Raw genomic sequence first — 57,671 nt, 5'->3', positions numbered from 1 at the left:
CCGCCCGAGCGCGGCCATGAGCGCGCCGTCGCCGATGGCGGGGAGCTCGCGGCCGTCGAGGAACGCGGTGACCTCGGGGCGCATCAGGTCGTCCTCGACGCCCAGCACCTTGCGGCCCTTGGAGCGGATGACGCGGCGGCGCACGACGCGGCCCGGGTCCTTGGGCGTGGAGCGGTAGAAGGGTGCGGCCGCCGGTGCGCGCCAGTCGATGACCAGCGGCGCGTAGTCGGAGTCCAGGACTCCGATGCGGCCGATGTGCAGCGTTTCGGCGATGTCGGCCGTGAGGTCCTCGCGGATCGCCTCGTCGGCGGGCTCGACCGAGGTGTACGCGCCGTCCGGACCGCGCTCCCCGTCCTTGCCGAGCACCAGGTCGATGCGGCCGAAGAGGAAGTCCTCGAACTCGTTGTTCAGCCGGTTCAGGTGGACGCCGGCCCGGAAGACCTGCGCGTCGCGCTCGGCCAGGGCTCCGGGCGTACCGACCTGGCCGCGCTGGGCGGCGTCGTTCATGAGGAACTCGGCCTCGTGGATCTTCTCCTCGAGGCGTCGGTACACCTGGTCGAGGTGCGTCTGCTCGACCGCGATCTCCCGATCGCGGACGGAATCCGCCGTGCTGTCGACAGCGGCATCCTGCGCGGCCACCAAGGCCCCCTTCTGACGTGCATGGGCGACCGTCAACCGTACGCGAACCGGCCCCCTGTGCGCACGCCCGTTCCGGAACGGGTCTCGCTCAGTGATACGCCGGCTACCGGGATCCGGACGCCAGGAGCCGTCGGCGGTGGCGGGCGACGCGTTCGCGGTTGCCGCACAGCTCGCTGGAACACCACCGGCGGCGGTGACCCCGGGAGGTGTCCAGGTAGACGCGGGTGCAGCCGTCGCCCGCGCAGGCCCGCAGCAGGGCGCGGTCGCCGGGGTCGGTCAGCAGCTCCACGGCGTCGCGGGCGACGGCCGCGAGCAGCGCGCCGCATTCCACGCCGCCGCACAACTCCCGTACGAGGTGCCCTTCCTGGTCCCGTACGGCGCACAGGCCCGGGGGTGGTCCGGCGGCCAGCGCGTTGACCCGGGCGAGGGCGCCCTCGTCGGGCTCGCTCCCGGACAGCTCCGCCCGGACGAGGGCCTCCACGTCGGCGCGCAGGGCGCGGAAGGACTCGGCCCAGTCGGCGCCCACCCGGACCAGCGGCGTCCTGTCTGGCACGAGCCCGGCCCCGGCGAGCCACAACCGAAGCTCGTCGCCGTCCGGGATCCCCTCGTGCGGGGCGAAGGTGGCCACCAGGTCCAGGCAGACCCGCCCGGAATCGAACCGCATGTCCGTCACCGCCTCGCGTCGTCGGGCGCCTCCCCAGAGTGCCCGTCCGCTGCCCGCGGGGGAAGCCCCCGAACCGGTGGGTCCACCACCCGGCCCCACCGGCCGTCGAGGCACGGGGTCCGGGGTGGTGCCCCGGGGACCCGGCTCCGCGGCCCTCCGCCGCGCACTCCCCGGCCACCGCTGGGAGGTGCCCCCGGCGGGGCTGGAAGTGCCGGGCGCGGCTGGACTGCGGCGGTGCGCCCGCTCAGGGAGCCGGCGGGTTGTCGTGCAGGATCCGCTGGAAGAGGCGGTGGTCGCGCCAGGCGCCGTTGATGTGCAGGTAGCGCGGTGCGAGTCCGTACTGCTCGAAGCCGGCCTTCGCCAGCACCCGCTGCGAAGCCAGGTTGTCGACGAGGGTCCCGGCCTCGACCCGGTGCAGCCCCAGCTCGTCGCGGGCGATCCGGCAGACCTCCTGGGCGGCGGCCGTGGCCAGGCCCTTGCCGCGGCAGGCCTCGTCCACCCAGTAGCCGAGCCCACCGCTGCTCAGCGGCCCGTGCTGGATGTTGCCGAGGTTGATGGTGCCCAGCGGTGCGCCGCTCGCCAGGTCCACGAACACGAACGGCAGCAGTCGCCCGGCGTCCCGGGACTGGAGCTGCTGCCCGATCCGCTCCCGCTGCCCCGGCTCGGTGTAGAAGGCGTCGGGCCGGACCGGCTCGAACGGCGCCATGCAGGCCCGGTTCCGCGCGAACGCCTCGGCCAGTCCTGCGGCGTCGTCCAGTGCGACGCCCCTCATCTCCACCCCGTCAATGATCATCCCGACACGATAAGGGCTGTCCCGTCATTCCCGACGGGCGCACGACGACCGCCGGGGCGCCTCGCGGGGTCGCCGGACGCCCGGATACCCGCGGTATGAAGACGCTCGTCCGCCTCGCGATGCACCGCATCCGAGGCGCGCCGATCCACCGGGGATGAGGGGACGGCCCGTCAGCCCAGAACTCCCCTGGCCGTCGCCGCCGCGTCCCGCGGGAGTTCCCCGTACTTGTCGTCGCCGCCGGCGTCCAGCGACAGCCGGTAGCCGCGCTTGACCACCGTCTGGATGAGGTTCGGCGCCCCCAGCGCCGCCCGCAGCCGGGCCATCGCCGTCTCCACGGCGTGCTCGTCGCGGCCCGCGCCCGGCAGGGCCCGCAGCAGTTCCGCGCGGGCCACCACCCAGCCCGGCCGCCGCGCCAGGGCGTGCAGCAGGGCCATCCCGGCGGGCGGTACGGGCCGCAGTTCCGCGTCGAGGAGGACGGCGTGCCCGCGGATCTCCATCCGGTGCCCGGCCACCGGCAGTACCCGGGCCCGGCCGGGCAGCTCCTGGCAGAGCAGCTGCACCAGCGGGCCCAGCCGGAACCGTTCCGGCTGGACCGTGTCCACGCCGAGCGCCTGGAGCGGCAGCGCGGTCACCGGCCCGACGCACGCGGACAGCGGCCCGCCGCGCAGCGCGTCGACCACGGCCTCCCGCATCCCCCGCTCTCCGGCCCGGGACAGCAGCGAGGCGGCCGCGGGGGCCGAGGTGAAGCTGACGGCGTCCACCGCACCGCCGACGACCGCGTCCAGCAGCCGGTCCAGCGGTGCGAGGTCCTCCGGGGGCATCCACCGGTACACCGGGACCACCACCACGTCGGCCCCGCCGGCCTTCAGCGCCTCGACGAAGCCGGGCAGCGGCTCCCCGTGCAGTTGAAGGGCGATCCGCCGGCCGGCGACCCCGGCCGACAGCAGCCGGTCCAGTACCTCGGCGAGCGATTCCGACTGCGGGGACCACGCCTCCACGAGCCCCGCGGCCCGGATGGCGCCCTTCACCTTCGGACCGCGCGCCAGCAGTTCGGTGGAGCGGAGCGTCTCCAGGAGTTCCTCGCCGACCCCCCAGCCGTCGGCGGCCTCGACCCAGCCGCGGAAGCCGATGGCGGTGGTGGCGACGACCGCGTCCGGCGGGCAGCCGACCAGCTCCTTGGTGGCGGCCAGCAGTTCGCTGTCGTCGGCGAGCGGGACGATCCGCAGCGCCGGCGCGTGGAGCACCGACGCGCCGCGCCGCCGCAGCAGCGCGATGAGTTCGTCCGCGCGCCGTGCGGCGGTGACCCCGACGGTGAAGCCTGCGAGCGGGCGGGGGTTCCTGTCTTCCATCGTGACCTGCCTACTGACGCATGTGGGGGCGGTACGGGTGGACCGAGCCTGCCAACTCGGCGTGTCGGACTCGGTTCACCCGTATTTCGCCCCGGTTACACCGACGTGAGCTGGGGTTTCGCCGGGGCCTCGGCCGTGTGGATCACGGGGGCGGCCGAGCGGCGAAGGTATACCGCCCACGTCACCGCGCAGCACAGCGCGTAGAAGCCGAGGAAGGTGACGAAGGCCGTCGTACCGGATCCGGAGGTGCGGAACGCCTCCCGGAAGACCAGGTTGATGCCCAGGCCGCCGAGCGCGCCGACCGCACCGATCAAGCCCATGGAGGCCCCGGAGAGCCGTCGTCCGTACGCCGCCGCGCTCTCGCCGCTCATGCCGCGCGCCAGTGCCTTGGCCTGGAAGATGCCCGGGATCATCTTGTACGTCGAGCCGTTGCCGAGCCCGCTCAGGACGAACAGGGCCACGAACCCGACGAGGAAGACCGGCAGCGAGGATCGCTGCGAGGCGTACACGACCACCCCGGTCGCCGCGGCCATCGCGACGAACGTGCCCAGGGTGATGCGCGCCCCGCCGAAGCGGTCCGCCAGCGCCCCGCCCACCGGCCGGATCAGCGAGCCGAGCAGAGGTCCGATGAAGGTCAGCGAGGCCGCCTGGAGCGGGGTGCGCCCGAACTGGGTCTGGAGGACCAGTCCGAAGGCGAAGCTGTAGCCGATGAAGGACCCGAACGTCCCGATGTAGAGGAACGCCATGATCCAGGTGTGCGCGTCCTTCAGGGCCTCGCGCACCGCGCCGGTGTCGTTGCGGACGGGCGCCAGGTTGTCCATCCGTACGGCGGCCAGCACCGCGGCGATGACGATCAGAGGGATGTAGGCGCCCAGCAGCAGCCGCGGGTGGCCGGCTCCGGCGGTGGCGATGACGAGCAGGCCGGCCAGTTGGACGACGGGCACGCCGATGTTGCCGCCGCCGGCGTTCAGGCCGAGCGCCCAGCCCTTCTTCCGCAGCGGGAAGAAGGCGTTGATGTTGGTCATGGAGGAGGCGAAGTTGCCGCCTCCGACGCCGGTCAGGGCGGCGACGAGCAGGAAGGTCCCGTACGAGGTCCCCGGCTCCATCACGACGATCGCGGCGACCGTGGGGGCGAGCAGCAGCAGCGCGCTGAAGACCGTCCAGTTCCGGCCGCCGAAGCGGGCGACGGCGAAGGTGTACGGCACGCGCACGAGGGCGCCCACGAAGGTCGCCGTCGCGATCAGGAAGAACTTCCCGGCCGGGTCGATGCCGTACTCGGGGCCCATGAAGAGGACCATCACGGACCAGAGGGACCAGATGGAGAATCCGATGTGCTCGGAGAGCACGGAGTACAGCAGGTTGCGGCGGGCGACCCGCTCCCCGGTCTCTTTCCAGAAGGTCTCGTCCTCGGGATCCCACTGCTCGATCCAGCGGCCCCGCTTGCGCGGTGCGGTACCGGTCATCACACGCCTCCACAGCTGTCGCGTCCGTGGGACCGACGGTAGGAAGGGCGCGTTTCGGCCCCGGTCCCCGCCGGATGACCGCCGGGAAACCTTGCTCTCACCCGCCGCCCGGGCCGGGTGTGAGCGGGGCGGGCAGCCAGCTCCCGGTGGGTGGCTCCAGCCAGCCCCGGTCGGCCGCCAGCCCGGCGGCCGCGGTGTGCAGGGCGTCCAGTCCGGGGTGGCCGAAACCCTTGCGCCACACCATCGACAGCGGCGACAGCGGCACCGGATCGGTCAGCGGCAGCTTCACGCACCCGGGCATGTCCAGGAAGCCCACGGTCGCCAGCACCGGATTGCCGGTCTTGACCATGACCCGGCGGAACTCGTCCTTGCCCATCGCGACCGGCGCGGGCGGTGCCATCAGGATCCCCCGCCCGGCGAACAGCTCGCGCGCCAGCCCCGTCCACTCCAGCGTGCGGGGGTTCCCGGCGCCCGCGTACACGGTCTCCCCGGCCAGCGCGTCCAGCGGTACGGACCGGCGGGCGGCCAGGGGGTGCCCCTCGGGCAGCAGCACGGCGAGCGGCTCGTACCGTACGGCCCGCTGCGCGAGTGGCGCCCGCAGTACGGGGTCGAGCCCGTCGGCGTATCCGAAGGCGACGTCGAGCCGGCCGGCCGCGACCTCGGCGGCGGCGTGGGTGAGTCCGCTCTCGAAGCGGGCCATCAGCTCGCAGTCCGGAGCGAGTTCGCGGGCCCGTTCCAGCACGGTGCGCGCGGTGCCGGGGCCGTCGGTGTTCAGGTCGACGAGCAGCGGCCTGGGCGCCGCACCGGCGGCGGTCACGGCTCCGAAGGCGCCGGCCAGCTCCTCGTGGGCGCGCAGCACGCGCCGGGCCAGGGGCAGCAGCCGGTGTCCGTCGGCGGTCAGCTCGACGGCGCGGGTGGTGCGGACGAACAGCGTGGCCGCCAGGGTCTGTTCGAGGCGCCGGACGTCCCTGCTGAGCGCCTGCTGGGCGACGTACAGGCGGGCGGCGGCGCGGGTGAAGTGCAGTTCCTCGGCAACGGCGACGAACCCTCGCAGCAGTCGGGGTTCCACATCACGGGGATTCACCCCCGGAGACTAACAACAAGAGCGGGTGAATGGCCTCGGAACAGGTGTTGGACGCCGCACACCGCCCGGGCCGAGGGTGGATCCATGCCCCTCATGACCGTCACCGGCAGCACGCTCGTCATCACCGCCCCCTCCCCCGCCACCGCTCCCGCCGCCCCCCGCCGTGCCGCCGGGCCGGCACCCGGCCCCTACCGGCGGCTGTTCGACCTGCCCGGCGCCCGGGGGTTCACCGCCGGCAACCTCATCGCCCGCCTCCCGATGGGCATGTTCGGGATCAGCGCGGTCATGATGATCGCCGGCCAGCGGGGCTCGTACGCACTCGCCGGTGCGGTCACGGCGACCGGCCTGGCGGCCACGGCGGTGGTGGCGCCCTGGACCGCCCGGTTGATCGACCGCCACGGTCAGGCCCGGATCGCCGTGCCGGCCACCCTGATCGCGGTCCTCGGCTCGCTGGCCCTGATCGCCTGCGTCCGCAGCGGCGCTCCCGCCTGGACGCTCTTCGTCTCCTACGCCGCGACAGCCACCACCCCCAACATCGGCGGCATGTCCCGGGCCCGCTGGACGCACCTGCTGCGCGACTCCCCCGGCGCCCACCACACGGCGATGTCCTTCGAACAGGCCGCGGACGAGCTGTGCTTCATGCTCGGGCCGGTCCTGGCGGCCTTCCTCTGCAGCGCCGTCTTCCCCGAGGCGGGCACCCTCGTCGGCGCTGCTCTGCTGCTCACCGGGATGCTGGTGTTCACCTCCTGCCGCGCCACGCAGCCCCCGGTGGCCGCGACGCCCCGCAAGGGCTCACCGCTGCGCGCCCTCGGCCCGCTGCTGCCGCTCTTCCTCGCCACGGGCGTGGTGTTCGGCTCGATGGAGGTCGCCTCGATCGCCTACCTCGACGTCCACGGCCTGGGCGCAGCCTCCGGTCTGGTCCTTGCCCTCCAGGCGGCGGGCTCCTGCGCGGCCGGCCTGCTCTACGGCACCGTGCGGGCCCGCTCGTTGAAGGCCTGCGTGTACGCCCTGGCCGCCGCGATGGCCCTTCCGTGGGCCGCGGCGGCCACCGGCTCGGTGCCCGCCCTGGCGGGCGCCCTGCTGCTGGCCGGCATGGCCACGGCCCCGACGATGGTCACGGCGATGTCGCAGGTGCACGCCCGCACCCCCGAGGGGCGGCTGAACGAGGGCATGACCCTGGCGGTGACCGCCATCTTCGCGGGCATCGCCGCGGGCGCGGCGAGCTCGGGCCGGATGGTAGAGGACGCGGGCCCGGTCGCCGCGTACGCGGTTCCGGCGGCGGCCGCGCTGATCGCCCTGGTGATCGCCCTGACAGGCCGATCGATCCGGCGGCCGAGTGATCGTTCCCGCGTGGTACGCACGACCACCGCCGGGGATCCGCGATAACTGGGGGTGCTTTCCCCCAGCGCCCTTCCCTTTGCGGAGGAACTACCCGTGCCTGCTTCCCGTTCCGTGCCCGCCGCCCTGTTCGTCGCAGCCGTCACCGCCGCCTGCCTGGCGCCGGCCGTACCGGCCGCCGCCGACTCGTCGAACATCCGGTTCTTCCAGCCGTACGTACCCTCGATCGCTCCCGGCGGGACCGGCCGCGTCGTCATCGCGGCCGCCAACGGGTCCGACCAGGCCGTCAGCAGCACCTTCCGGATCACCGCACCGGACCGTACGTCCTTCCCCGAGGCCCGCTTCTACTGGGACGGGCAGCGCTCCTCGATCCCGTGCACCCGCTCGGCCGACGCCCGCCGGCTGACGTGCGACGCCGGGAGCCGCGCCGGGTTCGTCTTCCCCTCGAACGAGCAGACCCGGCTGGGTGTCGACCTGCGGGTGGACGCGGACGCGCCGCAGGGCACGACCCTGCACGGCGGCGAATGGTCGACGGACGAGGCGGCCCCCGCCCTGTTCGCCGTCACCACCCCGGCGACCGGCCCCAAGGGAGACAAGGGCGACAAGGGCGACGACGGCAAGCCGGGGCACCACGGCAAGCCCGGGCGCCCCGGCCCCAAGGGCGACAAGGGGGACAGGGGCGAGAAGGGCGAGAAGGGGGACAAGGGGGACACCGGCAAGCGGGGCCCGAGGGGCCACGACGGCAAGCAGGGCCCCGCCGGCCCGCGCGGCCCGCAGGGCGAGCCGGGCCCCGCGAACGGCCCGAAGGGCGACACCGGGCCCGCGGGCCCGCGCGGACCGGAAGGCCCCCGCGGACCGCAGGGACACAAGGGCGAGACCGGCAAGCCGGGCCCGAAGGGCCACGACGGCAAGCCCGGCCCGCAGGGCCCGCAGGGCCCGCAGGGGCACACGGGCAAGCCGGGCCCGGCGGGCCCGCAGGGCCCCAAGGGCCCGAAGGGCGACACCGGGAAGCCCGGCGACTGCAAGTGCGGCGGCGGTCACCACGAGCAGCCCGAGGCAAAGCCCAAGGCCAAGATCGTCTCCCCGGGCAAGGGGCTCGGCGTCCGCTCCGGCCCCGGCACCCACTACAAGCAGCACGGCAAGATCCCGACCGGCACGGTGGTCAAGCTCCAGTGCAAGGTCAACGCCCAGAAGGTCGACGGCAATTCGATCTGGTACAAGCTCGCCGACGGCTCCGGCTGGATCGCCGCCCGCTACGCCCTGAACCTCAACAAGGTCCCCTTCTGCTGACCCCTGCCCCCGCCTGACCCAGGCCCCCGGCCCCACGGCCGGGGGGCCTGGTCCGCGAAACAGGCAGACGCCCCTCACCCGGTACCCCCAGACTGCGTACCCTCGTGAAGGGAGACAGCACATCCTCATGTCGGCCGCCGAGCACGACTCCTGGCCGGAGACGACCCACCTGCCGGGCCCTCCGGCGAATGCCCGTCGGCTGATGCAAGCCGTCGCCCGGGACCGGGCCAGATGCCGCGAGCGTGCGTCGTGAAGAGCACGGAGGAGCTCCAAGCCCCAGCTGTCCCGAGGACGCTCCGTGCACTTGTCGGGCGCCTACGTTCCCTGCGTGCCTGCCTCGCCGAGCTGCACCAGCCCCGCCGCCGCTTCCTCGGCAGCGGAGAAGTCGACCCCCTGGAACTTCCACGACACGATCCGTGCTCCCGCCGGAACGCGGTACACGTACTGCATCCCGTTCTTGAACCCCGGCTGCAGCTGGTCGTTGCACTCCGGGTTGCCCGGCAGCTTGTAAAGATCCTTGATCGCGTCGTACCGGCGCATCGGCACCTGCCAGCAGGCCCCCGGACATGACGAAGGCCCCGCAACCGAGTGGCTGCGGGGCCTTCGCCCACATGGGATGAGTGGAGATGGCGGGAATCGAACCCGCGTCCAACGGTGCAGAAGCAGGGCTTCTCCGAGCGCAGTCCGCTGCGCTTTTCTCGGCCCCGGAGATCACACGGACAAGTCTCCGACGGGCTCAGTCACTGTTTGGTTTCCCTCCAACCCCCGTGACCGGGGCTAGAGGTTTAGATCCCTTGTTGACGCCAGGATCCGGACCGGGACCACTTCCGGGCTGACGCTCCTCACAGAGGCTTCAGCTCACTGTTATTAGGCAGCGAGGGTGAAGCGGGAGTTATCGCTCTTGGAGTTGGCGATTATTTTTTGCGACATGTGGTTAGCGAGATCATTGCCGCTTCCTCGGCTCGCTTCCCCTGCATCGACATCCGCTGTCGAAACCGATCATCCCCATGTTTTTTTAACAATGTGCTCCACCCCGGGGGGCGGTGCTGACGCCATGGTACGCGAAGTGGACCACCGCGTGCCAGGTGATTAAACCGTGCCGCGCTGCTTGCGGCGGATGGCCGAGATCACCCGGTTCGTCTCGCGGGTGTCCTGCTTCTCGCGCATCGTCTGCCGCTTGTCGTACTCCTTCTTGCCCTTCGCCAGCGCGATCTCGACCTTCGCCCGGCCGTCCTTGAAGTACAGCGAGAGGGGCACGATCGTGTGGCCCGACTCGTCCGCCTTGCGCTCCAGCTTGTCGATCTCCTCCCGGTGCATGAGGAGCTTGCGCTTGCGCCGGGCGCTGTGGTTGGTCCAGGTGCCCTGGCTGTACTCGGGCACGTGCACGTTGTAGAGCCAGGCCTCCCGGCTCTCCACCGACACGAAGCCGTCCACCAGCGAGGCCCGGCCCTGACGCAGGGACTTGACCTCGGTACCGGTGAGCACGAGACCGCACTCGTAGGTGTCGATGATCGTGTAGTCGTGCCGCGCCTTCTTGTTCTGGGCGATCAGCTTGCGCCCTTTTTCCTTAGCCATAGTGCGGTCATTTTCGCACTACGGACCCACCCCGAGGCCACCCAATACCGTGACGGCCCGCTCTTCGGCCCGCTCGCCCGCCGGCACGTCCGGGGTGATGCCCCCGCCGTCGAGGCTGCGGCCCGACGGTGTGCGGTACGTGCCCACGGTCAGCTCGGCCACCGAGCCGTCCGGCAGCTCGGTCGGCATCTGCACCGAGCCCTTGCCGAAGGTCCTGCTGCCCACCGCCACCGCCCGGCCGCGGTCCTGGAGCGCGCCGGTGACCAGCTCGGCTGCGCTCATCGTGCCGCCGTCGACGAGGGCCACCAGCGGCCGGGTCGTGTCCCCGCCCGGGGCCGCGTTCAGGACGCGCTGTTCGCCCCGTACGTCGTACGTCGCCACGAGCCCGCCGTCCAGGAAGGCGGAGGCGGCCGTGACGGCCTCGGCGACCAGCCCGCCGCGGTTGCCGCGCAGGTCGAGCAGCACCCCGCCGCCGGCCGGGGCGGCACGGACGGCCGCCCTGACCCGCTCGCCGGAACCGCGGGTGAAGGAGGTGACCTTGATGACGGTGACGTCGCCGGCGAGGTGCCGTACGGTCACCGGCTCGGCGCTCAGCCGCTCGCGCAGGACGGTCTCGGTGAGGTCGGCGCCGCCCCGGCTCAGGTTCAGCACGACGGGGGTGCCGGCGGTGCCGCGCAGCAGCGCCACCACGTCGGCCACGGCCAGCCCGGTCACGGCGTGCCCGTCCACACTCAGCAGCCGGTCCCCGGCGCGCAGGCCGGCCCGGGCGGCCGGGCCGCCGGGCTGGACCCCGTCGACGGTGATCATGCCGTCCCGGGCGCGCACGGCCCACACCCCGACACCGGTCCAGTGCCCGTCGAGGCCCTCGGCGAAGGCGGCGTACTCGCCCCGGTCGTAGACGGTGCCCCAGCGGTCGCCGCTGCGGCTGACCACCTCCTGCGCGGCCTTCTTGCCGGACTTGCCCTCGGCGACGGCCTCGGCGGCGGCGCGGGCGACCGCCTCGCGGTCCGCAGTGCCCTCCGCGCGCGGGGCCCCGGGCGCGGGGGCGTCCGTAAGGGCGGCGGCCGCCGCACCGTCCTCGCGTTCCCAGCAGCCGGTGAACGCGCCGACGGCGACGACGGCGACGAAGGTTAACGTCAAAACGGCCCCGCGACGTGGGTCGCGGGGCCGGAGACAGAAGGCGGGCAGACCCGGCATGGCGCCGAGTCTAGGACAAGGCCCGCGCCGGTACGGATGGTTGGCCGGACCGCTTGCGGGGCGCTTGTCACACCTTCAGGTACTTGCGCAGGGCGATGAAGGCGGCCATGGAGGGCATCAGGAGGCCGATGAAGAGCACGTACGGGAGCTTGGCCAGCACCGAGCCCCAGCCCATGAAGTCGATGAGCTGGATCTTGTCCCGCAGGCCCACGCCGTGGTCGATCACGAAGTACTGGCCGGAGACGAGCATGGCGCAGGCGAAGAGCGCGCCGATGAGCCCGGCGACGGCGGCCTCCATGATGAAGGGCACCTGGATGTAGAAGCTGGAGGCACCCACGAGCCGCATGATCCCGGTCTCCCGCCTGCGGCTGAACGCCGAGACGCGCACGGTGTTGACGATCAGCAGCAGCGCCACGATCAGCATGATCGCCATGATGCCCACGGCCGCCATGTTCAGGTAGTTGAGGATCCTGAACAGGTCGTCGATGGCCTGGCGCTGGTCGTCGACGGTGTGGATGCCGTCGCGGCCCGCGAAGGCGGAGGTGACCACCTTGTACTTCTCCGGGTTCTTGAGCTTGACCCGGAAGGACTCCTGCATCTGGTCGGGGGTGATGGAGGAGGCCAGGGCGGTGTGGCCGTACTGCTCCTGGTAGTGCTTGTACGCCTCGTCGGCCGACTCGTAGGTCACCGACTTGACCAGGGACATCGCCTTGAGCTCGGACTCGATCTGCTTCTTCTGCTCTTCGGTCACGGCGCCCTTGCGGCAGGTGGCCACGCCTCCCGCGCCGCCTCCCGCACTGTTGGCGGCGGCCTCGCCGGCCTCCTGGGCGTCCTGCTTGTTGCAGAGGTAGATCGAGACGTTGGCCTTGTCGTACCAGTAGCCCTTCATCCTGCCCACCTGCTCGCTCATGAGCAGGGAGCCGCCGAACAGGGCCAGTGACAGGGCCACCGAGATGATGACCGCGAAGGTCATGGTGAGATTGCGGCGGAGGCCGACGCCGATCTCGGACATGACGAACTGGGCGCGCATGACTCTGGGGGGCCTTTCAGTGCTGGTAGCCGTAGACGCCGCGCGACTGGTCGCGCACGAGTCGGCCCTGTTCGAGTTCGATGACGCGCTTGCGCATCTGGTCGACGATCTGCTGGTCGTGCGTCGCCATGATCACGGTGGTGCCGGTCCGGTTGATCCGGTCCAGCAGCTTCATGATCCCGACGGAGGTCTGGGGGTCGAGGTTGCCGGTGGGCTCGTCCGCGATCAGCAGCGCCGGGCGGTTGACGAAGGCGCGGGCGATGGCCACGCGCTGCTGCTCACCGCCGGAGAGCTCGCCGGGCATGCGCTCCTCCTTGCCGCCCAGGCCCACCAGTTCGAGGACCTGCGGGACGGCCTTGCGGATCTCGCCCCTGGGCTTGCCGATGACCTCCTGGGCGAAGGCCACGTTCTCGGCCACCGTCTTGTTGGGCAGCAGGCGGAAGTCCTGGAAGACGGTCCCCAGCTGGCGCCGCATCTGCGGGACCTTCCAGTTGGAGAGCTTGGCGAGGTCCTTGCCCAGGACGTGCACCTGGCCGTGGCTCGCCCGCTCCTCGCGCAGGATGAGGCGCAGGAACGTGGACTTGCCGGAGCCGGACGAGCCGACCAGGAAGACGAACTCGCCCTTCGCGATGTCGAGGGAGACTTCTCTGAGTGCGGGACGGCTCTGCTTCGGGTAGGACTTGGAGACGCTGTCGAATCGGATCACGGGTGCACCACGGTCGCCGGGAGTAGGTGTGCGTGACCATACGCGAACGGGCGCGAGGTGTGGACCCGGCATCCGGAGTTGTCCGCTTTATCCCACGGTCCCGGAGGGTGCGGACCGCGATTGCCCGGGCGGGCCGCGCCGAATGCCGGCGAAGCTGGCACAGTGGTAGGGGGAACGCTCCGGTTCCCCGTGCCGTTATAGGCAAGAAGGCAGACCGAGGGGACGAGAGGAGGAGCGCATGACATATGACCGGCTCGTGTGCGCGAACTGCGCCGCACCCGTCAGCCAGGGCCGCTGCCCGGTGTGCCGGGCGAACCGGGAGCGCCTCCAGCAGGAGGGCCCCTTCTCCGGCCTGAACCCCGTGGCTCTCATCGTGCTCATGGTGGTGCTCGTGGCAGCCCTGGTGCTGGTGGCCCAGCAGACCGCCTGAGGAGGCGCTGTCCCGGCGGGAGCGGCGCCGGTGCTCGTCGGTGCCCGCGCCGCGTACCGATCACGAACAAGCGGAAGGGCCCGGACATCTCGTGTCCGGGCCCTTCCCGTGTTGCGTGCGTGCGCGGAGTGCCTTAAGCGGTCTGCTCCTGCTGCTTGCGCCAGCGGATGCCGGCCTCCAGGAAGCCGTCGATCTCGCCGTCGAGCACCGCCTGCGGGTTGCCGACCTCGAACTCCGTGCGCAGGTCCTTGACCATCTGGTACGGGTGCAGGACGTAGGAGCGCATCTGGTTGCCCCAGGAGCTTCCGCCGTCCTTGAGGGCGTCCATCTTGGCCTGCTCCTCCTGGCGGCGCCGCTCCAGGAGCTTGGCCTGGAGGACGTTCATGGCGCTGGCCTTGTTCTGGATCTGCGAGCGCTCGTTCTGGCAGGAGACGACGATGCCGGTCGGGATGTGCGTGATGCGCACGGCCGAGTCGGTGGTGTTGACGCCCTGGCCGCCGGGGCCGGAGGCGCGGTAGACGTCGATGCGCAGCTCGGTCTCGTCGATCTCGACGTGGTCGCTGGTCTCGACGACCGGGAGCACCTCGACGCCCGCGAAGGAGGTCTGGCGGCGGCCCTGGTTGTCGAAGGGCGAGATGCGCACGAGGCGGTGGGTGCCCTGTTCGACGGAGAGCGTGCCGTAGGCGTACGGGGCCTTGACGACGAAGGTGGTCGACTTGATGCCGGCCTCCTCCGCGTACGAGGTCTCGTAGATCTCCGTGGAGTAGCCGTGGCGCTCGGCCCAGCGCAGGTACATGCGCTGGAGGCGCTCGGCGAAGTCGGAGGCGTCGACGCCGCCGGCCTCGGCACGGATGTTGACCAGGGCCTCGCGCTCGGCGTACTCGCCGGAGAGCAGGGTCCGGACCTCCATCTCGTCCAGCGCCTTGCGCACGGACACCAGCTCGGTCTCGGCCTCGGCGAGGGTGTCCGCGTCGTCCATCTCCTGGGCGAGCTCGAACAGCACCCCGAGGTCGTCGATGCGTCCGCGCAGGGTCTCGGCCTTCCGGACCTCGGCCTGGAGGTGCGAAAGCTTGCTCGTGATCTTCTGGGCGGCTTCCGGGTCGTCCCACAGGGACGGCGCGGCGGCCTGCTCCTCGAGCACGGCGATATCTGCCCTCAGCTTGTCGAGGTCCAGGACGGCCTCGATCGACCCCATGGTCGAGGAGAGGGACTTCAGCTCTTCGGAAACATCGACGACTGCCACGGGTCCAGCGTAGCCGGTCCGCGGGCAAGCCCGTCCGGGCAGGCCGGATCACCCGTTCTGATGAGAGGTCGCACGGGCGTACGCTCACCGTATGACCGTTCTCCTCGTCAAGCGCCGCCATGTGGACTACATGCGCGTCACGTCGACGAGCTGTCAGCCGCCGGACCGAACCCAAGCCTGATCCACCCCGATCCGACTTGGTCCTGTACGCGGCCCAAGCGGTCGCCGGCACCACCCCTGCCGGCGGCCCCGCCCCACCCGCCGACCCCGCCACCTCTGGGGAACAGGACCCCGTGACATCCGAAACGGAGCCGTCATGCCGTCCGCGCACTCCCTCCCCGTCCTGGACCTCTCCCAGGCCGACGACCCGGCCCAGCGGGCCGAATTCCTGAAGAAGCTGCACGCGGCAGCCAGGGACACCGGTTTCCTGCACCTGACCGGGCACGGCGTGACCGCCGCCGAGAGCGCCCGCATCCTGGAGGTCACCCGGGCCTTCTTCGCCCTCCCGGAGGCCGACCGGCTCGCCGTGAGCAATCTGAACTCGCCCCACTTCCGCGGCTACACCCGGATCGGGCACGAGCTGACCGGCGGGGCCTCGGACTGGCGCGACCAGCTGGACGTGGGCGCGGAGCGGCCGGCGCCGGTGGTGGGCCCGGACGACCCGCCGTACCTGTGGCTGGAGGGGCCGAACCAGTGGCCGGCGGCCCTCCCCGAACTCCGCACGGTGGTCCTGGAGTGGCAGAGCCGCCTGGCGGCGGTGGCGCACCGCCTGCTCCAGGAGCTCCTTGCCTCGATCGGCGCACCGGCCGACTTCTTCGACGAGGCCTTCGCCGACCGCCCCCACCTGCACACCAAGCTGATCCGCTACCCGGGGTCGGCCCCGTCCGGCGCCGACCAGGGCGTCGGGGCGCACAAGGACTACGGCTTCCTCACGCTCCTGCTGCAGGACTCGGTGGGCGGCCTCCAGGTGGTCCGGGACGGCGGCTACGTGGACGTGCCGCCGATGCCGGGGGCCTTCGTGGTGAACCTGGGCGAGCTGCTGGAGATCGCGACCGAGGGGTACCTGACGGCGACCGACCACCGGGTGGTGAGCCCGCCCGGGGCGGTGGAGCGGTTCTCCGTGCCGTTCTTCTACAACCCGCGGCTGGACGCGGTGGTGGAGACCGTGCCGGGCGACTACCTCCGCTCGGCGCCCGGGGTCGCGCACGACGCGTCGAACCCGCTGCACGCCGAGTACGGCCGCAACGAGCTCAAGGGCTGGGTCCGCGCCCATCCGGCCGTCGCACGGCGCTGGCATCCCGAACTGGCTGCGGCGTAGGCCCGCACACGGCGGCGGCAGCGGGGCGAGGCGGGGCGCCCGGGCTGCGCGCAGCCCCGCCGTTCCGGCCCCGTCGGCGTGGGGAGGCGCGTGGCTTCGGGGGCGGCCGGCGGCCCCCGGCCGAGGCGCGCCGCACCCGCGCTACGGCACCCGCGGAACGGACTGCTTGTTGTCCTGCCGGGGCTTCGGCTCGTCGCCCCCGGAGAAGGCAAGCCAGCCGCCCAGTCCGACGGCGGCGGCCAGGGCCACCGCGACCGCGGAGAGGGTCAGGCGCCGCTTGCGCGCGGCCTCGGCACGGTGCCGGGCCGAGCCGGGCCGGTGCCCGCCGGCCGGGCGCGGCACGCGGGCCGTGCCCAGCGCCCCGCCCGCCAGCTCGTCCGGTCCGGGCACCCGCATCGAGGTGTGGGTGTCCCGGTTGGAGTCGGTCGCCGACCCCGGCACCAGCGGGACCACGCTGCGCCGCCGCACCGGGTCGGCGGCGGGCTCCTCGGACACCGCCGGTTCCGGTTCCGCGTCGTCCGGCTCGTCGACGTCCAGGGGCGGCATCCCGGCCAGCATCGGCAGCAGGTCCCGCAGCCGGACGGACAGCTCCGACGCCCGCAGCCGTGAGGCGGGGGCCTTGGCCAGGCACTGCACGATCAGCTGCCACAGTTCGTCGGGGATCCCCGGCAGCGGGACGACGGTCTCCGTCACGTGCCGCCGCAGGACGGCTCCCGGGTGGCCCCCGCCGAAGGGCGTGAATCCGGCCAGCAGCTCGTACAGGACGGTGGCCAGGGCGTATATGTCCACGGCCGCGCGCGGGGGCAGGCCCTCCACGATCTCCGGCGCCAGGTAGTCCGGGGTGCCGATGATGCGGGTCGTCGGGGCGGTGGCCCGGCCGGCCGTGGCCCGCCGTGGGGAGTCGATCAGCTTGGCGACGCCGAAGTCGGTCAGCAGGGCCGGGTGCGAGCCGCCCGGGCCGAGCGGGCCCTGCATGTCCAGCAGGACGTTCTCCGGCTTGACGTCCCGGTGGACGACCCCCGCCGCGTGGGCCGCGGCCAGTGCGTCGGCCACGTCCGCGACGATCGCCACGGCCGCCTCGGGGGCCAGCCGGCGCTCGCGGTCGAGCCGTGTGCGCAGGTCCGTACCGCGTACGAGGTCCATGACGAGGGCGAGGTCGTTGCCGTCCACGACGAGGTCGCGGACGGAGACGACGTGCGGGTGCTCCAGTCCGAGCAGGGCGCTGCGCTCCTGGACGAAGCGACCGACCAGCTCCTGGTCCGACGCGAGGTCCTCGCGCAGGAGTTTGACGGCGACGGGCCCGTCAGGCCCCTCGCCCAGCCACACCGTGCCCGCGCTGCCGCGCCCCAGGATCTGGTGCGCCGTGTACCGGCTGCCGATTTTCCGTGCCACGACTGCTCCCTCAGTGGCTGGCGTACGCCCCAAAGCTACGCGGCCCGGCGGGCTTCGGAGGCCAGCAGGGGGCCCGATTCGCGACGACCTTCACTTCTGCGGGCGAAATCCCGCCCTGGATGTCGACAAATCCACGAAGCCGTCGCTACGGGCCCGGCCTCAGGGGGTGCCGGAGCCCGAGGAACCCGACGAGCCCGCCGCGTCACCGATTGTGGTCACCCAGTCGACGACGCCGGAGCCCCAGGACCACACCTGGTCCCACCAGCCCTTGCCGGTGCCGACCCACTCCTGGAGCGGGGTCAGCTCCCAGATCAGCCAGCCCGCCACGAAGAACACCAGGATCAGCACGAGGCAGCCCTTGAGGCAGCCGAGGCCCGGGATCCGCACCGGGTTGGCGCTGCGGCGGCGCGGCTCGCGCGGCTCCCGGGGGGCCGGGGGCTGCGGCGGGGCCTGCTGGGGCTGCTGCGGCTGGCGGTATTGCGGCTGCTGCGGCTGCGGCTGCTGGTACGGCTGGGGCTGGCGCTGCTGCGGCTGGTAGTGCTGCGGCGGCGGGGGCGGCGGCGCGTACTGCTGCTGCGAGGGCTGCTGCGGCTGGCGGTACTGGGGCTGCTGCGGCTGCTGGTACTGCTGCGGCGGCGGGCCCTGCCGGTACTGCGGCGGCTGCTGGGGCCGGTGCTGCGGCGGCGGGGGCGCCTGGCGCTGGGGACGGCGGCGCAGCGGGTCGTCCTCGGGGTCGAGGTACTGGATCTGCGTCTGCTCGTTGCGGTCGCGGGCGGCCCGCATCTGCGTCTGCCACGGGTGCGGCGCGTCCGGCTGCTGCACCGGCGGCATGACCGAGGTCGGGTCGGCCCCGGGGCCCCCCGTGCTCGGCAGCACCGAGGTGGCGTCGGCCGCGCCGACCGGCGGCATGACGCTGGTCATGGCATTCGGGTCGTAGGCGCCCGCCGGGGAGCCCGCTCCGGCGGGCAGCACCTGGGTGGGGTCCGCGGCACCGGGGGTCTCGGGGACCGGGGCCGGGGAGGGGTCGGGCGCGAGGAGGGCGCCCACGCCGAGCGCGGCCTCCACCTCGGCGGACGTGGAGTGCACGCCGATGCCGGCGGCGACCACACGCAGGCCGCGGGCCAGGCTCACGGCGCTGGGGCGCTCGTCGGGCTCCTTGCGCAGGCAGCGCTCGACGACCGTCCACAGCGGCTCGGGCACGGTCGAGGGGCGCTGCGGCTCCTCGCTGAGGTGGCGGTGGAGCACTTCGAGCGCGGTGCCGCCGGCGAACGGCGGGCGGCCGGTGAGCAGCTCGTAGAGCAGGATGCCGGCGCCGTAGATGTCGACGGCGGAGGTCTGCGGCCGGCCCTCGGCGGACTCGGGGGCGACGTAGGCGGGCGTGCCGACGAACTCGTGCGTGCGGGTCAGGCCCGGGGAGTCGGCGAGCCGGGCGATGCCGAAGTCGGTGAGCATCGGCTTCATCTGCCCGCCGCGCTCGTCGAGCAGCACGTTGGCCGGCTTGAGGTCGCGGTGTACCACGCCGTCCGCGTGGCTGGCGGCGAGCGCGTCCGCGATCTGGGCGGTCAGCAGGCTCGCGGCGACGGGGGTGAACGGGCCGTTCTCGCGCAGGTACCGGTGCAGGTCCGGACCGTCGATCAGGTCCATGACCAGGGCGAGCAGGTCACCCTCGACGACGAGGTCGCGGGTGCGCACGATGTTGGGGTGGGTCAGGCGCAGCAGGACCGAGCGCTCCCGCAGGAAGCGCATGACGATGTCGGCGTCCTGGGCCAGCTCCTCCTTGAGGACCTTGATGGCCACTGTTTCGCCGGGCTGCCCCGCGACGGCCGCCTCGGCGCCGGCGGTCTCCCTCTGGCGGGCACGCCAGACGGTGCCCGTGGCGCCGCGCCCGAGCGGCTCCTCGAGCAGGTATTTACTGCCGACTGGCCGCACGTCTCGCGCTCCCCTGCTGTCGTCTGCTGTGGTCGATCCGTCGAGTGGTTTTTCCGGCCCACTCTAGGGGGTGTCCCCCGGGAAGACGCCGGTCCCCGGAGGTTGGTTGCCGCACATATGTACGGAGGGTGACGTTTTCGGGGTATGCCGGAGGCGATTTTCCCCTTCTTTCCCCCGCTCTCGGTCCGGATTCGATCGGGCCCCGGCCCGGCCCGCGACAGATCAAGATCATTTATTGCCGGGTGCCGGGCGTGTTGTCCGCGACAGGTGCGAGGATGCACCCGTACGGAACGGCACGGGACGGGAGCCCCGCCTTCCGGGCAGACCTGACCGGACGACGCGTCCGTGCCGGGCGGGGGGCGATCGGGCATGCGTGTCACGGAAATCCCCTGCCGGGCGCACTCACCGCGCACCGCGCAGAAGGGACCGCTGACGGCGATGCAGATCCGGCTGACCGTCCTCGGGTCGCGCAGCGGCCACCAGACCGCGACCGCCCCCGCGAGCTGTGACGTGCTCGTCACCGCGCCCGCCGGTACCGCGCTGGCCGCGGTCGCCTCCGGGCTCGCGGCCACCGTCGGCGGCCCCGACACCGGGGGCACGGTCGTGCTGTACGCGGGTTCCGAGCGCCTCGACCTCCAGCGGCGGGTGCTGGGCGAGCCGCCGCTGGTGGACGGCGCGGTGCTGGCGCTGCACTCCCCGATGCCGGACGTGCTGCCCGAGGACGGCCTCGGCGCACCCCAGCTGCACGTCGTGGCCGGACCCGACGCGGGCGGGGTGCACCTGCTGCACGGCGGGCAGATCCGGGTCGGCCGGTCCGCCGACGCCGACGTCCCGCTGGACGATCCCGACGTGTCCCGGATGCACTGCGCGGTGACGGTGATCGGCGACGGCCGGGTCGCCGTGGCCGACCTGGGGTCGACGAACGGCACCACCCTCGACGGCTCCCCGGTCGGGATCCAGCCGGTCGCCCTGCGCCCGGGAGCCCTGCTGCGGGTCGGCGAGTCCACCCTGCGGCTGGCTCCCGCGAGTCCGCCCGTGCTGCCGGTGACCCCGGACCAGGAGGGCCACCTGGCTCTCGCCGCGCCCGCCGGCCCGGACGGCCCCGCCGGGGCCTCCCCCGACGCCGCCGGGAGCGCGGCGGGCGCCCGCGGCCCGGCCGGCCCCGGGGCGTACGGTCCGCACGCCGCCGGCCCCGGCCCGGCGCCGGGCGCCTCCGGCACCGCCGCGGGCACGGCAGGGCCGTACGGGCCGACCGGCGCCGCCGGGGCGGCCCGTCCGGGCGCGTCCGACTCCCCGGCCGGGACCGGCGGGCCGGACGGGCCCCGGCCCGGGTCCGGCCGCCGCAAGGGCCTCGGCGCGTGGGCCCGCAAGTGGGTGCGCGGGGAGGACGTCGCGCAGGACGCTCCGGAGGCGGTCGTCGCCGCCGCCCCGCCGCACCCCGACGACCCGGCCGCGCTGCTGCTGGGCGCGATGGGGCCCACCGGGCGCCTGTGGTCCCGTACGTCCGGGCGGGCCGCCGGCTCCGCGCTGCTGGAGGTCGGGCTCGGCGCCGGGAGCCGGGTGTCGCTGCCCGCTGTGGGCGCCCTCGGCCTGGCCGGCCCGCGGGCCCGGATGTCCGGCGCCGCCCGCTGGGTGGTCGCGCAGCTCGCCGGACTGCACGCGCCGGGACAGCTGGAGATCGTGCTCGTCTGCGCCGACCGGGCCCGTCCGCTCGCCGACCGGCGCCGCGACTGGGGCTGGCTGGGCTGGCTGCCCCACGTACGGCCCGCGCACGGCCAGGACTGCCGCCTGCTCCTCGCGTTCGACCGCGACCAGGCCGCCGCCCGCACGGCCGAGCTGACCCGGCGCCTCGACGACGGTCCGCTCGGCGCGCACTGGGCGAGCGCCTCCGCGGACCGGGTCCGCGAGACGGCCGACGCCTACGCGGGCCCGTACACCCTCCTCGTCCTCGACGGCGATCCCGGCACCGGCGCACTGCGCGACATCACCGGCCGGCTCGCCTCGCACGGCCCCGCCGCCGGTATCCACGTCCTGGTGCTCGCCGAGGCCCCGGCCGCCACACCCGCCTCTCCGGTCACCGACACGTACGAGACCGCCTGCGCGGCCACCGCGGCCTTCCGGGACTGCGGCGCGGTCGCCCTGCTCAGCGGGGACGTGGCCACGGCCGTGCGGACCTTCGAGATCCGGGGCGGCCGGCCGGTCCCGTCCGGGGGCACCGCTGTCTCCGACGCCGTCTCCACCGCCTGGGCCGAGCGGTTCGCGCGGGCTCTGGCACCCCTGCGGCCCACCGACGCCGGGGCCGGCGGCCCGAGCCGTCCGACGGCCGCCACGCTGCCCGCCACGGCGCGTCTGCTGGACGAGCTGGGTCTGGCCCGGGCCACCCCGGCCTCCCTGATGGCCCGCTGGGCGGCCGCCACCGACCAGGGGCAGGCCCAGGGCGGCCTGGCCGAGATCGTGCTGGGCAGCGGGCGGCGCGGCCCCGTCGGCACCGAGCTCGTCCACGACGGGCCGCACCTGATCGTGGAGGGGCCGGCCGGCAGCGGGCGGACCGAGCTGCTGCGGTCGGTGGCCGCGTCGCTGTCCTCGGGCGCCCGCCCGGACCGGCTGGGGCTGGTGCTCCTCGACGGGGCCGGCGGCGAGCGCGGCGACGGGCTGCTGCCCTGTACCGAACTCCCGCACGTCTCCGCCCACCTGGTCGCCTCCGATCCTGTGCGCATGCGCGAGTTCGCGCAGGCGCTGGGAGCGGAGCTCAAGCGGCGTGCCGAGCTGCTGGACGGCGTCCACTTCGCCGAGTGGCACGCGCAGCGCGAGGTGTCCGGCCGGATGGTCGCGCCCCGCCGGCCCGCCGCGGGCGAGGTCCGCGGCGACGGCGGCCCGTCGGCCGGTCCTCCGGGCGCCGGGGAGCCCGTGCGGACGGGAACGCTCCGGCTGCGCGCCTCGGTCACGCGCACGGAGCCGGCCGGACCGAGCCCGCTGCCCCGCCTGGTGGTCCTGGTGGACGACCTCGACGCGCTGGTCGCGCCCGGCCTGGGCAGTGCGGGCCGGCCCGCGGCCGGTTCGGTGGTGCGGGCGCTGGAGGCGGTGGCCCGTGACGGTGCCCGGCTGGGCGTGCACCTGGTGGCGAGCACCTCCCGCCCGGACCGCACGGCCGACACCGGCCCGGCCCGGATGGCCGCCCTGCGGGTGGAGCTCGCGGCCCCGGACCAGCCGGGGCCCGGCCGGGGCGTACTGCGCTTCGCGGACGGCCGTACGGTCCCCTTCCAGGCGGGCCGGGTCACCGGGCGGATCCCCCGCACGGCGACCCTGCGGCCGACAGTGGTCCCGGTCGAGTGGGAGCGGATGGGCGATCCGCCGGCCCGCAGGCCGGTACGCGAGCTGGGCAACGGCCCGACCGACCTGGCGCTGCTGGCCAGCGCCCTGGACCGGGCCGCGCACCTGGTCTCGGCGATACCCGTGCTGTTCCCGCCGGCGCCCCAGGACGCCTCGTAGCCCCGCACCCGTCCCGGTGACGCGGTATTGCGGGGCCGCGCCGGTCGGCGTAGACCTTGTGGTCCGGGACACACCACGGGTATCGGGGGCAGAGCCATGCGCGAGCACGGAACGGGCCGTACGCATCTCAGGTGGGCGGCGCTGGCCGCGGCGGGCGCGCTCGCCCTCGCCGCGTGCGGGGGCGGCGCGGAGGAGGAACCTCGGGCACCGCAGGGCGGCACGGCCTCGCCGGGGGTGGCGTTACCACGGCTGGACGGTGAGAAGCTGCAGGTCGCAGCGGTCTGGACGGGACCCGAGCAGGAGAACTTCACCAAGGTCCTCAAGGAGTTCGAGAAGCGGACGGGTGCCGCCGTCACCTTCGTCCCGGCCCAGGACCCGATCGTCACCTTCCTCGGCACGAAGATCGCCGGCGGGGCTCCGCCGGACGTCGCACTGCTGCCGCAGGTCGGGGCGCTGGTCTCGGCGGTGGAGAACAAGTGGGCGCAGCCGGTGGGACCGGAGGCGCAGGCGCAGTTGGACAAGAACTACTCGGCGGGCTGGAAGTCGCTGGGCGCGGTCGGCGGTACCCAGTACGGCGTCTACTACAAGGCCGCCAACAAATCGCTGATCTGGTACAACGCGAAAGCCTTCGAGGCGGCGGGCGTCAAGCCGCCGACGACCTGGAAGGAACTGATCACCGCGGCGGACACCCTGTCGGCGTCGGGCACCCCTGCGGTCTCGGTCGCGGGCGCGGACGGCTGGACCCTCACGGACTGGTTCGAGAACATCTACCTCTCGCAGGCGGGCCCGGAGAAGTACGACCAGTTGGCCAAGCACGAGATCAAGTGGACCGACGACAGCGTCAGGCAGGCCCTGACCACGCTCGGTGAGCTGTTCGGACGCAAGGACTTCCTGGCGGGCGGCACGAGCGGGGCGCTGGCGACCGAGTTCCCGAAGTCGGTGACGCAGACCTTCACGGGCGGCGACCGGCCGGCGGCCGCGATGGTCTTCGAGGGCGACTTCGTCGCGGTGAACATCGGGCAGACCGAGGCGAAGGTCGGCGAGGACGCCCTGGTGTTCCCCTTCCCGGCGGTCGGCGCGAAGCCGCCGGTGGTCTCGGGCGGTGACGTGGCCGTGGCGCTGAAGCCGTCGAAGGGCGCGCAGGCGCTGCTGACGTTCCTGGCGTCGGCGGACGCGGCGCAGATCCAGGCCCGCGAGGGCGGTTTCCTCTCCCCGAACAAGGCGGTCGACCCGGCGGCCTACCCGAACGACATCCAGCGCAACATCGCCAAGGCGCTCATCGCGGCCGGCGACGACTTCCGCTTCGACATGTCGGACCAGGCGCCGGCGGCGTTCGGCGGGACGCCGGGCGCGGGCGAGTGGAAGGCGCTCCAGGACTTCCTGGCGAACCCGTCGGACGTGGCGGGCACCCAGGCGAAGCTGGAGGCGGACGCGGCCAAGGCCTACGGGAACTGATCCCCGTGACGGCCCCCGCCGCGCACGGCCTGTCCGCCGAGGCACGGCGCCGCCGCCTGGTGGCGGCGGCGTTCCTCCTGCCGGCCCTCGTGCTGCTCGGCGCGCTCGTCGTGCAGCCGATCGGCTACTCGCTGTACCGCAGCTTCTTCGACCGCTCCGGCGACGTGTTCGTCGGCGGCGGCAACTACCGGGAGATCTTCGCCGACGACGGCATCCGCACCGCCTTGAAGAACACGGCGGTGTGGGTGGTGCTCGCCCCTGCCACGGCCACCGCCCTCGGGCTGATCTTCGCGGTGCTCACCGAACGGGTGCGCTGGGGAACGGCGTTCAAGCTGCTGGTGTTCATGCCGATGGCGATCTCGATGCTGGCGGCGGGCATCATCTTCCGGCTCGTGTACGACCACGACCCGGACCGCGGTGTCGCCAACGCGGTGTGGGTCGGCGTCCACGACACCTTCGCGCAGTCCTCGGCCTTCCCCAAGGCCCGACCGGGCCGCGACTCGCCGCTGGCGGACGCGGGCGGGGGCGCCTTCGTCACCCGCGGGCCGGTGCGCGCGGGCAGCCCGGTGCTGCTCCCGCTGGTCGGCGTGGCCCCGGAGGCGCTGCCCGAGGGGACCCGTGCGGCCAGGGCCCCGGCCTCGGTGGCGGGGGAGGTCACCGGCACCGTCTGGCAGGACTTCACCCGGGGCGGGGGCGGCGCGACGAACGTGGTCGACCCGAGCGAGCAGGGCTTCTCGGGGATGCGCATCGAGGCGGTCAAGGAGGGCCGGGTGGTCGATACGGCGACAGCCCGTGCCGACGGCACCTTCACGCTGTCCGCGAACGCCGACGGGGCGCTGCTGCGACTGCCCGCGGCCAACTTCCGGGAGGCGTACGGCGGGGTGGAGTGGCTCGGCCCGGCGCTCGTCACCCCGGCGGTCATCGGGGCGTACGTGTGGATGTGGGCCGGTTTCGCGATGGTGCTGATCGGGGCCGGGCTGGCCGCCGTACCGCGGGAGCTGCTGGAGGCGGCGCGGGTGGACGGGGCGAACGAGTGGCAGGTGTTCCGGCGGATCACCGTCCCGCTGCTGGCTCCGCTGCTGGCGGTCGTGCTCGTCACGCTCGTCATCAACGTCATGAAGATCTTCGACCTGGTCTTCGTGATCGCTCCGGGCGCGGTGCAGGACGACGCGAACGTGCTCGCGCTCCAGCTGTACCGGACCTCCTTCGGCACCGACGCCGATCCGGGTCTGGGCAGCGCCATCGCCGTGCTGCTGCTGTTGCTGGTGATTCCGGTGATGCTCTTCAACATCCGCCGTCTGCGGAAGGAGGGGGCCCGATGAGCCGTTCCGACGCCGCGCCGGACCCGAGGCCGGAACTCCGCCCGTCCGTCCTCGGGAACGGCGCCGCGTCCGGCGGCGGGGCCGCCGGAGGGCACAGCCCGAGCGCCGCGGGCGCCCCGGCCCGGCGGGCCGGACGTGCGACGACATGGGCCGGGCGGGCCGCAGGCGGGTTGGCCGGCGGCGCCGTGCGCGTCTTCCTGGTCGTGGCGGCACTGTTCTGGCTGCTGCCCACCCTGGGGCTGCTCGTCTCCTCCCTCGCCTCCCCGACCGACCTGAACGACGGCGGCTGGTGGCAGGTGTTCAGCGCGCCGTCGCGGCTGACCGCCGAGAACTACGAACGGCTGCTGGCCAACGACACGATCACCTCCTCGCTGCTGAACACGTTCGCGATCGCGGTGCCGGCCACCCTGCTCGTGCTGGTCCTCGGCTCGCTCGCCGGATACGCCTTCGCCTGGCTGGAGTTCCCCGGCCGGGACTGGCTCTTCCTCGTCGTCGTCGGACTGCTCGTCGTGCCCGTACAGGTGGCGCTCATCCCGGTGTCGGAACTCTTCGGCACCATCGGGCTGTTCGAGACCACTGCGGGCGTGGTGCTCTTCCACACCGCCTTCGGGCTGCCGTTCGCCGTGTTCCTGCTGCGCAACTTCTTCGCGGAGATCCCGCGCGAGCTGCTGGAGGCGGCCCGTCTCGACGGGGCGGGCGAACTGCGGCTGTTCACCAGGGTGGTGCTGCCGCTGGGCGGTCCGGCGATCGCCTCGCTCGGCATCTTCCAGTTCCTGTGGGTGTGGAACGACATGCTGGTGGCGCTGGTCTTCGCCGACTCGGCCAACCCGCCGATCACGGTCGCGCTCCAGCAGCAGGTACGGCAGTTCGGGAACAACATCGACGTGCTGGCGCCCGGCGCGTTCCTGTCGATGGTGGTCCCGCTCGTCGTCTTCTTCGCCTTCCAGCGGCAGTTCGTCACGGGGGTGATGGCCGGCGCGGTCAAGTAGCCCGCACACACGCCTCACGTGCGTTGACGCTCCGTAACCCGAATGCCGCACTCTGCGTAACCGGCTCGCCACGCCGGGGGTTCCTGGGCAATATGCCCGCGCCGACCCCTGGATGTCCCGTGCCCCGGTTCAGCGTCATCGTGCCCGCGTACAAGGTCCAGGCCTACCTCCGGGAGAGTCTGGACTCGGTCCTGACGCAGTCGTACCCGGACCTGGAACTGATCGCCGTCGACGACGCCTCCCCCGACGCCTGCGGGTCGATCATCGACGAGTACGCGTCCCGCGACCCCCGGGTGACCGCGGTGCACCTGGCGCACAACCTGGGGCTGGGACCGGCGCGGAACGCGGGCCTGGCCCGGGCCACCGGCGACTACCTGGTCTTCCTCGACGGCGACGACACCCTCGCCCCGGGCGCCCTGCAGGCCCTCACCGACCGGCTGAAGGCCACCGGCTCCCCCGACGTCCTGGTCTACGACTACGCGCGCGCCTACTGGTCCGGGGAACTGGTGCGCAACCGGCTCTCGTACCGGCTGTCCGAGGAGGGCCCGGCCAGCTTCCGGCTCGCCGACCGCCCCGCCCTGCTCGCCATGCTGATGGTGGTGTGGAACAAGGCGTACCGCCGCGAGTACATCGAGCGCGAGGGCCTCGAATTCCCGCCGGGGCTCTACGAGGACACCCCGTGGACCTACCCGGCGCTGCTGGCCGCAGAGTCCGTCGCCGTCCTGGACCGGGTGTGCGTCCACTACCGCCAGCGGCGCACCGGATCGATCCTGACCACTCGCACCCCCCGCCACCTGGAGATCTTCGACCAGTACGACCGGGTCTTCGGCTACCTGGCCGGACGGCCCGAGCTGGAGCGCTGGCGCTCCACACTGCACCGTCGGATGGCCGAGCACTTCTGCGCCGTCTACGCCGACACCCGCCGCCTCCCACGCGCCAGCCGGGCCGAGTTCTTCGGCCGGGCCTCCGCCCTGCTGCGCCGCTACCGCGCCCCGGGCGCCCGCAGTTCGCTGCCGCTGTCCCTCTCGCGGACCGACCGGATCCGGCACGCGCTGATGCGGCTGGGCTTCAGGCGCAGCTACCGGATGCTGTCGGTGCTGCGCTCGGCGGGGCTGGCGCTGGGCCGGGCCGCCACGACGACGGGGCGGGGCCTGCGGGAGTCCTCGCTGCGGCTGCACTACCGGATCCAGCGACTGCTGCCGCTGCGCCCGGAGCTCGCGGTCTTCTCCGCGTACTGGCACGGCGGGTACGCCTGCAACCCGGCGGCGATCGAGGCCAAGCTGCGCGAACTGGCGCCCCGGATGCGGACGGCGTGGATCTGCGACCCGGCGCACGCCGCGACGCTCCCACGGGAGACGGCGGCGCTGCGGCCGGGTTCCGCGGCGTACTGGAGCGCCCTGGCCCGAGCCGGATACCTGGTCACGAACGTCAACTTCGACCGTGCGCTGGTCAAGCGGCCCGGCCAGATCCTGCTCCAGACCCAGCACGGCACTCCGCTCAAGCGGGTCGGACTCGACCTCCAGGACCGGCCGGCAGCCGCCCCGACCGCGGACTTCGCGGGCCTGCTGCGCGGCGCCGACCAGTGGGACTACCTGCTCTCCGCGAACCGGCACTCCACGCTGGTCTGGGAGAAGGCCGTCCCGTCCTCGTACACGACCCTCGAATACGGCTACCCGCGCAACGACGTCTTCCACCGGGCGACCCGTTCGGACGTGTTGGAGCTGCGCGAGCGGCTGGGGATCCCGGCCGGCTCGACGGCGGTCCTGTACGCGCCCACCCACCGCGACTACCGCCGCAGCCGGCCCGACCACCTGGACTTCGAGCGGCTCCTGCAGGAGCTGGGCCCGCGCTTCACGGTGCTGGTCCGCACGCACCTGACGTACGCGGACGCCGAAGCCGCACGCCCGTGGGAGCCCCACCCGCGCCTGCTGGACGTCTCCACCCACCCCTCGGTGGAGGAGCTGTGCCTGGCCTCCGACGCGCTCGTCACGGACTACTCGTCCCTGATGTTCGACTACGCGGCGCTGGACCGGCCGATCGTGATCCACGCGGACGACTGGGAGGCCTACGAGGCCGCCCGCGGCACGTACTTCGACCTGCGGTCGTGTCCGCCCGGCGCGATCGCCCGCACCCAGGACGAGCTGGTGGACATCTTCACCACGGGCCACTGGCAGGGTTCGCGCTCCGCCCAGCTGCGCTCCGCCTTCCGCGCGCGCTTCTGCTCGTACGACGACGGCCACGCGGCGGAGCGGGTGGTCCGGCGGGTGTTCCTGGGCCAGACGGTCCCGTCCCCGGCGGTCATCCCGCTCCCGGACCGCCACCCGGCCCCGCCGGCCCCGGCCCCCAGCCCGGAACCGGCACTGGCCCACGTCTGGCCGTAGGGCGGGGGTTTCAGGACTGCTCCCACGGCACGGGGAAGTCTTTCGCGACGGAGCCGCGCCGTTGCCTCAGGCCGGGCCGCGAGCCGACTTCAGGCCGGCCACCACCTGGTGGGCCAGGGTGTCCAGGTGGGCCGGGGTGACCGCGTCGCGGACGACGACCTGGCGCCAGTAGAGCGGGCCGATCAGCAGGTCGAGGGCGTGGTCGGGGCCGATCTCCGCCGGGAGTTCGCCGCGGGCGACGGCGTCCGCGACGATGCCCTGCGCCATGCGGTGCTGGCCGTCGAGGAGGGCGCCGCGGACGGCGTCCGCGATCTCCGGATTGCGGGACGCCTCGACCAGGAGGTCGGGGATCACCGCGGAGGCCACCGGGTGCCGCAGCACGTGCGCCACGACCTCCAGCAGGGCCCGTACGTCGCCGTACAGCGAGCCCGTCGCCGGGACCGGCAGACCATCCACGGCGAAGGCGCCGATCAGGTCCAGTACCAGGTGCAGCTTCGACTTCCAGCGCCGGTACACGGCGGTCTTGCCGACCCCGGCGCGCCGCGCGATGCCCTCGATGGACATCCGGGAGAAGCCGACCGCCGCCAGCTCCTCCAGGACCGCGTCGCGGATCGCCTCGGTCACGTCCTCGCGCAGGACGGCGGCACCCGCCGGGGCGCGGCGGGCGGGGGCGGCTGCGGAGGGGGCGGGGTCCGTGGTCATGCACAGAGCATAGAGCCTCGCCCCGTCACGACGATACGGTTGCGTTCCATCGATCCGCGCCCTAACCTCGCCGTAGCGACGATACGGACCCGTCCCGACCTCCGTCGAAAGCGAAAGCGATCCCAGTGACCACCGCGACCGCATCCAAGACCGCGCCCGCCACCTCCGCGGAGCTCGCAGAGCTGGCCGCCGCCCACGGCCTCACCCTCAGCGGCGCCCGCCCCACGCTCCCCCGCTACATCGCACAGCTCTGGCAGCGCCGCCACTTCGTGAGCGCCTACGCCACCGCCCGCATGCAGGCCACGTACAGCACGGCGAAGCTCGGCCAGCTCTGGCACCTGGTGACCCCGCTGCTCAACGCGGCGGTCTACTACTTCATCTTCGGCATCGTGCTGAAGGCCAGCCACGGCGTGCCGGACTACGTCCCCTTCCTGATCACCGGCATCTTCCTCTGGGACTTCATCAGCAGCTCCGTCAACGCCGGCACACGCGCCGTCCACAGCAACCTCGGCCTGGTCCGCGCTCTGCACTTCCCCCGGGCCAGCCTGCCCGTCTCCACCGTCGTGCAGCTCTTCCAGCAGCTGCTCGTCTCCATGGCCGCCCTGGTGATCCTGCTGTTCGCCTTCGGGCAGCGGCCCGGCCCGGCCTGGCTCCTGACCGTACCGGCGCTCCTGCTGACGGCCCTGTTCGCCGCCGGCTGCGCCATGGTCATGGCCCGCATCGGCAGCAAGAGCCCCGACGTCATCCAGCTGATGCCCTTCGTCCTGCGGACGTGGATGTACGCCTCGGGCGTCATGTGGTCCATCGACCAGATGCTCGGCGAGAACGACCTGCCGCACTGGGTGCTGGTGGCCCTCAAGGCCAACCCCCCGGCCGTCTACATGGACCTGATGCGCTTCGCGCTGATCGACAGCTTCCCCGCGCACGCGCTCCCGCCCCACGCATGGCCGCTGGCCGTCGGCTGGGCGCTGCTCGCGGGCGTCGGCGGATTCATCTACTTCTGGAAGGCAGAGGAGGCGTACGGACGTGGCTGACGGCACCCGGGTCCCCACCGTGATCGCGGACGGGGTCCACGTCATCTACAAGGTGCACGGCACCGGAGCCCGCAGGGGCGGCGCCACCGCCGCCCTCGGCCGGATCTTCTCCCGCGGGGCCGCCCCCGGGATGAGCGAGGTGCACGCGGTCAAGGGCGTGTCCTTCACCGCCTACGAGGGCGAGGCCATCGGCCTCATCGGCTCGAACGGCTCGGGCAAGTCCACCCTGCTGAAGGCCGTCGCGGGCCTCCAGCCGGTGGCCCGCGGCCGGATCTTCTCGCACGGCCAGCCGTCCCTGCTGGGCGTGAACGCCGCCCTGATGAACGACCTGACCGGCGAACGCAACGTCATCCTCGGCGGCCTCGCGATGGGCATGTCCAGACAGCAGATCCACGAACGCTACGACGGCATCGTCGACTTCTCCGGCATCAACGAGAAGGGCGACTTCATCTCCCTGCCGATGCGCACGTACTCCTCCGGCATGGGCGCCCGGCTGCGCTTCTCCATCGCCGCCGCCAAGGACCACGACGTCCTGATGATCGACGAGGCGCTGGCCACGGGCGACGCGGCCTTCCAGCGGCGCAGCCAGGCCCGCATCGAGGAACTCCGCGCGCGCGCCGGCACCGTCTTCCTCGTCAGCCACGCCATCACCACCGTCCGCGAGACCTGCGACCGCGCGATCTGGCTGGACTCGGGCGTCCTGCGGATGGACGGCCCGGCGGAAGAGGTCTGCGCCGCCTACGAGAATTCCAGCCGCGCCGACGCTTGAGGCGCACCCGCGGACACGGCAGCGAACGGGCCGGGCCCGGGACCAGAGGTCCCGGGCCCGGCCCGTTCGGCTGAGCCGCCGCCGTCAGCTGTGCGCGCGCAGCAGGCTGCGCATGGTCCGCATCGCCACCGACAGGTTCGCCAGGTCGAAGTCGTCCGAGCCCCGGATCTCCTCCAGGGTCGTCCGGGCCCGCCCGATGATCGCCGCGTTCTTCTCCTCCCACGCCTGGAAGCGCTCCTCGGGAGTCGAGGCGCCGTTGCCCACCGACAGCACGTCCGCGGTCAGCGCCGCGTGCGCCGCGAACAGGTCCTCGCGGATGGACGCGCGGGCCATGGACTGCCAGCGGTCGGCCCGCGGCAGCTCGATGATCCGGTCCATCAGCTGCGTGATGTCCAGGCGGTCGGCGAGGTCGTAGTACACCTCGGCGACACCCAGCGGGTCCACGCCCGTCCGGTCCGCGATCGCGACGATGTCCAGCGTCGGGAAGGCCGAGGAGAACCCGGCGACCTTCGCCGCCAGCTCCGCCGGCACGCCCTCGCCGGTCAGCTCGTCCATGACCAGCTGGTACCACTCCAGGTCCGCGCCGCGCACCAGCTTCGGCAGCTCCGCCCACACCTGGGCCACGCGCTCCCCGAAGAAGGCGATGGTCTCGGTGATCTGGAGCGGCTGCGGCCGGTTGTTGAGCAGCCAGCGGGTACCGCGCTCGACCAGGCGGCGCGAGTGCAGGCGCACCCGGGTCTGGACGTCCGCGGCCACCTTGTTGTCGAGCGCCTCCACCGCGTCCCACACCTCGGCCAGGCCGAAGATCTCGCGGGCCGCGAGCTGCGCCCGGACGATCTCCTCCGTGGAGGCACCGGTCTCCTCCCGCAGACGGTGCAGGAAGGTCGAACCACCGGTGTTGACGGTGTCGTTGACCAGGATCGTCGTGATGATCTCGCGGCGCAGCGCGTGCCCGTCGATCTGCTCGGCGAACTTGTCGCCCAGCGCCGCCGGGAAGTACGCGAAGAGCAGACGGCGCAGGTACGGGTCGTCCGGCAGCTCGGTGGCGATGAGCTCGTCCGCCGTCGTGATCTTCGTGTACGCGAAGAGCACGGCCAGCTCCGGCTGGGTCAGGCCCTTGCCGTTGTTCAGCAGCTCGCGGATCTGCCGGTCGGTGGGCAGGAACTCCAGCTCGCGGTTGAGCAGTCCGGCACCCTCCAGGCGGCGCATGAAGCGCTGCTGGGCGTGGAGCAGGCTGGGGGCCTGGGCCGAGCCGTTGGCCAGCGCTGTGTTCTGCGCGTAGTTGTTGCGCAGCACCAGACGGCCGACCTCGTCGGTCATCTGCGCGAGCAGCTTGTTGCGCTGCTTGACGGTCATGTCGCCGTCGGCGACGACCGCGTTGAGCAGGATCTTGATGTTCACCTCGTGGTCGGAGGTGTCCACGCCCGCGCTGTTGTCGATGGCGTCGGTGTTGACCTTGCCGCCCTCGCCGCCGGCGCCGCTGCGGGCGAACTCGATGCGGCCGAGCTGGGTCAGACCCAGGTTGCCGCCCTCGCCGATGACCTGCGCCCGCACGTCGCAGCCGTTGACGCGGATGGCGTCGTTGGCCTTGTCGCCGACGTCGGCGTGCGTCTCGGAGGTCGCCTTGACGTAGGTGCCGATACCGCCGTTCCACACCAGGTCCACGGGGGCCTTGAGGATCGACTGCATCAGCTCGGCCGGGGTCATCTTGGTGATGCCGGCCTCGATGCCGAGGGCCGCGCGCATCTGGGCGGTGACCGGTACGGCCTTCGCCGAACGCGGGTGGATGCCGCCGCCCGCCGAGATCAGCGACGGGTCGTAGTCCGCCCACGAGGAGCGCGGCAGCTCGAAGAGGCGGCGGCGCTCGGCGTACGAGGTGGCCGCGTCCGGGGTCGGGTCGATGAAGATGTGGCGGTGGTCGAAGGCGGCCACCAGGCGGATGTGCTCGGAGAGCAGCATGCCGTTGCCGAAGACGTCACCGGACATGTCCCCGACGCCGACGACGGTGAAGTCCTGGGTCTGGGTGTCGTGGCCGAGCTCGCGGAAGTGCCGCTTGACGGACTCCCACGCGCCGCGGGCGGTGATGCCCATGCCCTTGTGGTCGTAGCCGGCCGAGCCGCCGGACGCGAAGGCGTCGCCGAGCCAGAAGCCGTAGGCCTCCGCCACGCCGTTGGCGATGTCGGAGAAGGTCGCGGTGCCCTTGTCCGCGGCGACGACGAGGTAGGTGTCGTCCTCGTCGTGGCGGACCACGCTGCGCGGCGGCACGACCTCGCCGGCGACCATGTTGTCGGTGATGTCGAGCAGCGCCGAGATGAAGATCTTGTACGAGGCGATGCCCTCGGCGAGCCAGGCGTCGCGGTCCACCGACGGGTCGGGGAGGTTCTTGGCGACGAAACCGCCCTTGGCGCCGACCGGCACGATCACGGTGTTCTTGACCATCTGCGCCTTGACCAGGCCGAGGATCTCCGTGCGGAAGTCCTCGCGGCGGTCGGACCAGCGCAGGCCGCCTCGGGCGACCTTGCCGAAGCGCAGGTGGACGCCCTCGACGCGCGGGGAGTACACCCAGATCTCGTACGCCGGGCGGGGCGCCGGCAGGTCCGGGATGGCCTGCGGGTCGAACTTCATCGACACGTACGCGTGCTGCTCGCCGCGGGAGTCGAGCTGGAAGAAGTTCGTGCGCAGCGTCGCCTTGATGAGGGTGAGGAAGGCCCGCAGGATGCGGTCCTCGTCGAGCGAGGCGACCTGGTCCAGGGCCCCGTCGAGCTCCTCCAGCATGGCGTCCACGAGCTCGCTGCCGGCGGCCTGGCGGACGGGCGACATCCGGGCCTCGAAGAGCGAGACCAGCAGCCGGGTGGTGTGGACGTTGTTGCGGAGGGTGTCCTCCATGTAGTCCTGGCTGAAGGTGGAGCCGGCCTGGCGCATGTACTTGGCATACGCGCGCAGGACGACCGCCTGGCGCCAGGTCAGACCGGCGCTCAGCACGAGGGTGTTGAAGTTGTCGTTCTCGGCCTGGCCGTTCCATACGGCCGCGAAGGCGTCCTGGAAGCGCTCGCGGGCGTCGTCGCCGAGGTCGCCCGCCGAAAGCCGCAGGCCGAAGTCGTAGATCCACGCGTTCGTGCGGTCCGCGCAGCGCAGCTCGTAGGGGCGCTCGTCGGTGACCTCGACGCCGAGGCGCTGGAGCACCGGCAGGACGGCGGACAGGGAGACCTGCTCGCCGGCGCGGTAGATCTTGAAACGGCGCTCGCCGGGGCCCGCGCCGACGGGCTCGTACAGCGAGAGCGCGAAGTCCTTGTCGCTGCCCCGCAGCTTCTCCAGGTGCACGAGGTCGGCGACGGCGGCGCGCGGCGAGTGGTCGGCCTTGTAGCCCTCGGAGAAGGCGGTGCCGTAGCGGCGCAGCAGCTCCGCGGCGCGCTCCTCGCCGAGTTCGGCGTTGAGCGCCTGGTCGAATCCGTCGGCCCAGGAGCGGGCGGCCTCGACGAGGCGGCTCTCGATGCGCTCGACGTCGCCGTCGGTCAGCACGGGCAGCTCGGTGCCCTGCGGGACGCGGATGACGAAGTGGATGCGGGAGAGGATCGACTCGGTGTTCCAGGCGGTGAAGTCGATGCTGATGCCGCCGAGCTCCTCGCGCAGGATGTCCATCAGGCGCAGCCGCACACCGGTGGTGAAGCGGTCGCGCGGCAGGTAGACGAGCGCGGAGTAGTAGCGCCCGTACTCGTCCTGGCGCAGGTACAGCCGCAGCCGGCGGCGTTCCTGGAGGTAGAGGACGGAGGTGACGATCGACTGGAGCTGGTCGACCGGGGTCTGGAACAGCTCGTCGCGCGGGTAGGTCTCCAGGATCTGCGTCAGGTCGCGGCCGTCGTGGCTGGCCGGCGAGAAGCCGGCCCGTTCCAGGACCTCGGCGACCTTGCGGCGGATGACCGGAACGCGGCGCACGGACTCGGTGTACGCGGCGGAGGAGAACAGGCCGAGGAAGCGGCGCTCGCCGACGACGTTGCCGTCGGCGTCGAACTTCTTGACGCCCACGTAGTCGAGGTACGAGGGGCGGTGCACGGTGGAGCGGCTGTTGGCCTTGGTCAGCACCAGCAGGCGGTGCTCGCGGGCCTTGGCGCGGGCGTCGGCCGGCAGCCGGTTGAAGGACGGCGAGACCGGGTGGCCGTCCTCCTTGCCGCTGTGGTGCGGGTCGGAGCGCAGGATGCCGAGGCCGGTGCCGGGCACGGCGGCCAGGGCGTCGCCGTCGACGAGGTTGTACTCGCGGTAGCCGAGGAAGGTGAAGTGGTCGTCGGCGAGCCAGCGCAGCAGCTCACGGGCTTCTTCGAGCTCGTACTCGCGCAGGTCCGGGGCGGTGGGCTCGTCGGGCAGGCCGTCGGCGATGCGCAGCGCGGCCTCGCGCATCTTCTCCCAGTCCTCGACGGACTCGCGGACGTCGGACAGGACGCGCTGCAGGTCGACGGTGATCTGCTTGAGGTCGGCGCGGTCGGTCTCGCGGTCGATCTCGACGTGGATCCAGGACTCGACGAGGGAGTCGTGGGGGCGCTCCGTGCGGGGGCCGTGCGCGTCGCAGTCGGGGCCGAGGATCTCGATCAGCTTGCCGGTGATGTCACGGCGGACGACGACCTGCGGGTGGATCACGACGTGGATGCCGCGGCCCTGGCGGGACAGCTCGTTCGTCACGGAGTCCACGAGGAAGGGCATGTCGTCGGTGACGACCTCGACGACGGAGTGGCTGGAGGTCCAGCCGTTCTCCTCCACCGTGGGGGTGTGCACGCGTACGTTCGCGGTGCCCTGCGGCCGGTTCTCGGCCAGTCGGTAGTGGGAGAGCGCGGCTCCGAATACATCGACCGGGTCCCGGTCCGTGAGGTCCTCGGGCGCCGTGTGCAGGTAGTAGCGCTGGAGGTAGGAGAGGACCGCGTCCCGGTCCGGACGCTCTCCCTGCTCGGACCCAGTCGGAAGTAGCCCCCCGGCCGGGCTGTGCTCAGCTACCCGGGCCGCCCGTGCGAGCAGCTCGGCCTTTGCTTCGTCCAGCTTGGTCTGCATGTCCTCTGGCTCCTGTCGCGCGCCATTGCGTGACGTAGGTGAAGGAAGGAATGACATAGCGCCGCGAGGCGGGGTGTCCGTTCTGAATCGACGCTATGCCGTCGAGAGAGCCGACCGGGAGGGAATGAGCCAAGATCGGCCGAAGGTCCCGGTGGCGGGGATCAGCGATGGCCCGGGCACTGTCGTGCGCCGGGCGCAGGCCGGAGGCTCCAGTGCCCCCGATGGATATCGCGCTGATCACGGGTACAAGGCTATCCCGACCTACCCCCAGGTCGTCATTCGCTGCATCTGTACAAATCTTGGGGTGGAACTTTGACACTCTGGCCAGCGACGTTGCAGCCCGTCCGTGCAGCGGCCCGGCCAGTCGCTATTCGGCCAGCTCGCGAGCTGTCAGAACGGCCTCCGCCAGGGTGTCCACGACGGGGACTCCGGCTGATTCCAGACTACGGCGGCTGTGCGAACCACCCGTGTAGAGGACGGCGCGGGCGCCGACGTGAGCGGCCGCGAGAGCGTCGTCCACGGCGTCTCCGATGAGGACCGTACGGTCGGCGGTCACCCCTGTCGCGTCCAGGGCCTGCATGTGGCGTACGAGATGTCCCGCTTTGGACGTGTGGGAGGGGCCGGTGCGGCCGTCGACGCGCAGGAAGTGCACGTCGATGCCGTGGGCGCGCACGAGCGGGACGAGTCTGTCGTGGGGCGCGAGGGACAGCAGGGACTGGGTGAGCCCGTCGCGCTGCCACTCCCCGAGCAGTTCCCGGGCCCCCTCGGCGAGCCCGGAGTCCGCGGCGGCGGTCCAGTAGTGGCGGTGGAAGGCCTCGTCCATGACGAGCCACTCCTCCTCGGTGGGCAGCCGTCCCATGAGGCGCTCGTAGAACTTCGGCACCGGTACGACGTACAGCTCGCGGTACGTCTCCAGGGTGATCGGCGCGAAGCCCAGCTCGGCGAAGGAGGCGTTCGTCGCGGCTATGACGGCGTCGATGTCGTGGAGCAGCGTGCCGTTCCAGTCCCAGACGATGTGGTTCGTGTGCGTCATTTCAGCAGCCCCGGGATCTCCTGGACGCCGAACCACAGCAGCTCGTGCTCCTCGGCCCCGTCGACGGTGGACTGCGCGTCCTCGTCCCCGCCGTCGGCCGCGGGCAGGGCCAGGGCGGCGGCGGCCACGTCCTCCTCGGCGTCGTCGGCGTCCACGTGCACGGCGGCGGCCACGGTGAGCCGCACGGCGGCGGCGAGGCTCACCTGGCCGAGGGTGGCCTCGTCGGCCGCGGGGGTGGCGGTGGCGGCCTTGTCGTCCACGTCGAGGGCGACGACGACGCGCCGGCGGGGCGCACCCGGGTCTGCGGCGATCAGCCGCAGCGAGGCGGCCGCCGCGCGGCCCAGTGCCGCGTACTCCAGCTCCTCGATGTCGTCCGAGACGTACCACTCGCGCAGGCCGGGGGTGACGGCGTACGCCCGCACCGGGGCGGGGCCCAGCTCACCCGCCTTGTGCACCTCGGCGAGCCCGGGGAGGGTCAGGGGGACGTACACGCGCATGGCCGGCTGCTTTCGGTAGTCGGAAAACGCACCCAGGATACGACTCGGAGGTGGTCGGCCGGGGTCCGGCAGGGTGACGGCCGCCGTACCCCATCGGGCTGCCGCGGCCCGCGGGGCGCCCGTCCACCCGCGGCCCCCACCCGCCATCGGACCGCCCGCGCCGCAGCGGGGCCGGCACTCGGATAGGTGAACCGGGCCGACGGCCGGCCGGGGCCGGCCGGTGGTTGCGGAGCGTGTTCGCCGACCGTAGAAGGTCCCCATCAAGTTACCGCCCGGTACCACCCGGGCCCGGCCTGCTCGGGGGCAGATCGCGATGGACACCACGACGCGCGGCACGATCGGCAGCTACGGCGGCCGCCGCCGGCCCGCCGGCCGCTCCGGAACCCGCCCCGCCGGGCGGCGCGACCAGCGGCGGCCGGCGGGCCCCTCGGCGCCCACGGCGCCCGCGGCACCTGCGGGGCCCTCAGGGCCGGTACGCGGACCGCACACCGGCCCGCACCACTGGTTCGCCGAACGCCTCCTGGCCGTGGTCAGCGGCCGGCGCCCCGTCCACTCGCTCCTCGGCCACACCATCGGCCCTGCCTACCAGCAGCTGGTGAACCTGGCCCCCGCAGAGCACCACCTGCGCGAGCGACTGTCCCCGGTCGTCCGCCAGTGCGGCCGCTTCATCCCCGGCCCGGGCGTCATCGAGGCCTTCGCCCGCATCGCCACCGGCGACCGCCTGACCGCGATGGCATTCCGCCTCGAACAGGGCCAGGACCTCCGCTGGCGCTGCGCGGCGGTGGAAATCCAAGGCCCCCTGCCGTGACCCTCCACGCTCTCCCACCCGCCTCCACAGGAGGCGCGGCGGCCGCGGGCCGGGAGGCCTGCAGGGGGAGCAGGGGGGCGGGCGGCCCCCTTGTCCTTCAGCCCCCGGCGCTTGACGCGCGGGGGTCCGGGGCGGAGGGCCGTCCTGTCACCCCCCCGCCGGCGCCCGAGGCGCGGGGGGCCTGAGGCGGCGCCCCCGCAACGGCGCCGCACCCGCGGCACCGAACCGTCACCCCCGCGGGAGCGAAACGGCCGGGGCCGGACACCTCACGGTGTCCGGCCCCGGCCGACAGCTCAACCCGGCAAGCGGGTCACTTCTTGCGGCGGCGCCCGCCGGCGGCCTTCTGCGCCTTGCGGCGCTCGGCCCGGGTCATCCCGTCGCCCGCGTCGCTCTCGAAGTCGCCCTCGATCACGCCGCCCTCGCCGTCGACCGTCGGCGCGGAGAAGTGCAGCCGGTCCGGGCGCTGCGGCGCGTCCAGCCCCTTCGCCCGGATCTCCGGGCGGGCGGCCGCGGCCGCCGGCTCCTTCGTCAGCGACGGCGCGGCGTCCTGCACCGGAAGCTCCTCGACCTGCTGCTCGACCTGGACCTCCAGGTTGAACAGGTAGCCGACGGACTCCTCCTTGATGCCGTCCTGCATGGCGTTGAACATGTCGAAGCCCTCGCGCTGGTACTCGACCAGCGGGTCCTTCTGGGCCATCGCGCGCAGGCCGATGCCCTCCTGCAGGTAGTCCATCTCGTACAGGTGCTCACGCCACTTGCGGTCCAGCACCGACAGGACCACGCGGCGCTCCAGCTCGCGCATGATCTCGGAGCCGAGGGCCTTCTCGCGGGCCTCGTACTGCTCGTGGATGTCGTCCTTGACGGACTCGGCGATGAACTCGGCGGTGATGCCGGCGCGGTCGCCCGCGGCCTCCTCCAGCTCCTCGATGGTGACCTTCACCGGGTAGAGCTGCCGGAAGGCGCTCCACAGGCGCTCCAGGTCCCACTCCTCGGCGAAGCCCTCGACCGTCTCGGCCGCGATGTACGCGTCGATCGTGTCGTCCATCATGTGGCGGACCTGCTCCTGGAGGTCCTCGCCCTCCAGGACGCGGCGGCGCTCGCCGTAGATGACCTCGCGCTGGTTGTTGAGGACCTCGTCGTACTTCAGGACGTTCTTGCGCGTCTCGAAGTTCTGGGTCTCGACCTGCGACTGGGCCGACGCGATCGCACGCGTCACCATCTTGTTCTCGATCGGCACGTCGTCCGGCACGTTCGCCATGGCCATGACGCGCTCGACCATCTGGGCCTTGAACAGGCGCATCAGGTCGTCACCCAGCGACAGGTAGAAGCGGGACTCGCCCGGGTCGCCCTGTCGGCCGGAACGGCCGCGCAGCTGGTTGTCGATACGGCGCGACTCGTGGCGCTCGGTGCCCAGCACGTACAGCCCGCCGAGCGCCTTGACCTCCTCGAACTCCGCCTTCACGGCGGCCTCGGCCCGGGTGAGCGCCTCGGGCAGGGCGTGCGCCCACTCCTCGATGTGCTCCTCGGGGTCCAGGCCGCGCTGGCGCAGCTCCGCCTCGGCGAGGTCGTCCGGGTTGCCGCCGAGCTTGATGTCGGTACCGCGGCCGGCCATGTTGGTGGCCACGGTGACCGCGCCGCGGCGGCCGGCCTGGGCGACGATGGTCGCCTCACGGTCGTGCTGCTTGGCGTTGAGCACCTCGTGCGGGATGCCGCGCTTGGAGAGCTGCTGGGAGAGGTACTCGGACTTCTCGACCGACGTCGTACCGACGAGGATCGGCTGGCCCGTCTCGTGCTTCTCCGCGATGTCGTCGACGACGGCGGCGAACTTCGCGACCTCGGTCCGGTAGATCAGGTCGGGCTGGTCCTTGCGGACCATCGCGCGGTTGGTCGGGATCGGCACGACACCGAGCTTGTAGATCTGGTGGAACTCGGCGGCCTCGGTCATGGCCGTACCGGTCATGCCCGAAAGCTTGGAGTACAGGCGGAAGAAGTTCTGCAGGGTGATCGTCGCGAGGGTCTGGTTCTCGTCCTTGATGTCCACCCCTTCCTTCGCCTCGATCGCCTGGTGCATGCCCTCGTTGTAGCGGCGGCCGGCGAGGATACGGCCCGTGTGCTCGTCGACGATCATGACTTCGCCGTCGATGACGACGTAGTCCTTGTCCTTCTTGAACAGTTCCTTCGCCTTGATGGCGTTGTTCAGGTAGCCGACGAGCGGGGTGTTCACCGACTCGTAGAGGTTCTCGATGCCGAGCCAGTCCTCGACCTTGGCGACACCGGCCTCGTGGATGCCGACGGTGCGCTTCTTCTCGTCGACCTCGTAGTCGCCGGTCTCCTCGATGCCCTTGAGCGGCTGGCCGGCCTCACCCTTGGTCAGGCGGGTGACGAGCTTGGCGAAGTCCGCGTACCACTTCGTGGCCTGGTCCGCGGGACCGGAGATGATCAGCGGGGTACGGGCCTCGTCGACGAGGATCGAGTCGACCTCGTCGACCACGGCGAAGTTGTGGCCGCGCTGGACGAGCTCGTCCTGGGACCACGCCATGTTGTCGCGCAGGTAGTCGAAGCCGAACTCGTTGTTCGTGCCGTAGGTGATGTCGCAGTTGTACTGCTCACGCCGCTGCGCAGGCGACATGTTCGCCAGGATGCAGCCGACGGTCAGACCCAGGAACTTGTGGACGCGGCCCATCATCTCGGAGTCGCGCTCGGCCAGGTAGTCGTTCACCGTGATCAGGTGGACGCCCTTGCCGGACAGTGCGTTCAGATATGCGGGCAGGGTGCCGACGAGGGTCTTGCCCTCACCGGTCTTCATCTCGGCGACGTAGCCCAGGTGCAGCGCCGCGCCGCCCATGATCTGGACGTCGTAGTGGCGCTGGCCGAGGACGCGCTTGGCCGCCTCACGCACGGTCGCGAAGGCCTCGGGCAGCAGGTCGTCCAGGCTCTCACCGTCCTGGAAGCGCTGCTTGTACTCGTCCGTGAGAGCCCGCAACTCGGCGTCGGAGAGGTTGACGAAGTCCTCTTCGATGGAGTTGACCTGGTCCGCGATGCGGTGCAGTTTGCGCAGGATCTTGCCTTCGCCTGCACGCATGAGCTTGTTGAAGACGGACACCGAGGTTTGTCTCCTTGCCGGTCGGGCCTGGGCACTGTACGTACACGGGCACGGCAGGTGGGCCCCACCGCAACGGCCATCGTAAGCGAGGACGCGGCCGCGTCGGGAGGTCCGCCGTCCCCACGAGGGCACGGGTGCCCGGATTGAGAACGTACGGGGGACACCGAAGGTGCCGCATCGCCCGGGGGGATTCCCGAAAAGTGTTCGCCCCGGGCCACGCCGCGGCAGCAGAATCCGCGCATGGAGCCCACCACGCTGACCACCGAGCGCCTCGTCCTCAGACCCTTCGTCCCCGAGGACGCCCCCGAGGTGCACGCCGCCTGCCAGGACCCGGAGATCCAGCGCTGGAACGAGGTCCCCTCCCCCTACGGGCGGGCGAACGCGGACACCTGGGTGAACGAGACGGTGCCGGCCGGCTGGCGCGAGGACACCGCGTACAGCTTCGCGGTCCGGCTCGGGGCGGCCGGCCCGCTGGTGGCGGCCCTGGGCGTACACCCCCGCGGTGAGTCCGTGTTCGAGATCGGCTTCTGGGCGGTGAAGGAGCACCGGGGCCGGGGCTACGCCACCGAGGCAGTCGGCGCCGCCGCCCGCTGGGCCTTCACCGAGCTCGGCGCCGGGCGGCTGGAGTGGCGGGCCGAGGCCGGCAACGCGGCCTCCCGTGCAGTCGCCGAGAAGGCCGGCTTCCGGATGGAGGGGGTGCTGCGCGCCGGGATCTCCCACCGCGGCACCATGCGCGACTGCCGCGTCGGCGGCCTGCTCCCCTCCGACCTGAACCTGCCGTCACGGCTGCCGTACCTGCCGTCGCCGACCCGCTGAGGCCTGTCAGTGGTACGCCCTAGGCTTCGGCGCATGACCAGCCTGCCCCCGCCGACCGTGTCCCTGTCCGCCGACGAGGCCCGCCGGATCGCCCTGCGCGCGCAGGGCTTCCTCGGAGCCCCCGACCGACGCGGCGGGGTCCGCGGGGTCCTGCGCCACCTGGGCGCCGTCCAGCTCGACACCATCTCGGTCCTGGCCCGCTCGCACGAGCTGATCCCGTACGCACGGCTCGGCGCGGTCGGCCGGGACGCCGTGGAGAAGGCCTACTGGACCGAGCGGCACGCCTTCGAGTACTGGTCGCACGCGGCTTGCATCCTGCCCATCGAGGAATGGCCGCATTTCGCCTTCCGCCGCCGGGCCAACCGGGCGCGCGGCCACCGCTGGCACATCCTGCAGGACAAGCAGCACTCGACGCGGGCCGTCCTGGAACGGCTGAAGGCGGACGGCCCGCTGACGTCCACCGAGCTGGGCGGCGCCAAGAACGGCGGCGAGTGGTTCGAATGGTCCGAGACGAAGATCGCGGTCGAGTGGCTGCTCGACACCGGCGAGGTGGTCTGCAGCGAGCGCCGCGGCTGGAAGCGCGTCTACGACCTCCCCGAGCGGGCCGTGCCGGACGCACTGCTCCACGACGACCTGGACGACCGCGAGTGCCTGCGCCGGCTGGTCGCCCTGGCGGGCCGCTCCCTCGGCGTCGGCACCCGCGCCGACATCGCGGACTACCACCGGCTCAAGGGGGAGCAGTTCGACGCGGTGGTCGCGGACTCCGGGCTGGTCCCGGTGGAGGTGGAGGGCTGGGGCAAGCCCGCCTGGGCGGACCCGTCGGCCCTGGCGACGGCTCCGCGGGGCCGCCACCGCACGACGCTGCTGTCCCCCTTCGACTCCCTGGTCTGGGACCGTCCGCGTACGGAGCGGATCTTCGGCTTCACCCACCGCCTGGAGGCGTACGTCCCCAAGCCGAAGCGGATACACGGGTACTTCGCGATGCCGCTGCTGGCCGGCGGGCGGCTCCAGGGCCGCGTCGACCCGGCCCGCGAGGGCCGCACCCTCGTCGCCCGGCAGCTCTCCCTGACCTCACCCGGGGCCGCGGCTTTGATGGCGCGGGCCCTGCGGGAGGCGGCGGAGTGGGTCGGCTGCGACGCGGTCCGAGTGGAGCGTGCGCAGAACGCCGCCGAGGCCTCGGCGGTGACGGCCGAACTGGCGGCACTGGGCACCTGACCGGGCCGCAGCCGCCCCCGCTGGAGGCGGCGCGGGCCCGCCTAGCGGATCTCCAGGATCTTCTCCCGCATCGCGTAGACCACGGCCTCCATCCTGGAGTGCAGCTGGAGCTTCTCCAGGATGTTGCGGACGTGGTTCTTCACGGTGTTCTCGGAGATGAACAACTCCTTCGCGATGTCGCGGTTGTTCATACCGGTGGCCACCAGCTTGAGGACCTCCAGCTCCCGGTCCGTCAGCCTCGGCGCCGGCACCAGCCGCCGCTCGTCGGTGCGCTGGATCATCGACTTGAACTCGGTGAGGAGCTTCGACGCCATCGACGGGCTGATCTGCGACTGGCCGTCGGCCACCGCCCGGATCGCCGTGGCCACCTCGTCCGTGGAGATCTCCTTGAGGAGGTAGCCGGTCGCGCCCGCCTTGATCGCGTCGTAGAGGTCCGCCTCCTCGTCGCTGATCGTGAGCATGATGATCTTCGCGGAAGGGGCCACCTCCTTGATCGAGGTGCACGCCTCGATGCCTCCGCGCCGGGGCATCCGCACGTCCATCAGCACGATGTCCGGCAGCAGGTCGGCCGCCTTGTCGACCGCCTCCGCGCCGTCCCCCGCCTCGCCGACGACCTGGATGTCCTCCTCCTGCGCGAGGACGATCTCCAGCCCCCGCCGGAAGAGCGCGTGGTCGTCGACCACCAGGACCCGGATGGGCTCCCCGGCGGGCGCACCGTCGGTTTCCTCCGACGGGTCCGCCCCGCGGCAGGCCGCGCCGTCGTCCGCGCGTACCGGACCGAAGCTGTCCGCCATCGTCCCTCCCCCTGCATGGTGCTGAGTTGCCGGGCCAACCGGACACGTTCCGCAGCCGGTTGACTGCCCGCCATGATTCCATGCCCGCACCACGGCGTGGGGGATGCCGAAAGACCTCCTGGCGCATTACCCGCCATGCAGGTGCCCCCGCGGAAGCGCCGGAGCGTCCCGCGGGGGCAGCGAACGGTCTGATCAGCCGCCGAGCGCGCCGCCCGCGCCGCCCCGCGGCTCCTCCGAGCTGGAGGCCCCGTCGGGGTTCACGTGGATGACGCCGTAGTCATAGGCGTGACGCCGGTAGACGACACTGGGCAACTTCGTCTCGGAGTCGACGAACAGATAGAAGTCGTGGCCGACCAGCTCCATCTCGTACAGAGCCTGGTCGAGCGACATGGGCGCGGCCGAGTGGGTCTTCTCGCGGACGATGAGCGGGCCTTCGCCCTGCACTTCGATGGGTCCGATCCGGGTGATCGGAACGCCGTCCGTCTTCTCCTCGGTGACCGGCTGGCCACTGCCGTTGAGCGACGCGACACCCGGCACGACGTCGGCGACCTCCGCCGCCGAGAGCCGGCCGTTGCCACGGCGGGTGTAGCGCTTGTCGTGCTGCTTGCGCAGCCGGGCCTCCAGCTTGTCCTGAGCGAGGTCCAGCGCCGCGTACGCGTCGGCCGCCGCGGCCTCGGCCCGGATCACCGGGCCCCGCGAACGCAGGGTGATCTCCACGCGGTCGGAACGGTCGGCCTGGCGCGGGTTGTGCTCCTTGGACACCTCGACGTCCAAGCTGATCACCTTGGCGTCGAGCTTCTGGATCCGCTCCGGATTCAGCTTCTCGGCCACGTGCTTGCGGAACCGCTCGGGCACCTCGGTCTTGCGGCCCTTGACGACGATGTCCACGCAGAACTCCGTTCCCGGATAGCTCCGCCCGACGGGGCGAAGCGTCTCCCTTTCGCACCAGACTCCGGTGAAGGCCGGAGCCTCGGACTTGGCGACTTTCACCTCCTCCTCCCCCATCGGCAAGATCTACACCCCACCGACTTCGGAGTCGAGAGAACAGCCTCCTGAGTTCCTTACAACCGAACATATCCCTGTATGACGGTTGTCGGCACCCGCTACCGGCACGTACTTCCAGTCCAGTGGCCGTTCCCTCGTACTACCTGCAACGATGGGCCTTCCCCTCCAGTTCCAAATGTATTCACGGGATTTTCCTCCCGGAGACGTTGCAGGTCACCGCGCCTCCGCCGCCGGAGCCCGCGCGAAGGAGTCCTCCGGCGCGGCGACCACCGCTGCCCGCAGCCCGGCTCCCGGCCGCGCCAGGCCCGCCGCGCGCACCGCCCGGGCCGCCTCGGCCAGCGTCGCCCCGGTGGTGATCACGTCGTCCACGAGTACGATCCGCGCCCCTCCCGTCAGCCGCGCCCCGTCCCGGTGCACCGCCAGCGCCCCGGCGAGGTTCTCCCGGCGTTCCCGGGCCCCCAGGCCCGCCTGGTCCGCCACCGCACGCCGCAGCCGCAGTACGGGCGCCACGCGCGCGGGAACCCCGGCCCGCCGCAGCCGCCCCGCCGCGGCCAGGGCGATCCGGCGTGTCGGATCGTGCCCGCGCGCCCGCACCTGCCGCCGCGCTGACGGGACCGGTACCAGCGCCACCTCGCCCCGCCCGGGCCCCGTCCCGCCCGCCAGGACGGCCGCCGCCAGCGCGGCGCCCAGCACCCCGGCCAGCGGAAGCGCCCCGCGCTCCTTGTGGGCCAGCAGCACGGCGCGTACGGCCCCCTCGTAGACGGCGGCGGCCTGGACCATCGGCAGCCCCTCGGGACGCGGAGACGGCCGCACCAGCCCCGCCACGGCCCCGCTGAGCACGCACCGGCAGTCGGCGCACACCAGGACGCGGGCGGCACCGCACCCGGCGCAGTCGACCGGCAGGACCAGCCCGGCCAGCTCCAGCCACCACCCCCGCATGGCTCCACACTGGCGGCCCGGCCGACGGGCCGCCACCCCTGTGGACAACCGGCGGCGGCCCGGCCGACGGGCCGCCACCCCTGTGGACAACCGGCGGCGGCCCGGCCACAGGCCGCACGACGGGGACGGGCCGCACCCCGGCCACAGGCCGCATGCCGGCCACAGGCCGCACGCCGGGGACGGGCCGCGCCTCAGCCCGGGTAGACCGGGGAACGGCCGCCCGCGGCCACCGTGCGCCACTGCGCCCCCGGCGGCAGCCACACGATCCCGTCCTCCGAGTACGCCACGACCGGCTTCGGCTTCGACTCGTCCTCCGCCGCCGCGACCGCGACCTCGGCCAGCCCCGTCGCCCCCGGCAGGCTCGCCGCGACCATCGAGCCGTCCGCCAGCATGTAGCGGGCCTGCTGCACCCCGCCCTTCTCGCGGCCCACCACCAGCAGCCGGCCCCGCGGCGCCCAGCTCATCGCCGTCACGTCCGCCATCTGCGGGGCCGCCGGACGCAGCTCGCGCACCGACACCGCCGAGACGTCGCCCTTGGCGTCGGGCCTCTCGATCCGCCCGATGTAGAGGATCCTGCTGTTCGGGTCCTGCTCCAGCAGCAGGGCGATCCGCGCACCGTCGGCGGACGCCTTCAGCGACACGATCCGCCGGCTGTCGAGCCCGGCCACCTGCACCCTCTCGGGCGTCCCGGTCCCGCCCGGCACCCGCCACAGCCCCGGGTGCTGCGGATCGCGGTCCGCGACCCACAGGTCGCCCGAGGCGTCCCAGCTGGGCGTCGTCAGCGTCTCCGCCTTGCCGCCCCTGCCGATGGGCACCTGCGCCGGCATCGGCCCGCCCCCGCCCAGCGGCACCACGTACAGCCCGTGTCCGTCCTCCGAGACGACGGCCGCGCGCCGCTCGTCGTGCGAGACCGCCGCCGAGCTGACCTTGAACACCGGAACGGTCGCCAGCGGCCCAGGAACCGGCTCGGTACGGGTCTGCTGGTCCTCGCTGCTCACGTCGAGCTTCATCCGGACCAGCCGCTTCTCGTTGTCCACGAAGTACTGGAACTCCGGGATCTTGGGCCGGTTGGCGATCGCGTCCGCGCTCACGGAGGTCACCGAGCACAGCGACGACGTCTTGTCGTCGGAGGAGCGCAGCAGTTCGACCTGGTCGAGCCGGGACCCCGTCAGGTCCTTGACCGTGTACAGGAGTTGGGTGGCCATCTTCTTGCACTGCGGCTGCGCGATGTTGCCCACCTTGTCGTTGAGGGGCACGCGCAGCGTGTTCTGGCCGTCGTACGAGAGGGACTTGGTGCCTGTGCGCAGTTCCGTACCGGTGGGGAAGCTGGACTCCACGACCGGCGCGAGCCACCGGGACGGCCCGGCGAGCAGCGACTGGACGGTCTGCGTGGTCGGGTCCATCCGTGAATCGGGGTCGGTGCGCTGGCGCACGTAGACCGGGTCGGCGACGAGCGTGCCGCCGGCGAAGTAGTACTTGTTCACCGGCATGTAGATGCGCTGGAAGTCCGACTCACTGAGCACGAGGCCGCTCGGCGGCGTCGAGATGCGCCACTGCTTGTCCTCGTCCTGGACGAGCTGCAGCTGCTCCTCGTACTCCCGCGCCCCGGTCTGCGGCTGGTACGCGCTGTGCTCGTCGACGGTCGCGAGCTTCTTGCCCGTCACCTTCCAGCGGGGCCCCTCGGGGTCCTTCTCACCGCGAACCGCGACCCGGTTCAGGCCGGACGAGAGCACGGTGACGGCGGAGCCCGGCTTCCAGGACTTCGCGGCGGCCGGCGTGAGGTACTTGCGGGCGGTCTCCAGCTGCGGGTCGTCGCTGGTCATCGCTTCCAGGAAGCCGTCGACGATCTCCGCCGGCGTGGCCTTGTCCGCGGGCGGCACGCCGAACACCCGCACCTGCGAGTCCACGCCCTGCGAGGCGTCCACCGCGCGGATCTCGCCGCTGTCGGGCATCGAGGCGCAGCCCGCCAGGAGCAGCCCGGCCGTTCCGAAGGCGTACGCCCGCGCAGTGCGCAGGCGCCGGCCCCTGACCCGTGCGCTCCCCCACCGCGCGTCCACGGGCTCACCCTCCATCGGCTCGATCCTCCTGTTGTGCCTGCTCGGCCGGGCGGGCCACGACCCGAGCCCCGTTCCCCGGAAGGGCGGTCGGGTCGGCGGGCACCGACTGCGCCCCGGCCACGGGCGAGCGCGGCGGTATCGGCGAGCGGTCCCCGGCATCGGCCGCCGCCCGCTCCGCCCCGCTGCCCGACACGACCGCGGCGTCCGCGGCGGCCCTGGCCCGGTTGGCCCGGGAGTCCTCGGGCTCCAGCGGGATGGGCGAGCCCCGCAGGGGCTCGTCCGCCGTGCGCGGCAGCGTCAGCCGGAACTGCGAGCCGCCGCCCGGTTCGCCCCAGGCCTGCAGCCAGCCGCCGTGCAGCCGGGCGTCCTCGACGGCGATGGACAGGCCGAGGCCGGTCCCGCCGGTCGTGCGCGCCCGAGCCGGGTCGGCCCGCCAGAAGCGGTTGAAGACGCGGGTGGCCTCGCCGGGCTTGAGCCCGACGCCGTAGTCCCGTACGGCCACGGCGACGGCACCGCCCGCGGACGCCAGCCGCACCACCACGTCGCGCCCCTCGCCGTGCTCCACGGCGTTGACGACCAGGTTGCGCAGCACCCGCTCCACGCGCCGGGCGTCGGCCTCGGCGATGACCGGCTGGGTGTCCCCGAGAACCCGGATGCGGGTGCCCTTGTGCTCGGCGAGCGGCTCGGCCCCGTCGATGACGCGGCGCACGACATCCCTCAGGTCGATCGGCTCGGCCTCCAGGGCGGCCGCGCCCGCGTCGAACCGGCTGATCTCCAGCAGGTCGGCGAGGAGCGACTCGAAGCGGTCGAGCTGCCCGGCGAGCAGTTCGGCGGAGCGCGCGGTGACCGGGTCGAAGTCGACCCGGGCGTCGTGGATGACGTCGGCCGCCATCCGTACCGTCGTCAGCGGGGTGCGCAGCTCGTGCGAGACGTCCGAGACGAAGCGGCGCTGCATCCGGGAAAGCTCCTCCAGCTGCTGGATCTTGAGCTGGAGGTTCTGCGCCATCTTGTTGAAGGCCTCGCCGAGACGCGCGATGTCGTCCTCGCCGGTGACCTTCATCCGCTCCTGGAGCCGGCCGGCCGAGAGCCTCTCGGCGATCCCGGCGGCCATCCGTACGGGGGTCACGACCTGGCGTACGACAAGCCAGGCGATGCCGCAGAGCAGGACCACGACGAACAGCCCGGCGGTCACGATCGTGACCTTGATCAGGTTGAGGGACTCCTCCTCCTGCGTGAGCGGGAAGAGGTAGTACAGGTCGTACGGGTCCCCGTTGATGTCGGTCAGCCGCTTGCCGACGACCAGAGCCGGCTCGGGTTCCTTCTTGTCCGCCCCGCTGGTGTAGCGGATCTCCGAGAACGTCTTGAACGTGCCGGTGGCGTGGTTGACGGCCCGGCGCAGGCTGATCGGCACACTGGCCGTGGGATCCACGTTCCCGGAGGCCCGGGCGCCGCGGACGCCCTGCGCGCCAGGCTGGGGCTGCTCCCCGGTGCCGGCGCCGAGCGCGGCCACCTCGAAGGCGGTCTGCCCGCCACTGGCCAGCTGCTTGACCAGCGAGTTCATCCACGTACTGGCATCACGGCCGACCTTGTTGTCGGTCGCGTCGGGCCCGTCCACCGTCGCGGGGGTGTTGGCCTTCTCCTGCGCCACCGCGAACCCGCCCGCTGCCTGGCTCTGCGCGGCCTCCTCCTTGGCGTCGAGGAGGCCCTTGCTGACCTGCGCGATCACGACGAAGCCCAGGGCCAGGACCACGGAGAGCGAGATCAGCAGGGTGGCCGCGACCACCCGGAGCTGGATGTTGCGGCGCCACAGCCGGACAGCCGGAAGCAGCGGCCGTCGCACGAGACGTACGAACAGCCGCAGCACCCTGCCGGCGGGCGCCCCGTCCCGGAGCAGCCTTCCGGTCCACAGGCGGGAACCGCCCCGGACCCTGCCCGAGGTGCCGGACTGCACGTCAGCTGGGTCCGGCCTTGTAGCCGACACCGCGCACCGTCACGACGATCTCGGGACGCTCCGGGTCCTTCTCGACCTTGGAGCGCAGACGCTGCACATGCACGTTGACCAGGCGGGTGTCCGCCGCGTGCCGATAGCCCCAGACCTGCTCCAGCAGCACCTCGCGGGTGAAGACCTGCCAGGGCTTGCGCGCGAGCGCGACCAGCAGGTCGAACTCGAGCGGCGTCAGGGCGATCGAGACGCCGTCGCGCTTGACCGAGTGCCCGGCCACGTCGATGACCAGGTCACCGATGGCCAGCTGCTCGGGCGCGGGCTCCTCCGACCGGCGCAGACGCGCCCGGATACGGGCCACCAGCTCCTTCGGCTTGAACGGCTTGACGATGTAGTCGTCGGCCCCGGACTCCAGGCCCACGACCACGTCCACCGTGTCGCTCTTGGCGGTGAGCATGACGATCGGCACGCCGGACTCGGCCCTGATCAGCCTGCACACCTCTATGCCGTCCCGTCCGGGCAGCATGAGGTCCAGCAGGACCAGATCGGGCTTCGCCTCCCGGAAGGCGGCCAGCGCCTTGTCACCGTCCGCTACGAACGACGGCTCAAAACCTTCTCCCCGCAGCACAATGCCGAGCATCTCGGCCAGCGCGGTGTCGTCGTCGACGACGAGGACGCGTCCCTTCATGGTTGACATCATCCCATTAGCCAATCGTGACAAGGCGGTGAGCTGTCCCACAGCCAAAAGGGCTGGAAATCGCCCCTCGGACCTGCGTGGACACCTGCTCGACCGGTCTGACCCGGATCCGGGCGACAATTGAAGGTACGGGCTGCCGGGCATCCGGGGGGACGGCTGGTCCGTTCGGGGTCCTCACGTGGCACGATGGCAGCGACCAGCGCCCCCGCCGCAGCAGGTGGATGTGAAGGAGCGACGATGAACGACTCTCCGGGCTGGGCTACGCCCGGATCCTCTCCGTCCGACGGCGATCGGCAGGGGACCCCCGCCGACCGGCCGGGCGACGACGGCGGCGCGCAGCAGCCCGCACGGCCCACCGGCGACCCCAAGTGGTCCGCCGAGCAGCCGCCCCCCGGCCAGTGGTCGAGCCCCGGCGCGACCCCTCCCGCCGACGCCCCGCAGCCCCCTGCGCAGCCCGCCGGCGGCTGGGGATCGCAGCCCGGCACCCCGTACGGCGGCCAGTACGCCCACCCGGGCGGGCCGGGCCGGTGGAACCAGCCCCCCGCGGCCAAGCCCGGGGTGATCCCGCTGCGCCCGCTGGGCCTCGGCGAGATCCTCGACGGCTCGGTCGCCACCATGCGCACGCACTGGCGCTCCGTCGTGCCGATCACGCTGGTCGTGGCCACGGTCATCCAGGTGATCAGCGTCCTCGTGCAGAAGTTCATGCTGAGCGACCTGCCCCTGAGCTCGACCGAGGACATGACCGCCGAAGAGGCGATCGACACCCTCGGCAGCTCCCTCGCCGTATCCGTGGTGAACCAGTTCATCCAGGTCCTGGGGACGATCGTGGTCACCGCGATGCTCACGATGATCTTCAGCCGGGCCATCCTGGGTCAGCACTCCTCGGTCTCCGCCGCCTGGCGCGAGGCCCGCCCCCAGCTGCTGCGCCTCATCGGTCTGACGCTGCTGCTGGCCCTGGGCATCATCCTGCTCGGCGCCGTACTGGTGCTGCCGGGAGCCCTCGCGGGCAACATCGGCCTGGCCGTCGTCGGCTTCGTCGCCTGGCTGCCGCTGATCATCTGGCTCGGGATCAAGTTCAGCCTGGCCTCTCCCGCCCTGATGCTGGAGAAGAGCACCGTCATCAAGGCCTTCACGCGCTCCTCCAAGCTCGTCGGCGGATCCTGGTGGCGCATCTTCGGCATCACGCTCCTGACCGGCCTGATCGCCTTCATGGTCGCGCTGATGGTCGTGGCGCCGTTCCAGATGGTGGGCATCTTCGCCTTCGGCGGCGGCATGGACGCCCTGGAGGACGGCAGCGCCCAGACCGCGTGGGCACCGCTGATCTTCTCCGGCATCGGCCTGATCATCGCCCAGACGATCATCATGCCCATCCAGTCCGGCGTCACCGTCCTCCTCTACGTCGACCAGCGCATCCGCCGCGAAGGCCTCGACCTCGAGCTCGCCCGGGCGGCCGGCATCGAGAACTACGGCACGACCGGAGGCTGACCCACCGATGATGAGCACGGGGGGCCTCATCACCCGCACCGCGGCATTCCTGCCGGGCGCGGAGACACCACCGGTCACGACACCGCGCACGCCCGCCCAGGAGGCGGCGGAGCGCGAACTGTCCAAGCCGATGTACCACGAGAACGACCCGAGCCTGGTGGACCGCGCCCTGCGCGCGTTCTTCGACTGGCTCGACGACCTGTTCGGCGCCGCCTCCGGGGCGACCCCCGGGGGCGCCGTCGGCCTGGTCGCCGTCCTCCTCCTGGTCGTGCTCGCCGTCGCCGCCCTGTGGTGGCGCCTGGGCTCCCCCCGCCGCACGGCCGCGTCCGCGGGCACCCTCTTCGACGACGGGGTCCGCAGCGCGGCCGACCACCGCACCGCCGCCGAGGCCCACGCCGCCGCCGGCCGCTGGACGGAAGCCGTCCAGGAGCGCATGCGCGCCGTGGTCCGCTCCCTGGAGGAGCGCACCCTGCTCGACCCGCGCCCGGGCCGCACCGCCGACGAGGCGGCCGCCGAAGCCGCGGTGTCCCTGCCCGACCACGCCGCCGACCTCCGCGCCGCCGCCCGGACCTTCGACGACGTCACCTACGGCGGCCGCACCGCGGACGCCGACGCCTACACACGCCTGCGCTCCCTCGACCTCACCCTGGACCGCGCCAAGCCGCTCCTGACGGGACCCACCGCATGACCGGCCGCACCCAGGACCCCGAGGACGCCCCGAACGCCCGGCGCACCCCGTCCCCCACCGGCGGTCCCGGCGGGGCCGGGAGCATGCCGGGGCGATCCCCGCAGGCCGCCGAACGCGCCGCCGCCGCGCCTTCCGACCACGAGGGCCGTTCGGCGTCCGATGAGACGCCCCGGCGCGCGCACGGCGCCGCCGGAACCTCCCACGCCGCGGCCAGGGCCACCGCCGAAGCCCCCGCCGCCGGTACGGGAGCGCCCCGTGGCGGCACCGGAGCCGCCGCCGGTATCCGCAGGGTCCGCCGTACCGCCGCCGTCCTCGCAGTCCTCGCCGCCGGCGCCGTCATCCTCGCCGTACTGAACTCCGGCACCCGCCACGGCCACCTCGACCCCCGCTCCGCCGACCCCTCCGGCAGCCGCGCCGTCGCCGAGCTCCTCAAGGAGCGCGGCGTCACGACCCGCGTCGTCACCACCGCCCGCGAGGCCGCGGACGCGACCGGCCCCCGCACCACCCTCCTCGTCACCGGGCCCGACCGGCTCGGCGCCACCCAGCGCAGTGTCATCCGCTCGGCCATCGACCTCTCCGGCGGCCGCACCGTCCTCCTCGCCCCGGGCGAACACAGCCTCTCCGACCTGTCCCCCGGGGTCCGCACCGAGGGCGACGCCGCCACGGACGACCTCGACCCCCGCTGCACGCTGCCCGCCGCCGGCTCGGCCGGCCGCGCCGGCACCGGCGGCGGCCTCCGCTACACCACCGCCCTCCCCGGAGCCACCGCCTGCTACCCCAGCGGCGGCCATCCCACCCTCCTCGTCCTCCCCACCGGCACCACCGGCGGCGACACCGTCCTCCTCGGCTCCGAGACGATCCTCCTCAACGAGAGCCTCGCCGAGGAGGGCAACGCCTCCCTCGCCCTCCAGCTCCTCGGCTCCCGCCCGGACCTCGTCTGGTACCTGCCGTCCCTCGCGGACTCCGACGCGGGCCCGGGCTCCGGCGACGAGGACAAGACCCTCTTCGAACTCGTCCCGGCCGGCTGGTCCTGGGCCCTGCTCCAGCTCTTCCTCGCCGCCGTCATCGCCGCCCTGTGGCGCGCCCGCCGACTGGGCCCCCTCGTCACCGAGAAACTGCCCGTCGCCATCCGCGCCTCCGAGACCACCGAGGGCCGCGCCCGCCTCTACCGCAAGGCCGGGGCCCGCGACCGCGCCGCCACCGTGCTGCGCGCCGCCACCCGCGAACGCCTGGCCGCACTGGTCGGCGTACCGCCCACCCGGGCCCACGAACCGGCCGCGCTGGTCCCCGCCGTATCCGCCCGCCTGACCGGCGGCCCCCGGGAGGTGTCCGCCCTCCTCTTCGGCACCACCCCCTCCGACGACGCGGCGCTCGTCGCGCTCGCCGACCACCTCGACGCCCTCGAAAGAGAGGTCCGCACGTCATGACGTACCCGGCCACCGAGTCCACGGCCGCGACCGCGGACAGCGCCCGCGCCTCCCTGGAGGCGCTCCGCACCGAGATCGGCAAGGCCGTGGTCGGTCAGGACTCCGCCGTCACCGGCCTCGTCGTCGCCCTGCTGTGCCGCGGCCACGTCCTCCTCGAAGGCGTACCCGGCGTCGCCAAGACCCTCCTCGTCCGCGCGCTGGCCGCGTCCCTGGAGCTCGACACCAAGCGCGTCCAGTTCACCCCGGACCTGATGCCCAGCGACGTGACCGGCTCGCTCGTCTACGACGCCCGTACCGCCGAGTTCTCCTTCCAGGACGGCCCGGTCTTCACGAACCTCCTCCTCGCCGACGAGATCAACCGGACTCCGCCCAAGACGCAGTCCTCGCTCCTGGAGGCGATGGAGGAGCGCCAGGTCACCGTCGAGGGCACCCCCCGAAGGCTCCCCGAGCCGTTCCTCGTCGCCGCCACGATGAACCCGGTCGAGTACGAGGGCACGTACCCGCTGCCCGAAGCGCAGCTGGACCGCTTCCTCCTCAAGCTCACCGTGCCCCTCCCCTCCCGCGAGGACGAGATCGGCGTCCTGAGCCGCCACGCCGCCGGCTTCGACCCCCGCGACCTCAAGGCCGCCGGCCTGCGTCCGGTCGCCGGCCCGGCCCAGCTCGAGGCGGCCCGCGAGGCGGTCGCCCGGGTCTCCGTCTCCCCCGAGATCGCCGGCTACGTCGTCGACATCTGCCGCGCCACCCGCGAATCGCCGTCGCTCGTCCTCGGCGTCTCCCCGCGCGGCGCGACCGCCCTGCTGGCCACGTCCCGCGCCTGGGCCTGGCTCACCGGCCGCGACTACGTCACCCCCGACGACGTCAAGGCCCTGTCCCTCCCGACGCTGCGCCACCGCGTGCAGCTGCGCCCCGAGGCGGAGATGGAGGGCGTCACCGCCGACGCCGTCATCACGGCGATCCTCTCCCACGTCCCCGTCCCGCGCTGATGGCCCTCACCGGACGCGCCGCCCTGCTGGCGGCCCTCGGCAGCATCCCGGTCGGCGTCCTGGAGCCGAGCTGGGCGGGCATGCTCGCGGTCAACGGCCCGATCGCGCTGGCCTGCGCGGTCGACTACGCCCTGGCCGCGCCGGTACGCAGCCTGGTACTGGCCCGCTCCGGCGACAGCGCGGTACGCCTCGGCGAGCAGGCGGACGTCCATGTGACCATCACCAACCCCGGCAACCGCAGGCTCCGGGCCCGCGTCCGCGACGCCTGGCCCCCGAGCAGCTGGACCCCGGGCACGGAGGTGGCCGCCTCCCGCCACGAGGTGGCCGTCCCGGCGGGTGAGCGCCGCCGCCTCACCACGCGGCTGCTCCCCACCCGCCGCGGCGACCGCCGTGCCGACCGCGTCACGATCCGCTCCTACGGCCCGCTTGGCCTGTGGGCCCGCCAGGGCTCGCAGGCGGCGCCCTGGACGGTCCGCGTGCTGCCCCCGTTCACGAGCCGCAAGCACCTTCCCTCCCGGCTGGCCCGGCTGCGCGAACTGGACGGCCGCACCAGCCTCCTGACCCGCGGTGAGGGCACGGAGTTCGACAGCCTGCGCGACTACGTGCCCGGGGACGACACCCGTTCCATCGACTGGCGTGCCACGGCCCGCCGGCACAAGGTGGCCGTGCGCACCTGGCGTCCCGAACGCGACCGGCACATCCTGATCTGTCTCGACACCGGCCGCACCTCGGCGGGCCGGGTCGGCGACTCCCCGCGCCTGGACTCCTCCATGGACGCGGCCCTCCTCCTCGCGGCCCTGGCCACCCGCGCAGGCGACCGGGTGGACCTCCTGGCCCACGACCGGCGCCCGCGCGCCCAGGTACAGGGGCGGGCGGCGGCAGACGTCCTGCCGTCGTTCGTGAACGCGATGGCCACGCTCGAACCGGAACTGGTCGAGACGGATGCCCGCACCCTGGTGTCCACCATCCTCCGCAGTGCCCCGCGCAGGTCGCTGGTGGTGCTCCTGACGAGCCTGGACGCCGCCCCGATCGAAGAGGGCCTGCTCCCGCTCCTTCCGCGTCTCACGCAGCGCCACACGGTCGTGCTGGCTTCGGTGGCCGATCCCCACGTCGCGGCGATGGCAGCCTCCCGGGGCAGTGTGGATGCGGTGTACGAGGCCGCGGCCGCCACCCAGACCCAGGCCCAGCGCAGGCGTACGGCCGACCAGCTGACCCGCCACGGCGTCCACGTGGTCGACGCCACCCCGGACACCCTGGCCCCCACCCTGGCCGACGCCTACCTCGCTCTCAAGGCCGCGGGCCGCCTGTAGGAAGTCGCCCCACTGCACGACTCTCAGCGACACGAAGCTGAGCCGTGAGGGTGAGAGGACTGGACGTGGGGTATCCGCCGGGGACACCGTTACGGCCGGCGGCCCAAGCCTCGACCGAGCAGCCTGACAAGACCTCCCGCCGTGGTGACATGGGCCGCCTCCGCCACCGGGTCACCCGACCGGCCCGTGAACGCAGAAAAGCCCCGCACCAGAAGGTGCGGGGCTTTCCCACAATGATTGTTCGGCGGCGTCCTACT

General features: G+C 72.8%; 44 protein-coding genes and 1 other RNA gene (1 of these 45 running past the window's edge). 19 read left to right on the top strand and 26 right to left on the bottom strand.

What is annotated here, in order from left to right:
* The 6 genes from ACZ6JS_RS03950 to ACZ6JS_RS03925 form a co-directional block, all read right to left on the bottom strand.
* Positions 1-639: the 5' portion of a HelD family protein gene (locus ACZ6JS_RS03950; protein ID WP_469295613.1), read on the bottom strand. The gene continues 1,680 nt to the left of window position 1, outside the view; only the first 639 of its 2,319 coding nucleotides appear in the window; its start codon is at positions 637-639; the stop codon falls past the left edge of the window.
* Between the two features lie 103 nt (positions 640-742).
* Positions 743-1,303: a CGNR zinc finger domain-containing protein gene (locus tag ACZ6JS_RS03945; protein WP_469295612.1), complete on the bottom strand. Its 561-nt coding sequence runs from the start codon at positions 1,301-1,303 to the stop codon at positions 743-745.
* Positions 1,304-1,547: 244 nt separating this feature from the next.
* Positions 1,548-2,096 carry a GNAT family N-acetyltransferase gene (locus ACZ6JS_RS03940; protein ID WP_469295611.1) on the bottom strand — a complete coding sequence of 183 codons (549 nt, stop codon included), beginning with the start codon at positions 2,094-2,096 and terminating at the stop codon, positions 1,548-1,550.
* A 170-nt stretch (positions 2,097-2,266) separates the two neighbouring features.
* Positions 2,267-3,445, bottom strand: a complete 1,179-nt coding sequence (locus tag ACZ6JS_RS03935) for a uroporphyrinogen-III synthase (RefSeq protein ID WP_469295609.1) — start codon at positions 3,443-3,445, stop codon at positions 2,267-2,269.
* 95 nt (positions 3,446-3,540) lie between these two features.
* Positions 3,541-4,908, bottom strand: a complete 1,368-nt coding sequence (locus ACZ6JS_RS03930; RefSeq protein WP_469295607.1) for a nitrate/nitrite transporter — start codon at positions 4,906-4,908, stop codon at positions 3,541-3,543.
* A gap of 97 nt (positions 4,909-5,005) precedes the next feature.
* A complete protein-coding gene (locus ACZ6JS_RS03925) occupies positions 5,006-5,992 on the bottom strand; it encodes a LysR family transcriptional regulator (protein ID WP_469295606.1) in 987 nt (328 codons plus the stop codon).
* 93 nt (positions 5,993-6,085) lie between these two features.
* Here ACZ6JS_RS03925 and ACZ6JS_RS03920 point away from each other — a divergent pair, with 93 nt between their 5' ends.
* Both ACZ6JS_RS03920 and ACZ6JS_RS03915 read left to right on the top strand, forming a co-directional pair.
* The gene (locus tag ACZ6JS_RS03920) at positions 6,086-7,378 is read left to right on the top strand and encodes an MFS transporter (RefSeq protein WP_469296377.1); all 1,293 of its coding nucleotides are present in this window, start codon (positions 6,086-6,088) and stop codon (positions 7,376-7,378) included.
* 48 nt (positions 7,379-7,426) lie between these two features.
* Positions 7,427-8,620: an SH3 domain-containing protein gene (locus tag ACZ6JS_RS03915; RefSeq protein WP_469295604.1), complete on the top strand. Its 1,194-nt coding sequence runs from the start codon at positions 7,427-7,429 to the stop codon at positions 8,618-8,620.
* A gap of 315 nt (positions 8,621-8,935) precedes the next feature.
* On the opposite strand, the gene ACZ6JS_RS03910 is transcribed toward ACZ6JS_RS03915, so the two are convergent.
* From ACZ6JS_RS03910 to ftsE, 6 genes are all read right to left on the bottom strand, one after another.
* Positions 8,936-9,160 (bottom strand): hypothetical protein, encoded by a 225-nt coding sequence (locus ACZ6JS_RS03910; RefSeq protein ID WP_469295603.1) that lies wholly within the window; start codon positions 9,158-9,160, stop codon positions 8,936-8,938.
* A gap of 78 nt (positions 9,161-9,238) precedes the next feature.
* Positions 9,239-9,627: a transfer-messenger RNA gene (gene ssrA / locus ACZ6JS_RS03905) on the bottom strand.
* A gap of 82 nt (positions 9,628-9,709) precedes the next feature.
* On the bottom strand, positions 9,710-10,195 hold the full coding sequence (gene smpB / locus ACZ6JS_RS03900) for an SsrA-binding protein SmpB (protein WP_469295602.1): 486 nt from the start codon (positions 10,193-10,195) through the stop codon (positions 9,710-9,712).
* Between the two features lie 18 nt (positions 10,196-10,213).
* The gene (locus ACZ6JS_RS03895) at positions 10,214-11,392 is read right to left on the bottom strand and encodes a S41 family peptidase (protein ID WP_469295600.1); all 1,179 of its coding nucleotides are present in this window, start codon (positions 11,390-11,392) and stop codon (positions 10,214-10,216) included.
* Positions 11,393-11,459: 67 nt separating this feature from the next.
* Positions 11,460-12,422, bottom strand: coding sequence for a permease-like cell division protein FtsX (gene ftsX, locus ACZ6JS_RS03890; RefSeq protein WP_364845374.1), 963 nt, complete (start codon positions 12,420-12,422; stop codon positions 11,460-11,462).
* Between the two features lie 16 nt (positions 12,423-12,438).
* Positions 12,439-13,128, bottom strand: a complete 690-nt coding sequence (ftsE, locus tag ACZ6JS_RS03885; RefSeq protein ID WP_030011324.1) for a cell division ATP-binding protein FtsE — start codon at positions 13,126-13,128, stop codon at positions 12,439-12,441.
* Between the two features lie 238 nt (positions 13,129-13,366).
* Here ftsE and ACZ6JS_RS03880 point away from each other — a divergent pair, with 238 nt between their 5' ends.
* Positions 13,367-13,558, top strand: a complete 192-nt coding sequence (locus tag ACZ6JS_RS03880; protein ID WP_030662818.1) for a hypothetical protein — start codon at positions 13,367-13,369, stop codon at positions 13,556-13,558.
* Between the two features lie 133 nt (positions 13,559-13,691).
* Here ACZ6JS_RS03880 and prfB read toward each other — a convergent pair whose 3' ends face one another.
* The gene (gene prfB / locus ACZ6JS_RS03875; protein ID WP_469295598.1) at positions 13,692-14,801 is read right to left on the bottom strand and encodes a peptide chain release factor 2; all 1,110 of its coding nucleotides are present in this window, start codon (positions 14,799-14,801) and stop codon (positions 13,692-13,694) included.
* Between the two features lie 316 nt (positions 14,802-15,117).
* Between prfB and ACZ6JS_RS03870 the strand changes: the two genes are divergently transcribed.
* Entirely contained in the window at positions 15,118-16,119 is a 1,002-nt protein-coding gene (locus ACZ6JS_RS03870; RefSeq protein ID WP_469295597.1) for an isopenicillin N synthase family dioxygenase, read from the top strand.
* A 141-nt stretch (positions 16,120-16,260) separates the two neighbouring features.
* Here ACZ6JS_RS03870 and ACZ6JS_RS03865 read toward each other — a convergent pair whose 3' ends face one another.
* Together ACZ6JS_RS03865 and ACZ6JS_RS03860 are read right to left on the bottom strand one after the other, a co-directional pair.
* Positions 16,261-17,511, bottom strand: a complete 1,251-nt coding sequence (locus ACZ6JS_RS03865; protein ID WP_469295595.1) for a serine/threonine-protein kinase — start codon at positions 17,509-17,511, stop codon at positions 16,261-16,263.
* A 159-nt stretch (positions 17,512-17,670) separates the two neighbouring features.
* The gene (locus tag ACZ6JS_RS03860) at positions 17,671-19,440 is read right to left on the bottom strand and encodes a serine/threonine-protein kinase (protein ID WP_469295594.1); all 1,770 of its coding nucleotides are present in this window, start codon (positions 19,438-19,440) and stop codon (positions 17,671-17,673) included.
* Between the two features lie 438 nt (positions 19,441-19,878).
* Here ACZ6JS_RS03860 and ACZ6JS_RS03855 point away from each other — a divergent pair, with 438 nt between their 5' ends.
* The 5 genes from ACZ6JS_RS03855 (at position 19,879) to ACZ6JS_RS03835 (ending at position 29,076) form a co-directional block, all read left to right on the top strand.
* Positions 19,879-22,929 (top strand): FHA domain-containing protein, encoded by a 3,051-nt coding sequence (locus ACZ6JS_RS03855; RefSeq protein ID WP_469296375.1) that lies wholly within the window; start codon positions 19,879-19,881, stop codon positions 22,927-22,929.
* Between the two features lie 96 nt (positions 22,930-23,025).
* On the top strand, positions 23,026-24,384 hold the full coding sequence (locus tag ACZ6JS_RS03850; RefSeq protein WP_469295592.1) for an ABC transporter substrate-binding protein: 1,359 nt from the start codon (positions 23,026-23,028) through the stop codon (positions 24,382-24,384).
* A 5-nt stretch (positions 24,385-24,389) separates the two neighbouring features.
* A complete protein-coding gene (locus tag ACZ6JS_RS03845) occupies positions 24,390-25,706 on the top strand; it encodes a carbohydrate ABC transporter permease (RefSeq protein WP_469295590.1) in 1,317 nt (438 codons plus the stop codon).
* Positions 25,703-26,695, top strand: coding sequence for a carbohydrate ABC transporter permease (locus tag ACZ6JS_RS03840; protein ID WP_469295589.1), 993 nt, complete (start codon positions 25,703-25,705; stop codon positions 26,693-26,695). The genes ACZ6JS_RS03845 and ACZ6JS_RS03840 overlap by 4 nt, the downstream gene beginning before the upstream one ends.
* Before the next feature lie 119 nt (positions 26,696-26,814).
* Positions 26,815-29,076 carry a bifunctional glycosyltransferase/CDP-glycerol:glycerophosphate glycerophosphotransferase gene (locus ACZ6JS_RS03835; protein WP_469295588.1) on the top strand — a complete coding sequence of 754 codons (2,262 nt, stop codon included), beginning with the start codon at positions 26,815-26,817 and terminating at the stop codon, positions 29,074-29,076.
* A 66-nt stretch (positions 29,077-29,142) separates the two neighbouring features.
* Here the strand turns inward: ACZ6JS_RS03835 and ACZ6JS_RS03830 are convergent, their stop codons facing one another.
* Positions 29,143-29,778 (bottom strand): TetR/AcrR family transcriptional regulator, encoded by a 636-nt coding sequence (locus tag ACZ6JS_RS03830; protein WP_469295587.1) that lies wholly within the window; start codon positions 29,776-29,778, stop codon positions 29,143-29,145.
* 125 nt (positions 29,779-29,903) lie between these two features.
* On the opposite strand from ACZ6JS_RS03830, the gene ACZ6JS_RS03825 reads away from it, so the two are divergent.
* Both ACZ6JS_RS03825 and ACZ6JS_RS03820 read left to right on the top strand, forming a co-directional pair.
* Positions 29,904-30,812 carry an ABC transporter permease gene (locus ACZ6JS_RS03825; RefSeq protein ID WP_469295586.1) on the top strand — a complete coding sequence of 303 codons (909 nt, stop codon included), beginning with the start codon at positions 29,904-29,906 and terminating at the stop codon, positions 30,810-30,812.
* Positions 30,805-31,581 carry an ABC transporter ATP-binding protein gene (locus ACZ6JS_RS03820; RefSeq protein WP_469295585.1) on the top strand — a complete coding sequence of 259 codons (777 nt, stop codon included), beginning with the start codon at positions 30,805-30,807 and terminating at the stop codon, positions 31,579-31,581. The genes ACZ6JS_RS03825 and ACZ6JS_RS03820 overlap by 8 nt, the downstream gene beginning before the upstream one ends.
* Positions 31,582-31,665: 84 nt before the next feature.
* Here the strand turns inward: ACZ6JS_RS03820 and ACZ6JS_RS03815 are convergent, their stop codons facing one another.
* The 3 genes from ACZ6JS_RS03815 to ACZ6JS_RS03805 all read right to left on the bottom strand — a co-directional run bounded on the left by ACZ6JS_RS03815 (position 31,666) and on the right by ACZ6JS_RS03805 (position 38,145).
* The gene (locus ACZ6JS_RS03815; RefSeq protein WP_469295584.1) at positions 31,666-36,615 is read right to left on the bottom strand and encodes an NAD-glutamate dehydrogenase; all 4,950 of its coding nucleotides are present in this window, start codon (positions 36,613-36,615) and stop codon (positions 31,666-31,668) included.
* A 367-nt stretch (positions 36,616-36,982) separates the two neighbouring features.
* The gene (locus ACZ6JS_RS03810; protein WP_469295583.1) at positions 36,983-37,648 is read right to left on the bottom strand and encodes an HAD family hydrolase; all 666 of its coding nucleotides are present in this window, start codon (positions 37,646-37,648) and stop codon (positions 36,983-36,985) included.
* Positions 37,645-38,145 carry a DUF6912 family protein gene (locus ACZ6JS_RS03805; protein WP_469295582.1) on the bottom strand — a complete coding sequence of 167 codons (501 nt, stop codon included), beginning with the start codon at positions 38,143-38,145 and terminating at the stop codon, positions 37,645-37,647. The genes ACZ6JS_RS03810 and ACZ6JS_RS03805 overlap by 4 nt, the downstream gene beginning before the upstream one ends.
* 313 nt (positions 38,146-38,458) lie before the next feature.
* Here ACZ6JS_RS03805 and ACZ6JS_RS03800 point away from each other — a divergent pair, with 313 nt between their 5' ends.
* Positions 38,459-38,953 carry an Rv3235 family protein gene (locus tag ACZ6JS_RS03800; RefSeq protein WP_469295581.1) on the top strand — a complete coding sequence of 165 codons (495 nt, stop codon included), beginning with the start codon at positions 38,459-38,461 and terminating at the stop codon, positions 38,951-38,953.
* A gap of 310 nt (positions 38,954-39,263) precedes the next feature.
* Here the strand turns inward: ACZ6JS_RS03800 and secA are convergent, their stop codons facing one another.
* A complete protein-coding gene (gene secA / locus ACZ6JS_RS03795; protein WP_469295580.1) occupies positions 39,264-42,056 on the bottom strand; it encodes a preprotein translocase subunit SecA in 2,793 nt (930 codons plus the stop codon).
* A 240-nt stretch (positions 42,057-42,296) separates the two neighbouring features.
* Between secA and ACZ6JS_RS03790 the strand changes: the two genes are divergently transcribed.
* Both ACZ6JS_RS03790 and ACZ6JS_RS03785 read left to right on the top strand, forming a co-directional pair.
* Entirely contained in the window at positions 42,297-42,872 is a 576-nt protein-coding gene (locus ACZ6JS_RS03790; protein ID WP_469295579.1) for a GNAT family N-acetyltransferase, read from the top strand.
* A 33-nt stretch (positions 42,873-42,905) separates the two neighbouring features.
* Entirely contained in the window at positions 42,906-44,087 is a 1,182-nt protein-coding gene (locus tag ACZ6JS_RS03785; RefSeq protein ID WP_469295578.1) for a winged helix-turn-helix domain-containing protein, read from the top strand.
* Positions 44,088-44,128: 41 nt separating this feature from the next.
* On the opposite strand, the gene ACZ6JS_RS03780 is transcribed toward ACZ6JS_RS03785, so the two are convergent.
* The 6 genes from ACZ6JS_RS03780 to mtrA all read right to left on the bottom strand — a co-directional run bounded on the left by ACZ6JS_RS03780 (position 44,129) and on the right by mtrA (position 51,524).
* Positions 44,129-44,881, bottom strand: coding sequence for a response regulator (locus ACZ6JS_RS03780; RefSeq protein WP_030847541.1), 753 nt, complete (start codon positions 44,879-44,881; stop codon positions 44,129-44,131).
* Between the two features lie 192 nt (positions 44,882-45,073).
* Positions 45,074-45,769, bottom strand: coding sequence for a ribosome hibernation-promoting factor, HPF/YfiA family (gene hpf, locus ACZ6JS_RS03775; RefSeq protein ID WP_469296373.1), 696 nt, complete (start codon positions 45,767-45,769; stop codon positions 45,074-45,076).
* Between the two features lie 330 nt (positions 45,770-46,099).
* A complete protein-coding gene (locus tag ACZ6JS_RS03770; RefSeq protein ID WP_469295577.1) occupies positions 46,100-46,825 on the bottom strand; it encodes a ComF family protein in 726 nt (241 codons plus the stop codon).
* Between the two features lie 191 nt (positions 46,826-47,016).
* Entirely contained in the window at positions 47,017-48,897 is a 1,881-nt protein-coding gene (locus ACZ6JS_RS03765) for an LpqB family beta-propeller domain-containing protein (protein WP_469295575.1), read from the bottom strand.
* Positions 48,887-50,746, bottom strand: a complete 1,860-nt coding sequence (mtrB, locus tag ACZ6JS_RS03760; RefSeq protein ID WP_469296371.1) for an MtrAB system histidine kinase MtrB — start codon at positions 50,744-50,746, stop codon at positions 48,887-48,889. The genes ACZ6JS_RS03765 and mtrB overlap by 11 nt, the downstream gene beginning before the upstream one ends.
* A gap of 88 nt (positions 50,747-50,834) precedes the next feature.
* Entirely contained in the window at positions 50,835-51,524 is a 690-nt protein-coding gene (gene mtrA, locus ACZ6JS_RS03755; RefSeq protein ID WP_214949728.1) for a two-component system response regulator MtrA, read from the bottom strand.
* A gap of 234 nt (positions 51,525-51,758) precedes the next feature.
* On the opposite strand from mtrA, the gene ACZ6JS_RS03750 reads away from it, so the two are divergent.
* From ACZ6JS_RS03750 to ACZ6JS_RS03730, 5 genes are read left to right on the top strand one after another with little or no spacing between them, the layout of a single operon-like run.
* Positions 51,759-53,006: a DUF7847 domain-containing protein gene (locus tag ACZ6JS_RS03750; protein WP_469295574.1), complete on the top strand. Its 1,248-nt coding sequence runs from the start codon at positions 51,759-51,761 to the stop codon at positions 53,004-53,006.
* 10 nt (positions 53,007-53,016) lie between these two features.
* Complete coding sequence (locus ACZ6JS_RS03745; RefSeq protein WP_469296369.1) at positions 53,017-53,694, top strand: DUF4129 domain-containing protein; 678 nt, start codon at positions 53,017-53,019, stop codon at positions 53,692-53,694.
* Positions 53,691-55,121 (top strand): DUF4350 domain-containing protein, encoded by a 1,431-nt coding sequence (locus tag ACZ6JS_RS03740; protein ID WP_469295573.1) that lies wholly within the window; start codon positions 53,691-53,693, stop codon positions 55,119-55,121. The genes ACZ6JS_RS03745 and ACZ6JS_RS03740 overlap by 4 nt, the downstream gene beginning before the upstream one ends.
* Positions 55,118-56,104: an AAA family ATPase gene (locus ACZ6JS_RS03735; RefSeq protein WP_469295572.1), complete on the top strand. Its 987-nt coding sequence runs from the start codon at positions 55,118-55,120 to the stop codon at positions 56,102-56,104. Before ACZ6JS_RS03740 ends, ACZ6JS_RS03735 begins: the two co-directional genes overlap by 4 nt.
* Positions 56,104-57,414, top strand: a complete 1,311-nt coding sequence (locus tag ACZ6JS_RS03730; RefSeq protein ID WP_469295571.1) for a DUF58 domain-containing protein — start codon at positions 56,104-56,106, stop codon at positions 57,412-57,414. The genes ACZ6JS_RS03735 and ACZ6JS_RS03730 overlap by 1 nt, the downstream gene beginning before the upstream one ends.
* Positions 57,415-57,671: the final 257 nt, after the last annotated feature.

This window comes from Streptomyces sp. NPDC046349, assembly GCF_055587885.1.
Note: the sequence above shows the minus strand (reverse complement) of the source record. Positions and strands in the feature narration are given on the sequence as shown.

Bases quoted from the DNA above. Each gene is read 5' to 3' on its own strand.
- ACZ6JS_RS03945 (WP_469295612.1), bottom strand. From the start codon at position 1,303: ATGCGGTTCGATTCCGGGCGGGTCTGCCTGGACCTGGTGGCCACCTTC.
- ACZ6JS_RS03940 (WP_469295611.1), bottom strand. From the start codon at position 2,096: ATGATCATTGACGGGGTGGAGATGAGGGGCGTCGCACTGGACGACGCC.
- ACZ6JS_RS03935 (WP_469295609.1), bottom strand. From the start codon at position 3,445: ATGGAAGACAGGAACCCCCGCCCGCTCGCAGGCTTCACCGTCGGGGTC.
- ACZ6JS_RS03930 (WP_469295607.1), bottom strand. From the start codon at position 4,908: ATGACCGGTACCGCACCGCGCAAGCGGGGCCGCTGGATCGAGCAGTGG.
- ACZ6JS_RS03920 (WP_469296377.1), top strand. From the start codon at position 6,086: ATGACCGTCACCGGCAGCACGCTCGTCATCACCGCCCCCTCCCCCGCC.
- ACZ6JS_RS03910 (WP_469295603.1), bottom strand. From the start codon at position 9,160: ATGCGCCGGTACGACGCGATCAAGGATCTTTACAAGCTGCCGGGCAAC.
- smpB (WP_469295602.1), bottom strand. From the start codon at position 10,195: ATGGCTAAGGAAAAAGGGCGCAAGCTGATCGCCCAGAACAAGAAGGCG.
- ACZ6JS_RS03895 (WP_469295600.1), bottom strand. From the start codon at position 11,392: ATGCCGGGTCTGCCCGCCTTCTGTCTCCGGCCCCGCGACCCACGTCGC.
- ftsX (WP_364845374.1), bottom strand. From the start codon at position 12,422: ATGCGCGCCCAGTTCGTCATGTCCGAGATCGGCGTCGGCCTCCGCCGC.
- ACZ6JS_RS03880 (WP_030662818.1), top strand. From the start codon at position 13,367: ATGACATATGACCGGCTCGTGTGCGCGAACTGCGCCGCACCCGTCAGC.
- ACZ6JS_RS03870 (WP_469295597.1), top strand. From the start codon at position 15,118: ATGCCGTCCGCGCACTCCCTCCCCGTCCTGGACCTCTCCCAGGCCGAC.
- ACZ6JS_RS03855 (WP_469296375.1), top strand. From the start codon at position 19,879: ATGCAGATCCGGCTGACCGTCCTCGGGTCGCGCAGCGGCCACCAGACC.
- ACZ6JS_RS03850 (WP_469295592.1), top strand. From the start codon at position 23,026: ATGCGCGAGCACGGAACGGGCCGTACGCATCTCAGGTGGGCGGCGCTG.
- ACZ6JS_RS03840 (WP_469295589.1), top strand. From the start codon at position 25,703: ATGAGCCGTTCCGACGCCGCGCCGGACCCGAGGCCGGAACTCCGCCCG.
- ACZ6JS_RS03830 (WP_469295587.1), bottom strand. From the start codon at position 29,778: ATGACCACGGACCCCGCCCCCTCCGCAGCCGCCCCCGCCCGCCGCGCC.
- ACZ6JS_RS03815 (WP_469295584.1), bottom strand. From the start codon at position 36,615: ATGCAGACCAAGCTGGACGAAGCAAAGGCCGAGCTGCTCGCACGGGCG.
- ACZ6JS_RS03810 (WP_469295583.1), bottom strand. From the start codon at position 37,648: ATGACGCACACGAACCACATCGTCTGGGACTGGAACGGCACGCTGCTC.
- ACZ6JS_RS03805 (WP_469295582.1), bottom strand. From the start codon at position 38,145: ATGCGCGTGTACGTCCCCCTGACCCTCCCCGGGCTCGCCGAGGTGCAC.
- ACZ6JS_RS03800 (WP_469295581.1), top strand. From the start codon at position 38,459: ATGGACACCACGACGCGCGGCACGATCGGCAGCTACGGCGGCCGCCGC.
- ACZ6JS_RS03790 (WP_469295579.1), top strand. From the start codon at position 42,297: ATGGAGCCCACCACGCTGACCACCGAGCGCCTCGTCCTCAGACCCTTC.
- ACZ6JS_RS03785 (WP_469295578.1), top strand. From the start codon at position 42,906: ATGACCAGCCTGCCCCCGCCGACCGTGTCCCTGTCCGCCGACGAGGCC.
- ACZ6JS_RS03780 (WP_030847541.1), bottom strand. From the start codon at position 44,881: ATGGCGGACAGCTTCGGTCCGGTACGCGCGGACGACGGCGCGGCCTGC.
- ACZ6JS_RS03770 (WP_469295577.1), bottom strand. From the start codon at position 46,825: ATGCGGGGGTGGTGGCTGGAGCTGGCCGGGCTGGTCCTGCCGGTCGAC.
- ACZ6JS_RS03765 (WP_469295575.1), bottom strand. From the start codon at position 48,897: ATGGAGGGTGAGCCCGTGGACGCGCGGTGGGGGAGCGCACGGGTCAGG.
- mtrA (WP_214949728.1), bottom strand. From the start codon at position 51,524: ATGATGTCAACCATGAAGGGACGCGTCCTCGTCGTCGACGACGACACC.
- ACZ6JS_RS03750 (WP_469295574.1), top strand. From the start codon at position 51,759: ATGAACGACTCTCCGGGCTGGGCTACGCCCGGATCCTCTCCGTCCGAC.
- ACZ6JS_RS03745 (WP_469296369.1), top strand. From the start codon at position 53,017: ATGAGCACGGGGGGCCTCATCACCCGCACCGCGGCATTCCTGCCGGGC.
- ACZ6JS_RS03740 (WP_469295573.1), top strand. From the start codon at position 53,691: ATGACCGGCCGCACCCAGGACCCCGAGGACGCCCCGAACGCCCGGCGC.
- ACZ6JS_RS03735 (WP_469295572.1), top strand. From the start codon at position 55,118: ATGACGTACCCGGCCACCGAGTCCACGGCCGCGACCGCGGACAGCGCC.
- ACZ6JS_RS03730 (WP_469295571.1), top strand. From the start codon at position 56,104: ATGGCCCTCACCGGACGCGCCGCCCTGCTGGCGGCCCTCGGCAGCATC.